The organism is Pseudomonas sp. SMV7 (assembly GCF_052041995.1).
In the GTDB taxonomy this organism is placed as follows: Bacteria; Pseudomonadota; Gammaproteobacteria; order Pseudomonadales; family Pseudomonadaceae; genus Aquipseudomonas.
Window position 1 is genome coordinate 55553 of record NZ_JBKGGT010000016.1, and the last position, 56592, is coordinate 112144.

A 56592-nucleotide genomic window follows, 5' to 3' on the forward strand; every position below is an offset into this window, starting at 1 on the left:
GGCCGTCTCGATCAGCTTGTCGAACTTGCGGTTCGGCTGGGCGAAGCGTTCATCGCTCTTGGCCCGCGCCCTGACGTTCTGCTCCGAGCTGGCCTTGTCAGCGATAGTCACCACCGTCCAGCCCCGCTCTCTGGACACCCAGTACACCAGTTCTCCGTCGGCAGAAAACGCCTCGAGCCGGCCTCCGCTGTTCGGCACAGGCTTGGCCTGCCGGGTCATCGGCAGCAGCTGCTGGACCCGCGCCTCGTCGGTGCTGGCCAAGCGCAGCTCCACTTGACGAAGCTGGTCGGTCTCGTTGAAGGACGCGTTTACCTGCGTGATGGGAATACCGCCAAGGTTGAAATCGCCCTTCGGGTTACGCCCCTGAACGAACTCGGTGGGTACCTGGTAGTGATAGCCCGTCAACTGCTCGACCTCGCCGAACTGCTGTTGCAGAATGGCCATGGCTTGCGGCTTGGGCATGCCCAGGGTGAACTGGCCGACTTCGAGGGCCGACCAGGCTTGCAGGGGGAACAGCGCGCAGGCGAATAACAGCGGCAGGGTCCGTTTCATTGGCAAATCTTCCTTGAAATGAGCGCTGCACGCTAAACCCTGTGCGCTGATCAGACAATACTGGCAGGTTGCCAAACCGCCCTGCCCCGGCGACAACCCACTGCCTTGTCCATGCAGGGCCGGCAGGCGCTCACAGCTACCGCTGGAGCAGCGCTGCGGACTGTGTCTGGTTGCCACGCAGCGCAGCCCATGCCAGCGCAGCGACCCAGACCACGGACACGCCGTAATTGAGTCGCTGATACAGGCCAAACCCGTGCCCGTCTGCCATGGCTTTGCCCATCATCGCCACGGTGGCGATTGCCAGGACCAGACAAAGCCCGGAGAAACCTGCGAACGCCGGCGAGCCGAGCAATCGCTTGCCCAGCCAACACCACAGCGCGCTCGCCAGCGTCAACGACAGGAACATGACCAGGCCTGCCGCATTGTGGATGTGCTGGGAAATGGAAGGCTGTGCCGGTACGCAGCCCTCGTCACAGGCAAACAGGCCCGTGGCGAAACTGGCCAGGCCGTGTAGCAGTATCAACGCGGCGCTGCACCGGGCCAGGCGCGAACCGGCGAAACGTCGCGCCACCCCCAAGGCGAAAAGCGCGAACAGCAGCCCCAGAGGGAAATTGTTCACCCACGCGGAATACGCATGAGTCGGGGCGCCCACCGCCCCTAACTGGCTCATCGCCTGGTCGAGGTGGTTGTAGCCCGGATAGCCAAGCGCGGTCAGGGATACGCCAAGCAAGAGCCAGACAGGAATCAGAAGCCCTGCGCCCAGCAAGGCCCGGTCGGTGTTGTTCAAGGTGATGCACTCCTTTGCCAGTGATCGATTTCGTCTCGTACGAAACCGCCTCATATCAGGGGACACGTCGGCCATTACGTGGCCATTCTTGCAGCGTGCCGAGGGTGATTTACGGCATGTGGTTTGCCGTACTCGCCGCCTTGGGGCTTGTTGCCAGGCGCCGCAATTCGCCGACCTCGGCAAACCACTCATGGCCGTGGAGCGTGCCGAATGCTTCAGGGGTACCGTAGCCCCAGGCAACCGCGCCAAATGCGATACCCGCTGTCGCTGCGGCTTCACCATCGGTAGGTTGGTCACCTATATAGATGACCTGCTCTGGCGCCACGCCGAACTTGCGCACGAGCCGACGCAAGCGCGATGCCTTGCCGAAAATGGACGCCCCGCATTCAAAGGCGCGGATATGGCGACAGCTGGGGCCCAGCACTTGCGTGACATTGTCCCTGGAGTTGGAAGATACCACTGCCAGGATCAGCCCCTGCTCATCAAGCTGGCTCAACGTATCGGCGATGTCCTGGAACAGCGCGATCGAGCCGCGATGTTTCTTCATCAGGCCAATGAAGGTTCGCGCTACCAGCGGTAGCTTCCAGCGCGGCATGCCGATATGCGACATGATCTCCCGGGCTCCGAGCAGGCGTAAGGCATCCAGTTCTTCCGGACGAATGCGGTTGAAGGCGTGCTTGTCGGCCACCTGGTTGAACACCGCAACGAAGAAGGCAAAGGAGTCCGCGAGCGTGCCGTCAAAGTCGAAGATGGCAAGTCGGTATGACATGAGAGGTTCCTTCCTGGCGTGCTGGCAGCCTTCCTGACAGCCGCGTGAACTGCGCCTGATGACCAAGCGCGTAAATAACCAGCCTTGAGTGCTGTTGATTCAGCTGAACACCCAGAGCACCCGGGTGGGCTTGTCGGTCAGGTTGGCGTAACGAAAACTGGCATGCGGTTGCAGCTGAAAGCTGTCACTGGCGCGCAGCGTTACCGGCTCACCGCCATCCAGCCACACGGTCAGTTCGCCCTCGAGCACGAAGCAGCCCTGTTCCGAGCTGTCGTCCAGGTACTCCTCGCCGCTGCTGGCGCCCGGCTCCAGGTGGCTGTCGAGCATGGAGAACGCCCCGGATATGGTAGGCGATGCCAGCACATCGGTGATGCCGCCGGCCAGATGAAGCGTACGGCGCTCGTGTGGCCGGGTGACCCAGTCGAGCTCGCGCGGCTTGTCCAGCTTGTAGAAATAGGCGGTGGAGACACCGAGTTCTTCGCTGATGGCCGTGAGGTCGGCCACGGTTGGCCGCGAGACGCCGCGCTCGACCTGGGACAGAAAACCCACCGAACGGCCGATGCGCTGGGCCAGTTCGCCCAGGGTCAGGCCCTTGAACTTGCGCAGGTCGCGAATCAGTACGGCCAGGCCTTCGATCTCTTCGTGCACTTTCATGTTGAATCGCGACTATCGGACAGGGAAATTGATGCCCTGAAAAGTACAGGATTCATTGCACAAAGCAAGGTTTCGGGAGGGCAGATCGAGGCCGCCTTGCGGCCCCGGATGGCCCTGGCTGGCGCTTAACCAACAGCCTCGTACGTCAGGTCCAGGCACTTGCGGGCCTTTTCCACCAGTTCATCGATTTCCGCGATGCTGATCACCAGCGGTGGCGCAATGATCATGGTATCGCCGACGGCGCGCATGATCAGGCCATTGTCGAAGCAGTGCTGGCGGCAGATCATGCCGACGCCTTTGCCCTGGTAACGGGCGCGGGTGGCCTTGTCCTGCACCAGCTCGATCGCACCGAGCATGCCCAGGCCGCGCACCTCGCCCACCAGCGGGTGGTCGGCCAGCTCGCGCAGGCGCTGCTGCAGGTACGGCGCGGTCTGCTCGCGCACCTGCTCGATAATCTGCTCGTCGCGCAGGATGCGCAGGTTCTCCAGGCCCACCGCAGCCGCCACCGGGTGGCCGGAATAGGTGAAGCCGTGGTTGAAATCGCCGCCTTCGCTGATCACCTTGGCCACTTCATCACGCACGATCACCCCGCCCATCGGGATGTAGCCGGAGGTGAGGCCCTTGGCAATGGTCATCAGGTCGGGCTCAAGGCCGTAGTAGTCGCTGCCGAACCACTCACCGGTTCGACCGAAGCCGCAGATCACCTCGTCGGCGACAAACAGGATGTCGTAGCGGGCGAGGATCTCCTTGACCTTCGGCCAGTAGGTCTGCGGTGGAATGATCACGCCACCGGCGCCCTGGATCGGTTCGGCGATGAAGGCAGCGACGTTGTCGACGCCAACCTCGAGAATCTTCTTCTCCAGCTGCTCGGCCGCCCACACGCCAAAGTCGGCCTCGGTCATGTCGCCGCCTTCGCCATACCAGTACGGCTGCGGGATATGCACGATATCCGGGATCAGCCCACCCTGCTGGTGCATGCCGCTCATGCCACCCAGGCCTGCGCCGGCCACGGTGGAGCCGTGGTAGCCATTGATGCGGCCGATGATCACCTTCTTCTGCTTCTGGCCCTTGATCGCCCAGTAATGGCGGACCATGCGCAGCACGGTGTCGTTGCCTTCAGAGCCGGAGCCGGTGAAGAACACATGGTTCATGCCTGGCGGGGCGACATCGGCGATGGCCTTGGCCAGTTCCAGCGCCGGCGGGTGCGCGGTCTGGAAGAACAGGTTGTAATACGGCAACTGCTTCATCTGCCGGCTGGCGACCTCGGCCAGCTCATCGCGGCCGTAGCCGACCGCCACGCACCACAGGCCGGCCATGCCGTCGAGTATCTGGTTGCCTTCGCTGTCCCAGAGGTACACGCCCTTGGCCGAAGTGATGATGCGCGGGCCTTTCTCGGCCAGTTGCTTCACATCGCTGAACGGCGCCAGGTGATGGTCGCGGCTCATCGCCTGCCAGGCCAGGGTGCGGGAATTCTGTTCACTCATTGGTTTCACTCCATCTGCTGGCGCAGCCGGGCTGCGCCGTAATTTTTTGTAGGTTGCGAACGGGCGTATTCAAGCGGACAGCATCAGCTTCTGACGCAGTACCGAACGTTGCCGGCAGGCCTTGCCGAAGGTCTGGAAGATGGTCAGGTAGTACGGGTTGTCCATGACCTGGAACTCCGGGTGCCATTGCACGGCCAGGGCAAACCCCTTGCTGTGCTCCACCGAAATCGCTTCGACCAGGCCATCGGGTGCCAGCGCTTCCACCCGCAGCCCGGGGGCCAGCACATCGATGCCCTGGCCGTGGATGGAGTTGACCTCGATGAGCGCCGGCAACCCCATGCGTTCGAGCATGCCGCCGGGCTCGACATGCAGCGCGTGGCGCGGGCCATACTGCTGCTCGATGGGCTCGCCCTTGCCTTCGCGGTGGTCCATGAACAGCCCGGTCTCGTGGACGTTCTGGTGCAGGCTGCCGCCTAGCGCCACGTTCATTTCCTGAAAGCCGCGGCAGATGCCGAGCACCGGCACTCCGGCGGCAATGGCCGCACGCATCAGCGGCAAGGTAGTGGCATCCCGCAGCGGATCGTGATGGGTGCCCTCAGCACTGGCCGGGCCTTGGTAGTGGAACGGTTCGATGTTGGACGGCGAACCGGTGAAAATCAGCCCATCCACCACGTCGAGGATATCGGCGCTGTCAATCAGCTCGGCGAGGCTGGGTATCACGATCGGCAACCCGCACGCCGCCTTGGCCGCCGCCCGTGCGTACTTCTCGCTGATGGTCTGGGTGGCATGCTGCTCGATCACGCGGGTGCATGCGGTAATGCCGATCACGGGCACACGTGGCATATCTTCCTCCGGCAAATCCATGTTGCGCGTTGTATTGAAACGCTGGAAAGAGAGGGCTCGGGTGAGCCCAGGTCGCTACAGGAACCAGCGGTATTCGCGGGCATCGATGTGGCGCATGAAGTCCTGTTGCTCCTGGTACTTGTTTTCGCAATAGACCATCACGAACTCACTGCCCAGGCCTTGGTTGACCACCGGGTGGTGGCGCATGGCGGCCAGGGCACTGAAGGCCTCCTTGGGGAAATCGATGCCACTCTGGCGGTTGTCGTTGAGCGGGGCGATGGGTTCGACGCCGCGGTCCAGGCCATGCTCCATGCCGGTCAGAATGGCCGCCAGGACCAGGTACGGGTTGGCGTCGGCGCCGGTAAGGCGGTGCTCGATGCGCAGGTTGCGCGGGTCGGACTCGGGGATGCGAATGCACGCATCGCGATCTTCGAAACCCCAGCTGGCCTTGCTTGCCGCATTGACCATCGCGCCGTAGCGGCGGTAGGCATTGTGGTTCGGGGCGAAGATCGGCATGCAGTGGGGCAGCAGTTCCAGGCAGCCTGCCACGGCATGGCGCAGCTTGCGTTGCTCGTCGGCCGCCAGGAGGTTGTTGCCGGCATCGTCGTACAGGCTGACGTGCACATGCATGCCGCTGCCCGGCGCGTCCAGGTACGGCTTGCTCATGAAGCTGGCCCGATAGCCATGTTTCATCGCCACACCACGCGTGCTGCGGCAGAACAGTGCCGACCAGTCGGCTGCGCTCAGGGCATCGTCGCTGTGGGAGAAGTTGATCTCGAACTGGCCCGGGCCCAGCTCGGCGGTGATCACGTTCGCTGGCACGCCCTGCTCGTTGGCAACGTCGACCATCTCGTGCAGCACCGGGGCAAAGCGCGACAATCGTTCGATGTGCATGTTCGGCTGGTCGTCCGGGTCGCCGCTTGCCGTGTCGCGCGGGTACTGCGGCAGGCCGTTGGCCAGCTGGCGGTCGAACAGGTAGAACTCCAGCTCGAAGGCCACCACCGGATGGATGCCGCGCCTGGCCAGACGCTGCAGCACACGGGCCAGCACCTCACGGGGCTCGAACTCGATCGGCCTGGCGGTGCCATCGGAGGTGATCAGCATCTGGGCGATCACTTGCTGCTCCCAACGCACCGGCTTCAAGGTACCCGGCACCAGGCGCCGGACGGCATCCGGGTCGCCGTCGGCGAAGCAGTAGTCACCGATCGGGTACAGGCCGCCCTGGGTGCCCAGCAACACACAGTTCTGCGGCAGTTTCAACGGTGTGCCGGCGGCCACCTTTTCCAGCATGTCCATGGGGTAGCGCTTGCCGTAGAAGTGCCCGGGGATATCCAGCGCAATCAGGTCGACATACCGTATTTCTGGGTATCTGGCGCGAAATGCGCGCACTTCTGTCAGCAGATCCGGAAAGATGACACTCATCTTCTTGTCCTTGTGAGGTGAACGAATTCAGTTGAAGACCCAGAGCACACGGGTGGTGGTTTGCGTCAGGTTGGCGTAACGGAATTGCGCGTGGGGGTGCAGCTGGAAGCAGTCGTTGGCCTGCAGGGTCACGGCATCGCCGCCGTCCAGCCAGACCGTGAGTTCGCCTTCGAGCACGAAACAGCCCTGCTCGGAACGGTCGGTCAGGTACGGCTCGCCACTGCAGGCGCCTGGCTCGAGACGGCTGTCGAGCATGGCAAAGGCACCGGTGATGCTCGGTGAAGCCAATACATCGGTGATGCCCGATTCCAGGTACAGCGTGCGCCGTTCGTGAGGGCGCGTGACCCAGCTGATGCCACGGGGCTTGCTCAGGTTGTAGAAGTACGCGGTGGAGACGCCAAGCGCTTCGCTGATGGCGGTGAGGTCGGCCACGCTCGGGCGCGAAACCCCACGTTCGACCTGGGACAGGAAGCCCACCGAGCGGTTGATCCGCGCGGCCAGCTCGCCCAGGGTAAGGTTCTTGAATTTGCGCAGGTCGTGAATAAGGATCGCGAGGGCTTCAACCTCTTCGTGCATCTTCATCGATTCGGACTGCCGTGAAATTTTTAGAGTTATTTTTCATGAAAAAATACAGTAAAAATTTCACGAGTCAAGTCTGCTCGCTTTGATGCCGGTCGTACCCCGCTCGCAAGCCGTCTGGCTCGCTGGCTTCCGATACTTGCTCAAACATATGGTAATCCGTATATTCGCCTATCCATATGTAACGAGCCTCAGCATGATCACCCCTCCAGAACTGTTCAAAAGCCTGGCCGACGAAACCCGCGCGCGCGCCACCCTGCTGATCGCCAGCCTCGGCGAGCTTTGCGTGTGCGAGCTGGTGTGCGCCCTGGGCGACAGCCAGCCGAAGATCAGTCGGCACCTGGCGCAACTGCGTAGCAGTGGCTTGCTGCTGGACCGCCGCCAGGGCCAATGGGTGTATTACCGCCTCAACCCGGCCCTGCCCGGCTGGGCCATCGAGCTGCTGCAGGTGACCCTGAAAGCCAACGCCCAATGGCTGCAAGCCAACACCGAGCGCCTGCAGAACATGGACGGTCGCCCTGTCCGAGCCGGCGCCTGCTGCTGAATCCAATGCCTATCGAGCCTGCCATGCTAGTCGCACTCAGCGTTTTTCTGTTCACCCTCATCCTGGTCATCTGGCAACCCAAGGGCCTTGGCGTCGGCTGGAGCGCCGCGCTCGGCGCGCTGATCGCACTGGCGGCCGGCGCGGTGTCGCTGGGCGACATACCGACCGTGTGGGCCATCGTCTGGAACGCCACCGCCACCTTCATCGCCGTCATCATCATCAGCCTGCTGCTGGACGAAGCCGGTTTCTTCGAGTGGGCGGCGCTGCATGTGGCGCGCTGGGCCAAGGGTAGCGGCTACCGCTTGTTCGCCTTCTGCATACTGCTGGGCGCCGCGGTATCGGCGCTGTTCGCCAACGATGGCGCGGCGCTGATCCTTACCCCCATCGTCATGTCGATGCTGATGGCCTTGCGTTTCTCGCCGGCAGCCACGCTGGCATTCGTCATGGCGGCGGGTTTCATCGCCGACACCGCCAGCCTGCCGCTGGTGGTGTCCAACCTGGTGAACATCGTCTCCGCCGACTACTTCAGGCTGGGGTTCGCCGAGTACGCCTCGGTGATGGTGCCAGTGAACCTGGCGAGCGTGGCCGCCACCTTGCTGGTGCTGTTCCTGTACTTCCGTCGCGACCTGCCGAAGCACTACGCCATCGAGGCCTTGCAGGCGCCGCGCGCGGCGATTCGCGACCAGGCGACGTTCGTGGTGGGCTGGTGGACGCTGCTGGTCTTGCTGGTCGGCCTGTTCGCCCTGGAGCCGCTCGGCATCCCGATCAGTGCGGTCGCGGCCGTGTGCGCCGCGTTGCTGTTCGCGGTCGCTGCACGCGGCCACCGGATCTCCACCCGCCGCGTGCTGCGCGAAGCGCCGTGGCAGGTGGTGATCTTTTCCCTTGGCATGTACCTGGTGGTCTACGGCTTGAAGAACGCCGGCCTGACCGACTTCCTCAGCCACTTGCTCGAGCGCTTTGCCGAGCATGGGGTGTGGGGCGCCGCCATCGGCACCGGCCTGCTGTCGGCGCTGCTGTCATCGGTGATGAACAACATGCCCAGCGTGCTGGTCGGCGCCCTGTCGATCCAGGGCAGTGGCGCCGAGGGGCTGGTGCGCGAAGCCATGGTCTACGCCAACGTGATCGGCTGTGACCTGGGACCGAAGATCACCCCCATTGGCAGCCTCGCCACGCTGTTGTGGTTGCATGTGCTGGAGCGCAAGGGCGTGCGTATCACCTGGGGGTATTACTTCAAGGTCGGCATTTTACTGACCCTGCCCGTGCTGCTGATCACCCTGTCGGCGCTGGCATTGCGCCTGAGCCTCTGATATCCGCCCCCGCGCGAGGAGTTTTCCATGCGAGTTCTGTTCATGTGCACCGCCAACAGTTGCCGCAGCATCCTTTCCGAAGCCCTGTTCAACCATATGGCGCCTGCCGGGTTCGAGGCGATCAGCGCCGGCAGCTTCCCCAGGGGCCAGGTGCTGCCGCGCAGCCTCACTACCCTGCAACAGGCCGGTATAGCCACCGAGGGCCTCAGCAGCAAGGGCAATGATGCCTTCGCAGGCAACCCGCCGGACGTTGTCATCACCGTCTGCGACAAGGCTGCCGGCGAAGCCTGCCCGGTGTACTTCGGCACCGCACTGAAAGCCCATTGGGGGCTGGAGGACCCATCCGAGGTCGAGGGTGACGAAACGCGGATCGACGCGGCCTTCCGCGCTACCTTGGAGCATATCCGCAAGCGCTGCGAAGCGTTCTTCAGCTTGCCGTTTGCCTCGCTGGATCGGGACGGGTTGCAAGAAGAGCTGGAGCGCATCGGCGCGCTGTGAACTCCCGAAGGTGTTGGAAAAGAGCAACCACGGCTAGGCACAATGCTGGCGAAACGGAGGACGCTAGCGCCCACCACACCTCCCGGAGACATCCTGCGTTGACTGACCAACCGTACGGCCATGCTTATGCCAAACGGTTCGAGGCCGTGCTTGCCTATATCGACCGCCATCTTGATGGTGACCTGTCGGTAGCCGCCTTGAGCCGGATCGCCCACTTTTCGGCATTCCACTTCCATCGGCAGTTTTCGGCGTACATGGGCGTGCCGGTCTCGCGCTATGTGCAACTGATGCGGCTGCGGCGCGCGGCCCATCAGTTGGCCGCCTCGCCTGCCGCTTCGGTACTGGAGGCCGCGTCGGCGGCCGGGTTCGAAAGCCCCGAGGCCTTTGCCAGGGCGTTCCGGCGGGCCTTCGGCATGGCGCCGAGCGCGTGCGCCAAGGCACCGAACTGGCACACCTGGAGTGCGGTATTCAGTGTTCCCCAGTTATCCAAGAGTATTACCGTGCAAATACGTATCGTGGACTTTGCCGAAACCCGAGTGGCCGCGCTCGAACACCGCGGCGCGCCGGCCAGCCTCGGCGACAGCGTCGTGCGGTTTCGCCAGTGGCGTCTGCAGAGTGGCCAGTCACCGGTGGCCAGCAGCCGCACCTTCGGCATTCCATACGACAACCCGGACACCACTCCGGCGCAGGATTTTCGCTTCGCGATTTGCGGCGAGATGGACGGGGCCTTGTTGCCCAATGATTATGGCGTGCAAGAGCTGACCCTACCGGCGGGGCGCTGTGCGGTGGTTCGCCATCGTGGGTCGCCGGACTATATCGGTGAGACGATCTATCCGCTGTATCGGGACTGGTTGCCGTCGAGTAATGAAGAGCTGCGTGACCATCCGCTGTTTTTTCATTACTTAAGCGTGTATCCGAATACACCGGTGGAGCAGTGGGAGACGGATGTTTACGTTCCGCTGAAATAGGTTGGGGTGAGGGGGTTGGGGCCGACCATCACTCGTCCAGACGCATGGCTGAGCCAAGCGGCATTTGCCACCATCCAGTGAGATGATTTGAGAGGTCATGGGCTCTTCTGTACAAAGTGTATCTGCACTCGCCCATACTGCTTTGAAACGGGCTCGGAACGCTCATGTACTCCAGCACACGCCGCTTCCTCCCCCGTTTCGCCTTGCCTGGCCTTCGCGCAGGCACAATTCGTACAGCCTCTAGATTTCCAGCTCCTGAATGAACCGCTTGGCACCGGCATGACGAGGGCCCTCAAGGGAGCACACCTCGGTTGACACCTGGATGATGTTCTCGCGGATATTTTCAGGGCCCAACTTTTCAATAACGCTCTGTCGGATGCTGGCGTAGCTCGACTCCAGCAACTTTGCATCAAACGAACTCACACTGACATCTCCCCGCAGCTGACTGACTAAAAACTTCTGGTTAAACACATCATTTTCCAAATCAGCCGATGTTGTAAAATAGACACTGCAGACCGATATCCTGCCTCCATCTTTCACCACGCTGACCTGCAAATTGATGGCCGAGATGGGATGCGGTCGGACTGCTGAATCCGAGACATCAGACTTGTACGTGCCCTGGGTCTTCGCACGATACAAACGTGCAGCAGCACTCTCTTCCGGTTGCTCTTCAAAACGTTCGATACTGTTATCGAATTGCAGCACAACCTCATGATCCAGCGTTTTATAGAACGTTTTCTCCAGCACTTCCTTTATTGTTATACTGCGAACCAAAGGCGGAATATTAAAACTAACAGTCCCGGAACTTACAATTCTCCAGAATACTTTGCCCAATGCGTTCTTGTAAAAGTCCAGCCAAGCAGGCGGATCAACAAACCGCGCGCCCTGATTCTTATCCGCTGCCAGTTGGCAGAGTAAATTGGAATTGGCAAAATCTTCGAATACCACTGGATCAACGAGCTTGGGCATTGCAGACAACAGGTTACCCGAAACCACATAAACTTGATCGACTGATAACGCCATGATCGTTTCTCCGTGAACATATCCTGTGCAAAGCCAGTGGGGCCAGCCTCGAACACCAGCCCCACTGTGGTCAGTTAGATATCAAGACCATCGATAAAATCTTCAGCATTTTTGCCCAGCTTCTGGATCACCGACTCACGCACGCGTGAGTACACCGATTCATTTAGCACCGTCTGCTGCGCAGCGCGATACATCCAGGCCGTGGTCTTGCTCCAGCTCCAGAACAGGAAGCTACCCCTCTGCACAGTGGTGCTGGCGTTGACCGCGGTCAGCACCATGACCACGTTGCCATCCGGATCCTGCATGACCGGAAGGATCTGGAACGTGCCGATGTCATCGCGGGTGGTGGTACTGTCGAACAGCTTCAGCGCACCCTGATTCTTCGGATTGCTCTCCAGAGCCGCGAAGGTTTTCTCTGTGACCTTGTACACAGCACTGTCAGCCCCTACAACCGCAGCGATCACCTCCAGCACCACTTCATCCATGGTGACATTGGTATTACGCGGGTTATAGTTCTGGTACAACGAACTGACGCGCCCCCAGCCCAGGTTGGCCAAGCCATCGGTGTAGAACTTGAACCACTGCTCCCGCTGCGTGTCGGGGTTGTATTTCTTGTCGGCCGCCAGTTGCATCAGCAGCGTACTGTTTTGAACATCCTCTCGCGCTTGCGGCTCCAATCCGGTAACGAACGATGTGATACTACCGCGCACCACTGCCGCTCCTTCTTCTTCACTCTTGGCACGCACCATCGCCTTACGTGTACGAGCAATATTCCCCGTGGACTCAGGAATATCCAGCGACTGAACCCAGGCGATCAATTGATCATGATCGGTAATAGAACCCATGACGACACTCCTTGTAATTTCAAAGGTTATGTTGAGCTTTCCTTGGTGCACACAAAGCCTGGAATCGGGAGTAATCACTCTTACCTGAGTGATGAACAGCCCAATAACCAGAGTTTGATTTCAATCCATTGGACGCACTACGCCTTATACCTGGACAGGATGGCGATGATCCACGCATGATCTGACAGATATAAGGAAAATCTGCCGATATAAAGAAAGGACTTCATATGTCCACTCCATGGAATGATATGCATACGATGCGGATTCCTTCCGCCGCGATACTGCATAAACAGTAAAGTCGCGAAAAAATTCAGCGTCAAGGGAAATGCTGAAAAAGAGTTCCATAGTCAGCCGAAAAAATCGATCCCTTTGGGCTAAGGAGAACCGCCGCCTGTGTACACGCTACTGCACGCTCGTCAGCTAGCCCGATTGATGCCTCACCTCGACCACCGAAGAGAAAGCACCATGAACAAATATTCGCGGCTGGGCTTGCTCGGCCTCGACCAGATACCGGCCATCATCTGTTTGACCCTGTGTTGTACCCAGGCTCACGCGCTCGATAGCACCAGGTTCAGCAAACTCTGTTTCCCGTCGCTTCACCCCGGCTAAGGCAGACTGTTTACGGGCGAACGTTTGGCTCTCTTGGTAGACTGCCACCTTGTCGCGGCTAATGCGGATCTGGACGAGGAAGCTGGTTGCCGTCGGCCTTTATTACGCATTCTTGCCATTTCAGATTGGTACACGTCGTCTTTCGATTGGTAGATTCTGCCAAGCACTTGGTAAAAACGCTTTCCCCTCCGAAAACTGGTACAAAACACGTTGAACGAAATGACCGCAAAATCAGGCTCTAAGCCAGTAACCACGCGCCCTGAGCCGTCACGCCGCTTCAGCGTTGCGCCCATGATGGACTGGACCGACCGCCATTGCCGGTTCTTCCTGCGCCTGCTCTCCAGGCAAACCCTGCTCTACACCGAAATGGTCACCACCGGCGCGCTGCTGCACAACGACGCCCACCGATTCCTCCGCCATGATGCCTCCGAGCACCCGCTGGCCTTGCAACTGGGCGGCAGCGTGCCAGCCGACCTGGCCGCCTGCGCCCGCCTGGCCGAAGAGGCCGGCTACGACGAGGTCAACCTTAACGTCGGTTGCCCCAGCGACCGGGTGCAGAACAACATGATCGGCGCTTGCCTGATGGCCCACCCGGCCCTGGTGGCCGACTGCGTGAAGGCCATGCGCGATGCCGTATCGACCCCGGTCACGGTCAAGCACCGCATCGGTATCAATGGCCGTGACAGCTACGCCGAGCTGTGCGACTTCGTCGGCCAGGTGCGCGAGGCCGGCTGCCGGAGTTTTACCGTGCACGCGCGCATCGCGATTCTGGAAGGGTTGTCGCCCAAGGAAAACCGCGAGATCCCACCGCTGCGATATGACGTGGCGGCGCAGTTGAAAGCGGACTTCCCGGACCTGGAGATCGTGCTCAATGGCGGCATCAAGACCCTGGCCGAATGCCAGGCGCACCTGCAGACCTTCGACGGCGTGATGCTCGGGCGCGAGGCCTACCATAACCCCTACTTGCTGGCCGAGGTGGACCAGCAGCTGTTCGGCAGCGAGGGGCCGATTGTCAGCCGTAGCGAGGCGCTGGCGCAGTTGCGGCCTTATATCGTCGCGCACATGCAGGCGGGCGGGGCCATGCATCACGTGACCCGGCATATCCTGGGGCTGGCCCAAGGGTTCAAAGGCGCCCGGCGGTTCCGTCAGTTGCTGTCGGCAGACATCCACAAGGCAGCGGAGCCGTTGGCGGTGTTCGACCAGGCGGTGGAGCTGCTGCAGGGGCGCTGAGCAATCTACCCGTGAAGCAGGCGGCGTGTGGCTGGCACCGGCTGTGCCGGTGATCGCGGCTGAAGCCGCTCCTACAAATACGGCGATAACTGTAGGAGCGGATTTATCCGCGATGCAGGCGCCGCGATGGTTGCCATCGGCCTAGCCCATATTCGCGGGCATGCCCAGTGCCACACAGAGTGTGCAACCTGTGGATCCGAGCAAGACAGTTACGCCAGGCAGTAGATCTGCTGTCAGGCAACCCGCTGCGGAACCTCAGCGCAGCTTGCGACTCGAATCTTCACCTTTCGCACAGCCCTTCCGGGCAAGCCCGTGCCCAGGCCCTTGAGCGGCCGTCGGGGCTCGGGTAATGTCGAGTCATTGCACAGGACAGAGCACGCCCATGACCTCCAAGCTGGAACAACTCAAGCAGTTCACCACCGTGGTCGCCGACACCGGGGACCTGGATGCCATCACCCGGCTGAAACCGGTCGATGCCACCACCAACCCGTCGCTGTTGCTCAAGGCCGCCGCCATCCCCGGCTATGCCGACCTGCTCAAGCAGGTGAAGGCCGATGCCAAGGGCGACGTCGACCTGGCCTGCGACCGCTTCGCGGTGGCCGTGGGTTCGGGCATTCTCAAGGTCATTCCGGGGCGTATCTCCACCGAGGTGGATGCCCGCCTGTCGTTCGATGAGCCGGCGCTGCTGGCCAAAGCCCGCAAGCTGATCGAACTGTACGAGGCCGCCGGCGTGGGCCGCGAGCGTGTGCTGATCAAGCTGGCCTCCACCTGGGAAGGCATCCGCGCTGCCGAGAAGCTGGAGAAGGAAGGCATCCAGACCAACCTCACCCTGCTGTTCTCCTTCGCCCAGGCCCAGGCTTGCGCCGATGCCGGGGTGTTCCTGATCTCTCCCTTCGTGGGGCGTATCTACGACTGGTACAAGAAAAGCACCGGTCAGGAATACGTGGGTGCCGAAGACCCGGGCGTGCAGTCGGTCACGCGTATCTACAACTACTACAAGGCCAATGGCTACAACACCGTGGTCATGGGCGCCAGTTTCCGCAATATCGGCCAGATCGAGCAGCTGGCCGGCTGCGATCGCCTGACCATCAGCCCAGAGCTGCTGCAGCAGCTCAGCGACGACCAGGGTAACCTGCCGCAGGTGCTGAAACCGGGCAATGCCGGCGAGCCCAAGCAGCACCTGAACGAAAGCCAGTTCCGCTGGGCCATGAACGAAGATTCCATGGGTACCGAGAAACTGGCCGAGGGTATTCGCCAGTTCGCGCGGGACCAGGAGAAGCTGGAGAAGTTGATGGCTGAAAAGGCCTGATACATTTCGGGTTTGCCTGACGGGCGGGAAGTGTTCAGCATTTTTCGCCCGTTTTGTTTTACCGAGTCATAGTTGTGTAATTGTTTCTCGGACCTCTTCGCGGGCACGCCCGCTCCCACAGGGATCTCCACAGTGCTTGAAAGCGCCGCCATACCTGTGGGAGCGGGCGTGCCCGCGAAAGGGCCCGCATAGCCCCCGAGCTGTCGATGACCTCCCCTACCCCATTGCCCCTCGTACTCGCCGGCCCGGTACTGCGCCGCCTGGAACCCCAGCGCCTGGCCATCTGGCTGGTTGCCACGCAACCACTGCAACCCGAATTCATCTTTCCGGCAAGCGAGGCCCGGGTCGATTGCCAGGTGGTCGCGGTGGGCCAGCACGCCTTCATCCACCTGCTGGATATCCACTTCGTCCAGCCACTGCCCTGCGATCAACTGCTCGAATATGACCTGCTGATCAACGGCCAGGGCATTGCTGACTGGGCACCGCACCTGCTCTACCCCGGCGCCTGCCGCCCAAACCTGGTACTGCGCGACCGCCTCGACCATCTGTTGCACGGCTCCTGCCGCAAGCCGCATCACCCGGCCGCCGACGGCCTGCTGTGTGCCGACCGCCTGCTGCAGGCCTGCACAACACCGACGGATCGCCCCGCCATGCTGCTGATGACCGGCGACCAGGTGTACGCTGACGACGTCGCTGGCCCGATGTTGCGCGCCATCCATGCCCTGATCGCACGCCTGGGCCTGTTCGACGAGCCCTTGGACGGCGCCGTGGTCGCCGACAGCCAGGCGCTGTACCGGCACCCGGCCTGCTATTACCACCGCGCCGACCTGCTGCCGGCCCAGGAGCGCAACGAGACCCTGCGCGAACGTTTTTTCGGCGGCAAGCGCAAGCCGATCTTTTCCTCCAGCAACGCCGACAACCACCTGGTGACCTTCGCCGAGGTCATGGCCATGTACCTGCTGGTGTGGTCACCCGTGCCCTGGCAACTGGTGCACCTGGACATGCCCGACGCCCTCACCGCGCCACGCCAGGCCCGCTACCGGCAGGAGCTGCCGCTGATCCAGGCGTTTGCCGCCAACCTCGGCCAGGTAGCCCGGGTGATGGCCCACCTGCCCTGCCTGATGATCTTCGACGACCACGACATCACCGACGACTGGAACCTGTCGGCGCAATGGGAGGAAACCGCCTATGGCCACCCCTTCTCGCGGCGGATCATCGGCAACGCCCTGCTCGGCTACCTGCTGTGCCAGGCCTGGGGTAACGACCCGGACGCTTGCCAAGCACTGGTCGGCCAATGCCAGGCGCTTGGCAGCCAGCCCCAGGATCAGCTGATCGACGAGCTGCTGCGCTTCCAGGGCTGGCAGTTCAGCCTGCCCAGCAACCCGCCCTTGCTGGTGCTGGACACCCGCACCCGCCGCTGGCGCAGCGAGAGCAGCCTGGCCAAACCGTCCGGCCTGCTGGACTGGGAAGCGCTTAGCGAGCTGCAACAAGCACTGCTGGACCACCCGTCGGCAATCATCGTGTCGCCTGCGCCGATCTTCGGCGTCAAGCTGATCGAGACGGTGCAGAAGGTATTCAGCTGGCTGGGCTACCCGCTGCTGGTGGATGCCGAGAACTGGATGGCCCATCGCGGTGCCGCGCGGGTCATTCTCAACATCTTCCGCCATTCGCGCACGCCGGGGCATTACGTGGTGTTGTCCGGGGACGTGCATTACTCGTTCGTTTATGAAGTGCTGATCCGCCACCGCCAGCGCAGCCCGCATTTGTGGCAGGTCACCAGCAGCGGGATCAAGAACGAGTTCCCCCGGCGCCTGCTGGACGTGCTCGACCGGCTCAACCGCTGGCTGTATGCGCCGCGCTCGCCGCTCAACTGGTTTACCAAGCGCCGCGAGATGGAGGTGGTGCCGCGTACACCCAGCCGTAGCAAGGCCGGCGAGCGGTTGTGGAATGGCGCGGGCCTGGGGCAGGTGTTCTTCGATGAACAGGGGCGGCCGACGCGGGTTTATCAGCTGGATGCGGATGGGGGTGAAGCGACTGAGTTTGTTGGCAGAACATAGCCAGGCATAGTAACCGTATTGCCTGTGCCCGCCCTTTCGCGGGCACGCCCGCTCCCACAGGGAATCTCTGTGAGCCAGCGGGCAACGTTGCAGCTGTTTGAGCGGTTTACCGGCGAAGTGGCTGGCGCAGGCTGTCGATCAGGTACGCTCCAGCGCACTGACCAGGTCGTGGAAGGCTTCGCGGTTGGAATCGTTCAGGCCCATGAGGATCTTGTGCGCCTCCAGCACCTTGGAACGCACGACGTCTTCGTTCTGGTCCTGCGACGGCAGGTCGGTCAGGCACTCCGGGCACGGAATCGGACGATCGACGATGTTGAACACCTGATCGAAGCCCATCGACTGCAACAGCCGGGAAATGTCCGGGTTGGTGGTGACCACGGTCGGCAGCAGGCCCACTTTCTGCCGCGACAGGATCGACAGCTTGGCCAGCAGGCCCAGGGTGGTGCTGTCGATGCTCTCGGTTTCAGTCAGGTCGATGACAATCGCCGAGAAGTTCAACGCCGTGAAAATCTTCTCGATCGTCGCATCCAGCGCCGAACACAAGGTCAGACGCACTTCACCGACGAATTTCAGTACAAAGGTACCGCTCTGCTCGGCGAACTGGATTCTACCGGTACTCATTGAAGGTTCCTGCTCAACACCAATAGGGCGATATCATCCGGCATCTCCCCAAGCGTAGCCAATCCAAAACGTTGACGTAGCCCATCCAGGCTGCCACCTGCTGCCCTGACGATTTCCGGCAGGGCGGTTTCTTTATCTTTGAGCGTGTCGCCCGGCAAAAGGTCCAGAATGCCGTCGGACATCAGGCTGAGGCTGAAGCGCGGCGGCAGTTCCACGACCAGGTCCTGGTACACAGCCTCGTCGAACAACCCCACCGGCAGGCCGCGGCCTTCCAGGTAGCGGGTATGCTCAGGGGTATGCAGCACCGGCAACGGCAGATGGCCGCCTACTGCGTAGGTCAGCAGGCCGGTGTCCTCGTCGATCACCCCGCCGACCATGGTCACGTGCTTGCCCAGCTTGCAGTTGATCAGCCCACGGTTGATGTGGCTGAGCACCTGCGAGGGCTTGAACTCGCGCATCTTGCCGCTGCGCTTGAATTCGAACAACAGCCGCGTGGTCATGAACTTCAGCAGCACGGTGACGAACGCCGACGACGCGCCATGCCCGGAAACATCGGCCAGGTAGAAGGCGATGCGCCGCTCGTCCACCCGGAAGTAATCGGCAAAATCACCCGACAGGTACAGCGACGGGATGATCTGGTGCTCGAAAGCGAACTCGCCGGCCACCCAGGGGCTTTCCGGCAGCATGTTCATCTGCACCTGGCGACCGGCGGTCTGGTCCTCCTGCAGCAAGTGCAGGCTGGCTTCCAGTTCGCGGTTGGCGGCTTCGAGCTTGTCGCGGTAGCGCTGGTTTTCCAGCACCAGGCGCGAACGGTCGAGGGCCCGGCGCACCGAGTGCTCGAGCACTGCCAGGTCTTCCAGTGGCTTGATCAGGTAGTCGGCCGCGCCCAGGCGCAACGCCTCTACCGCATCGCTCATGACACCGGCGCCGGACACCACGATCACCGGCAACTGCGGCGCGCGCTCGCTGACCTGGCGAATCAGCTCGAGGCCGCCCATCTGCGGCATGCGCAGATCGCAGATCACGAGGTCGGGCTGGTGTTCTTCGAAGACCTGAAGCCCCTGCTGGCCATTGCCGGCCTGGAGGACGCTGAAACCACTGTCTTCAAGATAGGCGGCGAGGCTCGCACGGACCACGTCGTCGTCATCGATGATCAGCAGCGTTGCACTGGTTTTCTGCATGTGGGCGAACGGCGCCGATTGGGTTGGTGCAGCGGGGTCGGCAAGGCAGACGGCCAGCTACGGGAATTCTCTATGGTCACGCTCTACTTGAGTTGTAGGACAAGAACACCTGCCAGGCAACTGTCCGGCAACTGTGAGAGCTACCTTGTAAGGCGCAGACGGTACTCCCATCCGGCAGGCGTTTCAAGCATGCAAGGGTCGACCTCGCCGCACTTTACAGCGCAAATCACCGGGAGTTATAAGAAAGTCGTCCAGCGCAACCCGACAGGAAGCATGCAGCATGCCCCACACGCCCTCCAGCCATGCCGAAAAACGCGACTTCATCCGCATGCGCATCGACACCGAGGTCAGCCTGCTGCATGAAGGCCAGGTGATTGCGGCGGTGTGCCTGGACCTGTCCAGCAGCGGCATGCAAGTGCAGGCCGCGCAACGCTTTCAGGTGGGGGACCGTATCGAGGTGCGGATCGATTCCGAGCATCCGGCTCTGAAGGGCCTGCACGCCAGTACCGAAGTCGTGTGGATTGCCGACCAGCCGGATGGCCAGCAGAAGTTCGGGCTGCGGATCCTGGCCATGCACTGATCGACCTGCCTGGCGCTCCTGCACGGGATCGCGCAGGAGCAGGCAGGTGGCAGATCAGAAGTCGTCTTCGACTGCGCCATCCTTGACCTTGAACTCGCGGTTCTGCAGGTAGGCATTGCGAATGAAGATGTACTTGTCACCCTGGATCAGCTTCTCGGCCGACAGCAGGTCGGCGCGGGTGTCGATCACGTCCAGGGCGAAGATCGAGTTGCGCGTCGGCACATGGTCGATGTAGCGGTAGGGTTCGGTGTAGGTGTCCGGGTACTTGGCCACGCCGTCACGCACGGTGCTCGGGCCCAGCAACGGGATGACCACGTACGGGCCACTCGGCACGCCCCAGTAGCCGAGGGTCTGGCCGAAGTCCTCATCGTTGCGCTGCAGGCCCATCCGGGTGCCGACATCGAAGAAGCCGCCCAGGCCGAAGGTGGTGTTGACGATCAGCCGCGCAGTGTCCACGCCTGCAGCGTGAGGCTTGAGCTGCAGCAGGTCGTTGGCCAGGTTGGTCACGTCACCGAGGTTGCGGAAGACGTTGTGGATGCCGTCTTCGAGGAACTGCGGGGTGACCGCCTGGTAGCCCTTGGCCAACGGCTTGAGGGCATAGGTGTCAAGGGCATCGTTGAAGCGGAAGATCGGGCGGTTGACCGCTTCCCAGGGATCTTCCTCGGTGGCCGCCTGGGTAGCTGCCACGGGCGCCAACAGCATGCTGGCACAGACACAGGCCTGGGTGACTCGTTCGATCACACTGGCACCGATCCTACGCATAGGTGTTTCTCCATCGGATTTCTCGGCCGCAAGCGCAACGGGGGCGCTGCTGTACGGCGGCAGTATAGAGGCTTGCGGGCTGATAAGCAGCTTTACACAGCGTTGCTCAATAATTTGTGAACAAAGGTTGCGCGGTGCGCGCTGTCACAGGGCGGTAACAATCGCCCAATAGCCTGCGGAGTATTTGAGGGACGTTGCCATGGATGCTGCACCCGCCTTCACCGCTGTGCTGTTCGGCTTGCGCGGCTGCCTGGTGCACACCGCCAATGGCGCGCCGTCGCCCGCCCCAGGCGCGCTTGCCACCCTCGCCAGCCTGCGCCAGCGCCAGGTGCCTTGCATCTGGCTGGATGAGCTCGACACCAGCCAAGGCCAGCGCCTGGCCCAGGTACTGCCCGACTGGTTGCCGGGGCATACCGTGAATGGCACGCGCTGGCCGGCGCCGAACGCCTGCTGGCAGGCGCTGATGACGCTGCACAGCGCACGCCTGGATGGCTGCGTGCTGGTCAGCGGCGAGCCGCGGCTGCTGCAGTCTGGCCTCAATGCGGGACTGTGGACGGTGGGGTTGGCCGCGTGCAGTCCGTTCTGCGACCTCAATTCACGGCAATGGCAGGCCATGACCGCGCAGCAACAGGACCTGGCCCGGGGCAAGGCGACGCTGGAACTGTTCAGCCTGGGTGTACATTCGGTGATCGACCACCTCGAAGCGCTGGACACCTGCCTGGAGGATATCGCCCAGCGGCGGCACAAGGGCGAAAAACCCTGATACAGCAGCGTTGATACGGATCATGCAAAGCGGCTGCAGGTGGATTACGCTGAACACAAGCCAGAACCTTTGCCGCTTCGCTGAGGTCCATGGCTTGCCAAGCCATTGATGGAGAACTGCCAATGCCTGCCCGCGAATTGCAAGAGCGCCTGAACAGCTTGCGCGAGCAACTGGACCGCAACGTGCCGCTTTCGGACGAAGAGCTGGCCGCGCTACATGAAGAAGCACGCCAGATCGAGGCGCAACTGAAACTTGAAGAAACCACGCCAGACAACAACCTGGTGGACGGCGTGAACCTGGCGATCGAGCGCTTCGAGGCCGACCACCCCGACCTCACCGCCACCCTGCGCAGCATTGCCAACTCGCTGCACAGCATGGGCATCTGAAAACCAACGGGGCCGCAACAGCGGCCCCGATACCTTACTGGCGAACCAGACGCTGGTTCTGCGGGCTGATCGCGCGGGTGCTGCGATACGGGTTGATATCCAGCCCACCGCGGCGCACATAGCGCGCATACACCGTCAGATACTCCGGCTGCAGCAGGTTCTTCAGATCCAGGTAGATCCGCTCCACGCACTGCTCATGGAAGTCGGCATGCTGGCGGAAGCTGATCAGGTAGGTCAGCAGGCTGGCAGGGTCCAGCGCCTTGCCCTTGTACTCGACCACCACGCTGCCCCAGTCCGGCTGGCCGGTGACCGGGCAGTTGGATTTCAGCAGGTGGCTGTGCAGGGTTTCCGCCACCACCTGGTCAGCGCTGCAACGCAGCAGTTCGGGCTGCGGCTGCTGGTAGTTACTGATGGCAACGTCCAGTGCATCGATACACTGACCCGGCAGGGCCACCACACCCTGCGCCTCGACTTCGGCCAGGCTGCGCACCTTCACGCCAACCGGCTTGCCGGCAGCGGCGGACAGGTCTTTCTCCAGGCAGGCCTGAAGCTCGCCAGACGACGCGAACACGGTCTGGTTCAGCGAATTCAGGTACAGCTTGAACGACTTGGACTCGATGATGTTCGGCGAATCGGCCGGGATGGCGAACTCGCCGATGGCCACTACCGGCTTGCCGGAGGGCAGCAGCCAGCTCAGCTCGAAGCAGTTCCAGTAATCCACGCCCTGCCAGGGCAAGGTCTGGGCAGTAACCCCCAGTTCGGCCCACTTCGCGGTGCGCGGGATCGGGAACAGCAACTGCGGGGAATAGGTGGCGATGTATTCGCTGGACTTGCCCAGCGGGGAATGTTCGGCAGCGGGATGCATGGAAACTGACCTGAAGGTTCGAAATTGCGCCTAGTCTACCGGTTTTGCGCCCCGCCTTGCAGCGCAAGTCACCGGGCGGTTAGCGGGGAATTACAACTTTGTCAGTTTGCGCGTGCGGCTGCCGGGTCACGTATCATCTCGGCCAAAGCCCTGCGCTGTCACTGTGGGAGCGGGCCTGCCGGCTCCCACAGTTTGCGGCGCCGCTACCCGGAGCTAATGCCACCCCATGAAACTGCTGATCGTCGAAGACCAGGCCCGCACCGGCCAGTACCTGAGCCAGGGCCTGAACGAAGCCGGCTTCGCCACCGAACTGGCCACCGATGGCGAGACCGGCCAGTTCCTGGCCCTGACCGGCGACCACGACCTGCTGATCCTCGACGTGATGCTGCCCGGACGGGATGGCTGGCAGATACTCCAGGCCGTGCGCCAGGCCGGCCTGGATACACCGGTGCTGTTCCTCACCGCCCGCGACGCCGTCGAAGACCGGGTACACGGGCTGGAGCTGGGCGCCGATGACTACCTGGTCAAGCCGTTCGCCTTCTCCGAGCTGCTGGCCCGGGTGCGCAGCCTGTTGCGCCGGGGCAGCAGCCCCAGCCAGGACACCACCCTGAGCCTGGCTGACCTGCGCCTGGACCTGATCCGTCGCCGCGCCGAGCGCGCCGGCCAGCGCATCGACCTGACCGCCAAGGAGTTCGCCTTGCTCGAACTGCTGCTGCGCCGCCAGGGCGAGGTGCTGCCCAAATCGCTGATCGCCTCGCAGGTGTGGGACATGAATTTCGACAGCGACACCAATGTGATCGAGGTAGCCATCCGCCGCCTGCGCCTGAAGATCGACGACCCGCACCCGAACAAGCTGATTCACACCGTGCGCGGCATGGGCTACGTCCTCGAAGAGCGCGAGGCATGATGCGCCGGGTGTCCCTCGGCAGCCGCCTGGCCCTGCTGTTCGCCGCCTGCACGGCCGCCGTCTCGCTCGGCGCTGGCCTGATCTTCAGCCGGGCCAGCGCGCAGCACTTCGTCGAACTGGACCAGCAACTGCTGGACTCGCGCCTGTCGCTGTTCCGCACCCAGCTGGCCGGTATCACCACCCCGGCCGAGCTGCAGACGCGCCTGCCCGCCCTGCGCGATGAACTGGGCCACCAGGCCGACCTGGCCCTGCGCATCAGTGGCAGCGACGGTGCCACCTGGTTCGAAAGCCGCACGGGCTTGCCCCAGGCACCGCTGCCCGACGGGCTGGCGACCCTGCATGAACAAGGCACGGACTACCGCAGCCTGGCCGTACACCTGGTACCAGGCGCTGCGCAATCGCCACAGCTGACCCTGTACCTCGACATCACCCACCACCAGCACTTCCTGCAGGGCATGCAGCGCCTGATCTGGCTGACGGTCGGCCTGTCGGCGCTGGCTACGGCACTGCTCGGTGCCTGGGCCGCGCGCCGCGGGCTGCGCCCGTTGCGGCAGATGGGCCAGGTGGCCGCCGGCGTGTCGGCGCGGTCGCTGACCACCCGCCTGCCGGTGGCGCAGATGCCCGAAGAACTGGCCGAGCTGGCCACGGCCATGAACGCCATGCTGCAGCGCCTGGACGATGCCTTCCAGCGCCTGTCAGCGTTCTCTGCCGACATTGCCCACGAGCTGCGCACGCCGCTGTCCAACCTGCTGACCCATACCCAGGTCACCCTCACCCGCCCACGCAGCCTCGAGGAGTACCGTGAGGCCCTGCATGGCAACCTGGAAGAACTGCAGCGGATGGCGCAGATGATCAACGACATGCTGTTCCTGGCCAAGGCTGACCATGGCCTGCTGATGCCGGGGCGAACGCCGCTGGTGCTGCATGAGGAAGTGGATGCGCTGCTGGAGTACTACGCCCCGCTGGCCGAGGACAGCAACGTGCAGATGTCGCGCGCGGGTGAGGCCCGGCTGCAGGGCGACCGGCACATGCTGCGGCGGGCGCTGTCCAACCTGCTCGACAATGCCTTGCGCTTTACCCCGGCGGGTGGGCAGATACGGGTGACGCTGGCGCCTGGGCCGACGCTGTGCGTGGCCAATACCGGAGGGGCCATCGACCCGGCTGTATTACCGCGCCTGTTCGACCGTTTCTACCGGGTGGACCCGGCGCGGCGCGAAGGCAATAGCGAGCATGCGGGATTGGGGCTGGCGATTACCCGGTCGATCGTGCAGGCCCATGGCGGGCGCATTCGGGCTGAATGTGAGGATGGATGGACACGGTTCGTAATCGAGTTCACTGAAGATCGGTGAACCGGGGGCTGCTTTGCGCCCCCAAGTCTCAAGCAGATATCAGACCGCCAGGCCAATCGCCGGCTGCACCTGCGATGCCCGGTAGGCCGGGTAGATGGTCGCCAGGAAGCTCATCACCAACCCGGCCGTGCAGATGATCGCCACATCGCCCCACTGCAACTGCGACGGCAGGCTGCTGATGAAGTACACATCCGAAGTAAAGATGTGTTGCCCGCTCACCCGCTCCAGCCAGCCGACAATCTGGCTGACATTGAACGCCGCGATCACCCCCAGCACACCGCCAATCAGCGTGCCGACAATGCCGATCAGGCTGCCTTGGACCATGAACGTGCCCATGATCTGCGCCGGCGTGGCACCCAGGGTGCGGAGGATGGCGATGTCCGGGCCCTTGTCGTTCACTACCATCACCAGGGTGGCGATGATGTTGAATGCCGCCACCGCGATAATCATCATCAACAGCAGGCCGATCATGGTCTTTTCCATCTTCATGGCGCTGAACAGGCTGCCCTGGGTATGCGACCAGTCATCGGCACGGTAGGCGTCGCCCAGCCTGGCGGCGATGGCCTTGGACACCTGCGGCGCGGCATACAGGTCGTGCAGCTTCAGGCGCACGCCCTGCACCTGGCCCGGCGCCCAGCGCTGCATGGCGCCAGCATCGGCCACATGGATGTAGGCCTGCGAGCCGTCCAGCTCGGCCCCCACCTTGAAGATGCCGACCACGGTCAGGCGCTGCATGCGCGGGGTGATACCGCCGGGTTCCTTGCTGATTTCCGGCACGATCAGGGTCAGCTTGTCCCCCGTGTTGAGGCGGAAGCGGCGCGCGGTCAGCTCGCCGATGACCACACCGAACTCGCCCGGCTGCAGGTCCTGCAGGCGGCCCTGGACGATGTGCTGGCCGACGATCGAGACCTTGCCCTCCTCGGCCGGGTCGATACCGCCAACCTGGATCGGCTGCATGGCGCCCTTGTACGACAGCATGCCTTCCATTTCGCTAATCGGCGCTGCCGCCATCACCGCCGGGTCCTGCAAGGCCGCGTCGGCCACCTTGTGCCAGTCGTCCAGCGGCTGCACGCCAAGGATGGCGGCATGCGGCACCAGGCCGAGAATGCGCGAGCTCATTTCACGCTGGAAACCGTTCATCACCGACAGCACCACGATCATCGCCAGCACGCCCAGCGACAGGCCGATCATCGAGGTCATCGAGATGAACGAGATGAAGTGGTTGCGACGCTTGGCTCGGGTGTAGCGCGCGCCGATGAAGATGGGCAAGGGTCTGAACATGTACGGAAACACCCAATGAAAACAGGAAAACGGGGCGGCGCGGCCACCCCGTGCAGTCGATCAGATCGCCACCAGGTGACCGTCGTCGAGCTTCAGCACGCGGTCCATCTGGCGTGCCAGGTTGAGGTCGTGGGTCACCACCAGGAACGCGGTGCGCGAGGCACTGGACAGTTCCTGCATCAGTTCCTGGATGCCCTGCGCGGTGTGGTGGTCGAGGTTGCCGGTCGGCTCGTCGAGCATCACCAGGCCCGGGCGGTTGACCAGCGCCCGGGCAATCGCCACCCGCTGGCGCTCGCCGCCGGACAGCTCGGCCGGCTTGTGGTTGAAGCGGTGGGCCAGGCCGACCCGCTTGAGCAGCGCCTCGGCCCGCTCGCGGGCCTCGGGAATGGGGGTACGGCCGATCAGCAACGGCATGCACACGTTTTCGATGGCGGTGAATTCCGGCAGCAGGTGGTGGAACTGGTAGACAAAGCCCAGTTCCCGGTTACGCAGCAGGCCACGCGCCCGCTCGCCCAGCGCCGACAGCTCCTCGCCGGCCAGCCAGACGCTGCCCTGGGTCGGCCGGTCGAGGCCGCCCAGCAGGTTGAGCAAGGTACTCTTGCCGGAGCCTGAGCTGCCGACGATGGCCACGCGCTCACCGGCGTGCAGCTCGAGGTTGAGCCCGGACAGTACCTGCACCGACTCCGGGCCCTCGTCGTAGGACTTGCCCAGGTTGCGGCAACTCAGAACGGCTTTATCACTCATGCGCGACTCACTCATAACGTAGCGCCTCTGCAGGCTGGGTGCGCGCCGCACGCCAGGCCGGGTACAGGGTGGCGAAGAAACTCAGGACCAGCGCCGCGGCACAGACCATGTACACGTCCTGGGCCTGGATCTGCGATGGCAGGTAATCGATGAAGTACACGTCGGCATTGAGGAACTTGTGCCCGATCAATTTCTCGATGCCGGCGATCACCGCACTGACATTCAGCGCGGCGACGATCCCGACCACGGCGCCGATCAGGGTACCGATCACCCCGATCACCGTGCCCTGGACCATGAAGATGAGCATGATCTGCCCGGGCGTGGCGCCCAGCGTGCGCAGGATGGCAATGTCGCCGCGCTTGTCGTTGACCACCATCACCAGGGTGGAAATGATGTTGAACGCCGCAACCGCCACGATCAGCAGCAACAGCAGGCCGATCATGGCCTTTTCCATGCGGATCGCCTGGTACAGGTTGCCATGGGTGCGGGTCCAGTCACGGCTGTAGAACTCCTGCTCACCCAGGCGCTGGGCGATGTCCCAGGCCACCCGCGGGGCCTGGAACAGGTCGTCGAACTTCAGGCGCAGGCCCTGCACCTGGTCGGGTTTCCAGCGGTGCAGGCGGGACAGGTCGCTGATGTTGGTCAGGCCCAGGTAGCCGTCGATCTCGCCCGCCCCGACGTGGAAGGTCCCGACCACGGTGAAGCGCTTCATGCGCGGGAACATGCCGGCCGGGGTCACGCTGACCTCGGGGGCGACGAAGGTGAGCTTGTCGCCAGTCGACACGCCCAGCTTGGCCGCGGCCTTGTCGCCGATCATGATGCCCCACTCGCCCGGCGCCAGCTGGTCGAGGCGGCCCTGCAGGACGAATTTGTCGATGATCGACACCTCGCGCTCGCGGGCCGGGTCGATGCCGTTGAGCAGCACCTTCTGCACCTTGCCGTCATGGGTCAGCAGGCCCTGCATCTGGGTGAACGGCGCAACCGCCAGCACCTGCGGATTCTGCTTTACTTGTTGGGCAAGGGCCGACCAGTCGGCTATGGGCTGGCCGCTCTCCAGCGTGGCATGCGGGATCATGCCCAGCACGCGGGTGCGCATCTCGTGGTCGAAACCGTTCATCACCGAGAGCACCACGATCATCACCACCACGCCCAGGGCGAGGCCGATCATCGAGGTCAGGGAAATGAACGATACGAAGTGATTGCGACGTTTGGCACGGGTATAACGCGTGCCGATGAATGCGAAAAGAGGTCTGAACATGTCGGGGCTTGTTCGGATGAAAGGGAACGTCCTTGTGGCGAGGCGCCTACGGCGGCTTTACACTCGGACCACCGCCGCCACCTTGGGTTCGCCATGACGACATTAGACGAAGAAGATCGCCGCGAATACTACCGCATCGAAGATCAGATCGCACTTCAAATCAGCCCCCTCAGCGCGGCCGAAGCCCTTGACGCAGATGTGTTGCAAGATGATTCGCCGCTGTTCAACCTGCTCAGCGAGCTGCACCTGTCCGACTTCGAGTCGCAGCACCTGCTCCGCCAGCTGAGCGAAAAGGACCGCACCCTCGCCGCCTTCCTGCGCGCGCAGAACAAACGCCTCGACCTGCTCAGCGCGGTGGTTGCCCAGACCCTGCTCGGCGAAGTGGGCCAACTCCAGCCGGTGGTCATTTCCGAGGGCGGCATCGAGTTCACCCAGGCCACGCGCCTGGCTCCCGGTACCCGGGTAAAGGTGAAGATGGTGCTGATGCCACGCGCCCATGGCTTGCTGCTGCGCGGCAAGGTCACCCATTGCGACCCGCGCCCGCAGGGCGGCTTCGAGGTCGGCAGCGAATTCACCGACATGACCGATGCCCAGCGTCAACTGCTGGCCCGCTACATCCTGCAGCGCCAGCAACAGCAACGGCGCCAGCAGCTGGAACAGAACGACCCCGCCTCCTGAGCCCAACTTTTCCCTGATTTGAAGGAACGAACGTGACCCTGATCTACGGCCATCGCGGCGCCAAGGGCGAAGCGCCCGAGAATACCCTGAAGAGCTTCCAGCAATGCCTGGCTCACGGCGTGACCCGCTGCGAGCTGGACCTGCACCTGTCGGCCGACAACGAGCTGATGGTGATCCACGACCCCACCCTCAAGCGCACCACCGGCAAGCGCGGCAAGGTGGTCGAGCACTCGGCCGCCGACCTGGTCAGGATCGACGCGCGCAAAGGCGGCCCCGGCCATGTCCAGCCCTGCCCGATCCCGCGGCTGGAAGAACTGTTCCAGAAATGCCCGTTCGAGCATTGGCAGCTGGAAGTGAAAAGCGCCTCACGCACCCGCGCCGCCACCACCGTGCTGGCGATCCGTGAACTGGCCCAGCAGTACGGCCTGCTGGACAAGGTGACCATCACCTCCAGCTCGCGCGAAGTGCTGGGCGCCGCACAGGAACTGGTGCCGGATGTGAAACGCGGGCTGGTGGCCGAATACGCCTGGCTCGACCCGCTGAAGGTGGCGCAGAACTACGGCTGCGACCTGCTGGCATTGAACTGGACACTGTGCACGCCGGAGCGCCTGCTGAAAGCGCAGAGCCAGGGGTTGCACGTGTCGGTATGGACGGTCAACGAACCGGCACTGATGCGCCGGCTCGCTGACTTTGGCGTGGACAGCCTGATTACAGACTTTCCCGGTTTGGCCAAGACCACCCTCGGGCAGGGTTGAAATCGGTCTCTCCGACCGGCTCAGGCCACCGGTCGGAGCCGCTCAAAAAAGCCGGTTCAGGCCGTCGTAGGCAGCTACCCGATAGGCTTCGGCCATGGTCGGGTAGTTGAACGTGGTGTTGACGAAGTACTTCAGGTTGTTCAGCTCGCCCGGCTGGTTCATCACGGCCTGGCCGATGTGGACGATTTCCGAAGCCTGGTAGCCGAAGCAGTGCACGCCCAGCACTTCCAGGGTTTCGCGATGGAACAGGATCTTCAGCATGCCTTGCGGCTCGCCGGCAATCTGCGCACGGGCCATGCTCTTGAAGAAGGCCTTGCCCACTTCGTATGGCACCTTGGCCTGGGTCAGCTCTTGCTCGTTCTTGCCGATCGAGCTGATCTCGGGAATGGTGTAGATGCCGGTCGGCACGTCGTTGACGAAGCGCCAGCTGCCATTGTCGACGATGCTGCCCGCTGCCGAGCGACCCTGGTCGTGGGCGGCACTGGCCAGGCTTGGCCAGCCGATCACATCACCGGCACCGTAGATGTTCGGCACGCTGGTGCGGTAGCTCTCGTCGACCTCGATCTGGCCGCGGCTGTTGACCTTGATGCCGATGTTTTCCAGGCCCAGCTTGTCGGTGTTGCCGGTACGGCCGTTGCACCACAGCAAGGCGTCGGCCTTGATCTTCTTGCCCGACTTCAGGTGCAGGATCACCCCGTTGTCCAGGCCTTCGACACGCTCGTAGTCTTCGTTGTGGCGCACGGTGATGTTGTTGTTGCTGAAGTGGTAGCTCAGCGCCTGGGAAATTTCCGAATCGAGGAAGCTCAGCAGCTGACCACGGTTGTCCACCAGCTCAACCAGCACGCCGAGGCCGCTGAAGATCGAGGCGTACTCGCAACCGATCACGCCAGCGCCGTACACGATCAGCTTGCGCGGGGTGTGGCTGAGGCTGAGGATGGTGTCGCTGTCGTAGACGCGCGGGTGGTTGAAGTCGATGTCGGCCGGGCGATAGGGGCGCGAGCCGGTGGCGATGATGATGTGCTTGGCGTTGAGTTTTTCCACCACACCGTTCGGGCAGACCACTTCGATGGTCTGCTCGTCGGCGAAGCTGCCGGTGCCGACGAACACATCCACGCGGTTACGGGCGTAATAGCCGGTGCGCGAAGCCACCTGCTTGGCAATGACCTTCTCGGCGCTCTTCAGCACGTCGGGGAACGAGAACCAGCGCGGCTCGCCGATGGCACGGAACATCGGGTTGGTGTTGAACTGCATGATCTGCCGCACCGAGTGACGCAGTGCCTTGGACGGGATGGTGCCCAGGTGGGTGCAGTTGCCCCCGACCTGGCGACGGCTGTCGACCATCGCCACCTTGCGCCCTGCTTTGGCGGCGTTCATTGCCGCGCCTTCCCCGGCCGGGCCGGAACCCAGCACCACTACGTCGTAGTTGTAGACAGCCATGCGTACTCCTTCAGAACTGGCCCGCAAGCCACGGTCGCTCGCGGGGCGCGATCATGCCGCCGGGGCGTCATGAGAAAATTCGGGTGCAGTCTAATCAAGCGTGAACGCCGCGCACATTAACCCTTGGTCGCGTCGTAGGCCAGTTTTGCCCGCACTACATGTGGTTCACCCACTCCCTGGCGGCGATCATCCCTGCTTGTGCTTTCACTCGCCTTTCACTGCCCGCTCGAACGCGGGCGTAGCTCGGGAGACGAAGCCACCCTCGGCCCGAGTCACCAGAACAGCCGGCAGGCCATGCGTCATGGCAAAATCCCAGCCGCGCTGCGGGCCGAGGATCAACAACAGCGTCGAATAGCCGTCTGCCCGCAGTGCCGAGGCATCGAGCACGGTGACCGCGGCCAGGTCATGTTGCACCGGGCGCCCGAGGCGGGCATCGAAGGTGTGCGAATAGCGCCGGCCATTGTCCTCGAAATAATGCCGATAGTCACCCGAGGTTGATACCGAAAGGCCATTGAGCGGAATGACCTGGCGGGCGATCTGGCGGTCTTCGCGGGGTAGCTCCAGGGCAATGCGCCAGGGGCTGCCGTCAGGCTTGCGGCCGACGGCCTTGAGCTCACCGGTCACTTCGGCGACGAAGCTGGCGACGCCCATGGCCTGCAGGCGCGTGGCGATCAGGTCGACGGCATGGCCGGCGGCAATGCTGTTGAAGTCGAGCTGCACCGGGGCGTCCTTGCACAGGGCCTGGCCCTGGATGTGCAGCTGTCGGTAGCCCACCCGCTGGCGCGCCTGGGCCAGGGCCTGCGGGTCGGGCACCTGCATGTGGCGCGCCTGCGGGCCGAAGCCCCACAAGTCGAGCAACGGCTCGACGGTGAGGTCGAAGGCGCCGTCGCTCTGCTCGGCCAGGTGCTGGCCGAATGCAGCCAGCTCAAGCATGTCGGGCGGCAAGGCCATGCACTGGTTGGCGGGCAGCAAGTTGAACTGGCTGACGATGGAGTCGCCGCGGTAGGTTGAGTAGTGCTGATCAATGCCGTTGAGGATGGCCTCGACCGCCGCCTGGACTTGGGCCGGCGCCGGGCCGCCGGGCTCGCGGACGTACTGGATGCTGTAACTGCTGCCCATGGTCGGGCCACCCAGGCGTTCGACGGTCGGGCCCTGGTTGCAGGCGGTCAGCAGCATCAGGATGAACAGGAGGGCTGTGCGCAAAGGGTGGGTTCTCGGTGGCTGTGCTGGCCTTATCGCGGATCAATCCGCTCCTACAGGATATGCACCGCTGTGCAGGAGCGGATTTATCCGCGATCAGGCCAGCACAGACAACACAAAATCTGGATAAAAAAACGGGAACCCGAAGGTTCCCGTTTTTTCATTGCCTTACAAGCGAATCAGCGCGGAAACGCTGGCGGGTTCACACCGGCCATCTCTTCCATCACGCGAACCACCTGGCAGCTGTAACCGAATTCGTTATCGTACCAGACGTACAGGACAACGCGATTGTCGTTGGCGATGGTCGCTTCAGCATCAACCACACCGGCGTGGCGCGAGCCGACGAAGTCGGTCGAAACCACTTCCTGCGAGCTGACGTAGTCGATCTGCTTGTGCAGTTCCGAGTGCATGGCGGTCTGGCGCAGGTACTCGTTGATCTCGTCGCGCGAGGTAGGCTTTTCCAGGTTCAGGTTCAGGATGGCCATCGAAACGTTCGGCGTCGGTACGCGAATGGCGTTGCCGGTCAGCTTGCCCTTGAGCACTGGCAGTGCCTTGGCGGCAGCAGTGGCGGCGCCGGTTTCGGTGATGACCATGTTCAGCGGCGCGGCACGGCCACGGCGGCTGCCCTTGTGGAAGTTGTCGATCAGGTTCTGGTCGTTGGTGAACGAGTGAACGGTTTCGACGTGGCCGTTGACGATGCCGTACTGGTCGTTGATGGCCTTGAGCACCGGCACGATGGCGTTGGTGGTGCAGGAAGCGGCCGAGATGATCTTGTCATCGGCAGCGATGTCACCGTGGTTGATGCCGTGCACGATGTTCTTCAGCGCGCCTTTGCCAGGTGCAGTGAGGATCACGCGGGCAGCGCCCGGGCAGGCCAGGTGCTGGCCCAGGCCGTCGGCATCACGCCATACGCCGGTGTTGTCGACGATCAGCGCGTTCTCGATGCCGTACTGGGTGTAGTCGACTTCGCTCGGGCTCTTGGCGTAGATGACCTGGATCAGGTTGCCGTTGGCGGTGATGGTGTTGTTGGCTTCGTCGATGGTGATGGTGCCATCGAACGGGCCGTGTACCGAGTCACGGCGCAGCAGGCTGGCACGCTTGACCAGGTCGTTCTCGGCGCCCTTGCGCACGACGATGGCACGCAGGCGCAGGCCGTCGCCGCCACCGGTCTTCTCGATCAGGATGCGCGCCAGCAGGCGGCCGATGCGGCCGAAGCCATACAGCACGACGTCGGTGCCCTTGCGCGCCGAAGCGTTCTGCTGACCTACCACCTCGGCCAGTTCTTCACGGACGAACTGCTCGGCAGTACGGCCATTGCCTTCCTGCTTGAACTTGTTGGCCAGCTTGCCCAGGTCGACCGAGGCGGCGCCCAGCTTCAGCTCGCTCATGGCCTTGAGCAGGGGGAATGTCTCGTGTACGGACAGTTCGGTCTCGTCGGCTTGACGATGACGCGCAAAGCGGTGCGCCTTGAGGATCGAGATAACCGAACGGTTGATCAGGCTACGGCCATAAATCGAGCTCACCACATTGTTGTTGCGGTAGAGCTGACCGATAAGCGGGATCATCGCTTCAGCCAGGGCTTCACGATCGATCCACTCACCAAGACACTGGTCGGGCTTCTGAGTCACGGGAACCTTCCACATGTAGGGACAGAAAAAAGGGGCTACATTATGACGCCCCAACGCGTAACCGGCAATGAGCGCCTGTCGCGGTCACACAAGCCAGCGTTCATGCCCTTTCGAGCCTGACAGCCGGCACCGTCACCGGTACAATCGATCTCTTTGCCGCAACGCTTGGAGTGCAATCTCCCGTGTCAGTTCTGCGCCTACCGCAAATGTCGGCCACGGCCGGCAAACAAACCTGGGGAAATCTACCCGGTGCCGCCCTCAGCCTGGCCATCGCCGAGGCCGCCAGCAGCGCGGGCCGCTTCACTTTGCTGCTGACTGCCGACAGCCAGGCGGCCGATCGTCTGGAACAGGAACTCCGCTTCTTTGCCCCGGACCTGCCGGTGCTGCCGTTCCCCGATTGGGAAACCCTGCCCTACGACCTGTTCTCGCCGCACCAGGACATCATCTCCCAGCGCATCGCCAGCCTCTACCGCCTGCCGGAGCTGAGCCATGGCATCCTCGTGGTGCCGATCACCACCGCCCTGCACCGCCTGGCACCGACCCGCTTCCTGCTGGGCAGCAGCCTGGTGCTGGACGTCGGCCAGACCATTGATGTCGAACAAATGCGCACGCGCCTGGAGGCCAGTGGCTATCGTTGCGTCGATACGGTCTACGAGCATGGCGAGTTCGCCGTGCGCGGGGCATTGATCGACCTGTTCCCGATGGGCAGCAAGCTGCCCTACCGCATCGACCTGTTCGATGACGAGATCGAAACCCTGCGCACCTTCGACCCGGAGACCCAGCGCTCGATCGACAAGGTCGATTCGGTGCGCCTGCTGCCGGCCCGCGAGTTCCCGATGCAGAAAGAGGAAGTGACGCGCTTCAAGGCACGCTTCCGCGAACGCTTCGACGTCGACTTCCGCCGCAGCGCGATCTTCCAGGACCTGGCCAGCGGTATCATTCCCGCCGGCATCGAGTACTACCTGCCGCTGTTCTTCGAGGAAACCTCGACCCTGTTCGACTACCTGCCGGCCGACACCCAGGTGTTCTCGCTGCCCGGCGTGGAGCAGGCTGCCGAACACTTCTGGAACGACGTGCGCGGGCGCTATGAAGACCGCCGTGGCGACCTGAGCCGGCCGTTGCTACCGCCTGCCGAGCTGTTCCTGCCGGTGGAAGACTGCTTTGCCCGGCTCAAGCAATGGCCACGGGTGGTGGTCAGCACCGAAGACCTCGACCCCGGGGTGGGCCGCGAGCGCTTCCCGGCGCGTGCCCTACCCAACCTGGCGATCGAGGCCAAGGCCAACCAGCCGCTGGCCGAACTGGCCAGTTTCCTCGACCAGTTCCCCGGCCGCGTGCTATTCACTGCCGAATCGGCAGGCCGCCGCGAAGTGCTGCTGGAACTGCTCGAACGGCTGAAGCTGCGGCCACAGAGCGTCGACGGCTGGGCCGACTTCATCACCGGTGCCGAGCGCCTGGCGATCACCATCGCCCCGCTGGATGACGGCCTGCTGCTGGACGACCCGGCTATCGCCCTGGTCGCCGAAAGCCCACTGTTCGGCCAGCGCGTGATGCAGCGCCGCCGCCGAGACAAGCGCGGTGAAACCGCCAACGACGCGGTGATCAAGAACCTCACCGAACTGCGCGAAGGCGCACCGGTGGTGCACATCGACCATGGCGTCGGCCGCTACCTGGGCCTGGCCACGCTGGAAATCGAAGGCCAGGCCGCCGAATTCCTCACCCTCGAATATGCCGAAAGTGCCAAGCTGTACGTGCCCGTGGCCAACCTGCACCTGATTGCCCGCTACACCGGCAGCGACGATGCGTTGGCGCCGCTGCACCGGCTGGGCTCGGAGGCCTGGCAGAAGGCCAAGCGCAAGGCCGCCGAACAGGTACGCGATGTCGCCGCCGAGCTGCTCGACATCTATGCCCGCCGCGCCGCGCGCAAGGGTTATGCGTTTGCCGACCCGGCCGCCGACTATGCCACCTTCAGCGCCGGTTTCCCGTTCGAGGAAACCCCGGACCAGCAGGCCGCGATCGAAGCCGTGCGCGCCGACATGCTGGCGCCCAAGCCGATGGACCGGCTGGTGTGCGGCGACGTCGGCTTCGGCAAGACCGAAGTGGCCATGCGCGCGGCATTCATTGCCGTACACAGTGGCCGCCAGGTGGCCGTGCTGGTGCCCACCACCCTGCTCGCCCAGCAGCACTACAACAGCTTCCGCGACCGCTTCGCCGACTGGCCGGTGACCGTGGAGGTGATGAGCCGCTTCAAGTCGGCGAAAGAGGTGGCCGCCGCCGCCGCGGACCTCGCCGAAGGCAAGATCGACATCCTCATCGGTACCCACAAGCTGCTGCAGGACGACGTGCGCTTCAAGGACCTGGGCCTGGCCATCATCGACGAAGAGCACCGCTTCGGCGTGCGCCAGAAAGAACAGCTCAAGGCCCTGCGCAGCGAGGTGGACATCCTCACCCTCACCGCCACGCCGATTCCGCGCACGCTGAACATGGCCGTGGCGGGCATGCGCGACCTGTCCATCATCGCCACGCCACCGGCGCGCCGCCTGTCGGTTCGCACCTTCGTCATGGAGCAGAACAAGAGCACGGTGAAGGAGGCGCTGCTGCGTGAACTGTTGCGCGGCGGCCAGGTGTACTACCTGCACAACGATGTGAAAACCATCGAGAAATGTGCCGCCGACCTTGCCGAGCTGGTCCCCGAGGCGCGCATCGGCATCGGCCATGGGCAGATGCGCGAGCGCGAGCTGGAACAGGTGATGAGCGACTTCTACCACAAGCGCTTCAACGTGCTGGTGGCCTCGACCATCATCGAAACCGGCATCGACGTGCCCAGCGCCAACACCATCGTCATCGAGCGTGCCGACAAGTTCGGCCTGGCCCAGCTGCACCAGCTGCGCGGCCGGGTTGGCCGTAGCCACCACCAGGCCTACGCCTACCTGCTGACACCCACCCGGCAGAAGGTCAGCGCCGACGCCGAGAAACGCCTGGAGGCGATCGCCAACACCCAGGACCTCGGTGCCGGCTTCGTGCTGGCCACCAACGACCTGGAGATCCGCGGTGCCGGCGAGCTGCTGGGCGAAGGCCAGAGCGGGCAGATCCAGGCGGTGGGCTTCACCCTGTACATGGAAATGCTCGAACGCGCAGTCAAGGCGATTCGCAAGGGTACCCAGCCCAACCTGGAGCAGCCGCTGGGCGGTGGCCCGGAAATCAACCTGCGCCTGCCGGCCCTGATCCCCGAGGACTACCTGCCCGACGTGCATGCGCGGCTGATCCTGTACAAGCGCATCGCCTCGGCCGCCGATGAAGAAGGCCTCAAGGACCTGCAGGTGGAGATGATCGACCGCTTCGGCCTGCTGCCCGAGCCGACCAAGAACCTCATGCGCCTGACCTCGCTCAAGCTGCAGGCGGAAAAGCTCGGCATCAAGAAAGTCGATGCCGGCCCCAATGGCGGCAAGATCGAGTTCGAGGCCGAGACGCCGGTCGACCCGCTGACCCTGATCAAGCTGATCCAGGGCCAGCCCAAACGCTACAAGTTCGAAGGCGCCACCCAGTTCCGCTTCCTGGTACCGATGGAACGCCCCGACGAACGCTTCAATACCCTGGAGGCGCTGTTCGAGCGCCTGACCCCACAGCCTGCTTAAGGAAGACCCATGCGTGCCATCCGTTGCCTGACCCTGCTGCTGGCGCTGTTCGCCCCGGCTGCCTTCGCCGAAGGCCTGTATCAGGTAGAAATGATCCTGGTGCGGCAGAACAGCGTGCCCGCCTTTACCAGCCCGTTCGCCCCGGAAAACTGGAGCGCCGGTGCCCCGCGCCTGGAAAAGGACGCCGAGCGTCGCCTGGCCCTGGAAGACGAAGCCACCCGCCTGGCAGCCACCGCCGACTACACCGTGCTGATGCACAAGGCCTGGCAGCAACGGGTCGGCAGCGAACCCAGCCGCATCGCCCTGGGCGAAGGCGCCGAGCAGTTCGGCCATTTCCCTATCGAAGGCAACCTGAGCATTGCCGAGGGCCGCTTCATCGCGGTCGAGGCCAATTTCTGGGTCAACCAGCTGGACGGCAACGGCAGCGTGCTGCAAAGCGAGCAGTTCAAGCAGAGCAACAGCAACGTCAAGGGCGGGCAACTGACCTTCCTTGACGGCGGGCACCTGGCGCTGCTGCTGAAGGTGACGCCACCGGGCACGCCGAAGATGCCGGTGATGGACCCGGAGATGATGGAGCAGTGATGCAATGAGCCATGACGCTCTGCAGTTGCTGCGCGAGTACCCGAACTGGACCCAGTCGTTCACCGGCCCGGTCCTGCAGCGCGGCGAGCGTTATGCCCGGGAAGAGCGGGTAAAGATCGAATACTGCAGCGGCGCGCTCATCGAAGCCAGCTGTCGCGGCAGCGAGGGCAGCACTTATCGGCAGAAGATCACCCTCACCGCCTTGGCTGGCCGCTGCCATGTACGCGGCCAGTGCAGTTGCCCCGTCGGGCACAACTGCAAGCATTGCGCCGCCGCGCTGTTGGTCCTGGGCGAACAACAGGCCACGCCGAGAAGTGACGGTGACGCCCTGCCGGCCAACCTGCAGCGCTGGCTGAAAGGTCTCGAACAGCCTGCGCAGGAGCCTGCCGAAACCCAAGACAAACGCGGGCGCATGGTTTGCTACCAACTCCTGCTCACCGACGAGCCCGGCTGCGCGTTGCGGGTACGCAAAGGCACACGCGAAGAGCAGGGGTTGCGCTATAGCCGTGTGCAGTCACTCTACGATTTCCTTTACGAACCCCCGCGCTTCGTCAAGGAAGACGATATCCGCATCTTGCGCCTGCTTTCGGCACTCAATCAGGCCGGCAGCCAGGACCGCGGCTACCAGCTCAAAGGCCGGGAAGGCGGCGAGCTGTTCCAGCGCGCGCTGCATACCGGCCGCATGCTCTGTGACGAAAACAAGCCCCTGCTGCGCGAGGGCCCTACGCTTGCGGCCGAGTTCCGCTGGGTACGGCTGGACAATGGTCACTATCGGGGCATCTGGTACCACGGTGAAACGCCGCTGAACTGCGTGATTGCGCTGCTGCCACTTTACTATTTCGACTTCACCGGCAGCGTGGTGGGCAAGCTCGAGCACAGCCTCGATCCGCATATTGCCCTGCAACTGACCATCGCTCCTGACGTTCCGGAACATCTTGTCGTGCCCCTCAGCCACAAGCTCAACGCCTTGAACCACCAACTGCCTACGCCGACAACGCTGGACGAACAACGCATTGACGACCTGCAGCCCAGCCCGTGCCTGACCCTGGGCAGCCTCGAATTCAGCGCCTACATGCCCAAGACCGGCCGCATGCAACGGCAGATGCAACACCGTGCCGCGCTGGCCTTCGACTACGACGGCCTGCGCGCCAGCGGCAGCGACGACAAACCGCTGACCCGCCTGGTCGGCGACACCAGCCAGCGCATCCGCCGCCAACCCCAGGCCGAGCAGGCACTGCGCAAGGTGCTGCACGACCTCGGTTTCAAGGCCGCCACCCGGCAGAGCAAGGCACTGCCTGACAGCGCCGGCGAAATGCTCCAGCTGCCCGATGACGAAGCCTGGCTGCAGTTTGCCCGCGAGGGCCTGCCGCGCCTGCGCGAAGCCGGTTGGCACATCGATATCCACCGCGACTTCGCCTTCAACCTGCAGGAGGTGGACGACTGGTACGCCAGCATTGATGAAGCACCTGGCCATGAATGGTTCGACCTGGAGCTTGGCATCGTGGTCGATGGCCAGCGCCACAGCCTGTTGCCGATCGTGCTGCAACTGCTGCGCAGCAACCCGGAACTGCTGCGCCCCAGCGAACTGGCCCGGCGCAGCGACGACGAACACCTGCTGCTCGACCTCAACCGCGGGCGCCTCGACGCCCCGGCCTTGCGCGTCGCCCTGCCGTACGGCCGGATCAAGGCGGTCATGGGCACGCTCGGCGAACTCTACCTGAACGACCATGCCGCCGGCCCATCGCTGCGCCTGGACCGCGCCGACGCCGCACGCCTGAACGCAATCGAAGGCCTGCCGCTGCACTGGGAAGGCGGCGAGCATGTGCGTGATCTAGGCCGCCGCCTGCGCGATGCCCGCGACCTGCAGGCGCCAGCGCCGGCCGGCCTGCAGGCCAGCCTGCGCCCCTACCAACAACAGGGCCTGAACTGGCTGCAGGCACTGCGGGAAATGGGCACCGGCGGCATCCTTGGCGACGACATGGGCCTGGGCAAGACCTTGCAGACCCTGGCACACCTGTTGCTGGAAAAGGAGTCCGGGCGCCTGAGCACACCGGCGCTGGTCGTCATGCCCACCAGCCTGATCCCGAACTGGCTCGACGAAGCTCAACGCTTCGCCCCCGGCCTGCGGGTCGTGGCCCTGCACGGGCCTGGGCGCAGCAAGCATTTCGCCAACCTGCAGGCTTATGACCTGGTGCTGACCACTTATGCCCTGGCCCCCCGCGACCTCGAACACCTGCGCACCCGGACCTGGCACGTGCTGGTGCTGGACGAGGCGCAGAACATCAAGAGCAGCACCAGCAAGGCCGCCCTTGCCGTCTGCGAACTGCAGGCCGGGCAGCGCCTGTGCCTGACCGGCACGCCGATGGAGAACAACCTCGGCGAGCTGTGGTCGCTGTTCCACTTCCTGATGCCGGGCTGGCTGGGCGACCTGAAGCGCTTCAACCAGGACTACCGCACCCCGATCGAGCGCCACGGCGACAGCGAACGCATGGCCCACCTGGCCAACCGCATCCGCCCATTCCTGCTGCGCCGCACCAAGGAACAGGTGGCCACCGAACTGCCAGCCAAGACCGAGATGGTGCACTGGGTCGAGCTCAGCGATGCCCAGCGCGACACCTACGAGGCCGTGCGGGTGGCCATGGACCAGAAGGTCCGCGACGAAATCGCCCGCAATGGGGCCGCCCGCAGCCAGATCGTCATCCTCGACGCCCTGCTCAAGCTGCGCCAGGTATGTTGCGACCTGCGCCTGGTCAAAGGTGTGGAAAGCAAGGGCAACCAGGCGGACAAGGGCAAGCTGGGTGCGCTGCTGGAAATGCTCGAGGAACTGCTCAGCGAAGGGCGCCGGGTGCTGCTGTTTTCGCAATTCACCTCGATGCTGGCGTTGATCGAGGAAGAGCTGAACAAACGCAGGATCCGCTACAGCCTGCTGACCGGTGATACCCGCGACCGGCGCACGCCGGTGCAGCAATTCCAGCAGGGTGACAGCGAAGTGTTCCTGATCAGCCTTAAAGCAGGTGGCGTGGGACTGAACCTGACGGCGGCCGACACGGTGATCCATTTCGACCCGTGGTGGAACCCGGCCAGCGAAAACCAGGCCACTGATCGCGCCTATCGCATCGGCCAGGACAAGCCAGTGTTCGTGTTCAAGCTGATCACCCGGGGCACGGTGGAAGAGAAGATTCAGCTGCTGCAGCAGGAAAAAGCGGCGCTGGCAGCGAGCCTGCTGGACGGCGGCCAGGCCGGGCAGTGGCGGCTGGGGGATGAGGAGATCGAAGCGCTGTTTGCGCCGCTGCCCGGGAAGCGCGGGCGATAGCCCAGATTCTTTCACTGCCTGTACCGGCCTCTTCGCGGGCACGCCCGCTCCCACAGGTACGGCACCGCCCTTGAGGGCACCGATTTCCCTGTGGGAGCGGGCGTGCCCGCGAAGGCGCCGACGCGGTCAGTCGACCAACTGCGCTTCCTTCAACGCCCCCAACGCCTCCAGCCAGCGGGGCTGCTGGCGATAGTCAGTGCGCGCGAAGCCACGCCCGCGCATCCGCGCAATCCGCGGCGAGGGTTTGACCTTCATCCGCTGGGCCGCACTCAGCGCCAGCTCTGCCGCCGCTCGGTCGTTGCACACCAGACCCATGTCGCAGCCCGCGGTCAAGGCCGCCTCGATCCGGCTGGCCGCATCGCCGACCACATGCGCACCGGCCATCGACAGGTCATCACTGAAGATCACCCCGTCAAAGCCCAGCTCGCCACGCAAGATGTCCTGCAGCCAGCGCCGCGAGAAACCGGCCGGCTGGTTGTCGACCTGCGGGTAAATGACATGCGCCGGCATCACTGCCGCCAGCTGCCCGCTCAAGCGGGTGAACGGCACCAGGTCAGCTTGGCGCAATTGCTCGAGGCTGCGCTCGTCGGTGGGAATCGCCACATGCGAGTCCGCCTCGGCCCAGCCATGGCCCGGGAAATGTTTGCCACACGCCGCCATGCCCGCCGCGTTCATGCCGCGGATGAACGCCCCGGCCAGTTGCGTGGCACGCAGCGGGTCACCCTCGAAGGCGCGGCTGCCGACCACCGCACTGCGCTGGTGGTCGAGGTCGAGCACCGGGGCAAAGCTGAGGTCCAGGCCAACCGCCAGCACCTCGGTCGCCATCAACCAGCCGCACTGCTCGGCCAGGTATTCGGCGTTGTCGTTGTCGGCCAGCGCACGCATGGCCGGCAGGCGCACAAACCCCTGGCGCAGGCGCTGCACGCGCCCGCCTTCCTGGTCCACCGCCAGGATCAGGTCGGGGCGGATGGCACGAATCGAGGCGCACAGCTCACGCACCTGGCGCGGGCTGTCGATGTTACGGGCAAAGATGATCAGGCCGGCCACTTCAGGCTGGCGCAGCAGGTGGCGGTCTTCGGCGGTCAGCCATTTACCGGCGATATCCACCATCAAGGAGCCTTGCAGGCTGACAGTCATGGGTAATCCTTCATTGAAGACTGAGAGAAGCCCACTGGGGGCAAGCGGCCTGCTCGATGCGCACCAGGCAATGCGCCGGCACCCGTTCGAACAGGCTGAGCAAATCGGTGTTGCGCAGGCGTATGCACCCATGGGACCGCGCTACGCCCATGGGTTCCGTATCCGGGGTACCGTGCAGGTAGATATAGCGGCGGAAGGTATCGACTGCGCCAAGGCGGTTGACCCCCGGTTCGCAACCGCTGAGCCAGAGGATGCGGGTGAGGATCCAGTCCCGGCAGGGATATTGCGCCTGCAAGGCCGGCGACCACACCTCGCCGGTCCAGCGCCGCCCGGCCAAGACCGCATTCAGCGGCAGGCCTGCACCGATCTTCGCCCGCACCTGGTGCAAGCCACACGGCGTGCAACCCGAACCATTGCGCTCACCCGCACCGTTGCGCGCCGTGGAAACCGGCAGGCGCAGGCACAGCTGGCCACGGGCGAAGCCATACAGGCGCTGGTCGGCAAGGGAAATGTGCAACAGATCAAGATCGGACATGGGCGCTAGCTTAGCCGAAGCGCCCTGCCCCGCCCAGCCTTCAGGCCTTGGCAGTGGCGCTAGCGCTCTTGCTGCGCGGACGCAACTGGGCGGCGGCCATGGCCGCGTCGGTGACGCCGCTGTCGGCACGCATGCCTGCAGCGAGGAATGGCACCATCAGGCGCATCACCTGCTCGATCGAGGTGTTGATACCGAAGTCGGTCTCGGCGATCGCCCGCAGGGCCTTGATACCGGACATGCTGAAGGCTGCGGCACCGAGCATGAAGTGCACGCGCCAGAACAGCTCGAGTGGCGGAATGCGCGGCGCGGCTTCGTTGACCAGCAGCATGTAGCGACGGAACACCTTGCCGTACATGTCTTCCAGGTACCGCCGCAGGTGGCCTTGGCTCTGGCTGAAGGCCAGGCCCAGCAGGCGCATGAAGATCGACAGGTCGTTGTTGCTGCGTGGCTGCACGGCCAGGGCCTGCTCCACCAGCATTTCCAGCAGCTCCTCGAGGCTGGGCTTGTGCTCCGGCTTGGCCTGACGCCGCTCCAGCTCACGCTCGAGGCTGGCGCAGAAGGGCCCGAGGAAGCGCGAGAATACCGCCTGGATCAGCGCCTTCTTGGAGCCGAAGTGATAGTTGACCGCCGCCAGGTTGACCCCGGCCTTGCTGGTAATCAGCCGCAACGAGGTTTCGGCGAACCCCCTTTCCGCGAACAGCTGCTCGGCAGCATCGAGAATGCGTTCAACGGTTTCCGATTGGGCCATGACTACTCCGACTACTCCGCCAGACAAACAGGTGTTTGAAACATACGTTTCAGCCCTGCTTCTGTCAAGGCTCGGTGACCGGTCGGTCGCCATTAAAAGGCGCCGCGCTTCACGCTGCAAGCCTCAAAACAGGAGCGGCGTCCGCCGGGGGTTGCAGCACCGTTTCGCAGTTTTCTTGCTGCGGGTAGCTTGCAGCGCATCCAGTACTGTATATAATCCCAGTCACTGTACAAAAAGACAGAGCGCCCAACATGTTGAAACTGACGCCACGCCAAGCCGAAATTCTCGCGTTCATCAAGCGTTGCCTGGAAGACAACGGCTTCCCGCCGACGCGCGCCGAGATCGCTCAGGAGCTGGGCTTCAAGTCGCCCAACGCCGCCGAGGAGCACCTCAAGGCCCTCGCCCGCAAAGGTGCGATCGAGATGACCCCGGGCGCCTCTCGTGGCATCCGCATCCCCGGCCTGGAAGCCAAGGCCGAAGAAAGCGGCCTGCCGATCATCGGCCGGGTTGCCGCCGGTGCACCGATCCTCGCCGAACAGCACATCGAGCAATCCTGCAACATCAGCCCCGACTTTTTCCACCCCCAGGCCGACTACCTGTTGCGCGTGCACGGCATGAGCATGAAGGACGTCGGTATCTTCGATGGCGACCTGCTGGCGGTGCATACCTGCCGCGAAGCACGCAACGGCCAGATCGTCGTGGCCCGAATCGGCGATGAAGTCACAGTCAAGCGCTTCAAGCGTGAAGGCAGCAAGGTCTGGCTGCTTGCCGAAAATCCCGAATTCGCCCCCATCGAAGTCGACCTGAAAGAACAGGAACTGGTAATCGAGGGTTTGAGCGTCGGCGTCATTCGCCGCTGATCCAGGAGGCGTCATGCAGCAGTTCATTCACGCACCCGAGCAAGCCCAGTTGCCATTGTTCGAAGCATTCCTCGCCCAGCCCGTATTGCCAGGCCTGAAAGCCAGCGAAGTGGCGCGCAAGAGCAGCCAGCCCGAGCTGTTCAGCGAACTGTCGTTGCGCGGCGCACCCGGGCACTGCCACAGCCTGCTGGCGCCGGTTCTGCGCGAATTGAGCGAAGAAGACGAGAGCCGCTGGCTGACCCTGATCGCCCCGCCGTCAAGCCTGACCCAGGCTTGGCTGCGCGACGCCGGGCTCAACCGTGAACGCATCCTGTTGCTGCACCCGCGCGGCAATCAAAGCCCGCTGCAACTGGCCTGCGAGGCGCTGCGCCTGGGCCGCAGCCATACAGTGGTCAGCTGGCTGGGCAATATCAACGCGACTGCACGCCAGCAATTGCTGCGTGCCGCCAGCACCGGAAACGCACAAAGCCTGAACATCCGCCTCGGCTGATGTTCAGGCTTTGCCTGCTTCAGCTAAACACCTGACAGCTGCTGCCTATCAGTGCAGCACGCGCGGCCCTTCATCACGCTCGAGCTCGCCGTCCATCAGGCGACCGGCCATCTGCACGCCCACACTGAGCATGGCCTTGGCCACTTCCACATGCTGGCCCTGCAGGAACGCCTTGGCGTCTTCCGAAAAATCCAGGGTTACCAGAGAGCCCTCATCCTCGGCGCGACGCAGTTCGATGCGGCCATCAGGCAACTCGACAATTTCCAGAAACGACGTAGACATAAATGGCAGTTCTCCGCGAAAGGCCAGTATTGTACCAGCCGTAGCGGCTATCAGCACTCACTCAACGCGTCACGGAAACGCCTTACAAGACCCTTGAGGTTGCTGCGCCAGCTTTCCAGTTCCGCACGTGACAGCGCTGGATGCTCGGGCTCGTCGAGATTGACGGCCTGAATCAGCGGCTGGGTAACGTCGGTTTTCGGTGTTTTCTTCGCGACCGGTGGTCGGAACAAATCGGCATAAGCACTGAGCATCTGTGCCAGCCAGGTTTCACGCTGGCGGGCCAGCTCCAGCAGCTCGGCCACTTCCGGGATGGCGATGCCGTTCAGCGCGTCGTCGGCCAACGCTTGTTCGACAGTAGCAACGACAGGCAAGCGGTAGAAGCCACCGATCTCATGGCACAGCCCCAGCAGCGCGCCGTACAGGTGAAACAGCGCCGATTCACGCTCAGCCTGGACCAGGCCCTGGGCGTTCATTGCCTGGCTTTGTTCGGCCTTGGCCATGGACTCCAGGGCGAGGCCGGCGAAGAACAGTTTCTGGTTGGTACGGGTGTAGAGTTCCTGGGCCATCTCGGTGCCCTCCCATGAGGCTGCAAGGCGGATAGCTGGATCATAAATGATTGGGGCCGCAAAGCGGCCCCAATCACAGCACTCAAGGATCAGCGCTTGTCTTCAACCTTCCACGCATTGCCGTCGTAGAACGCCTTCCAGCCGGTCGGCTTGCCATCGACTTCGGACTGCACGTACTGCTCCTTGGTCTTGCGACTGTAGCGGATCACTGCAGGGCGACCGTCCGGGTCTTTCTGTGGTGCCTCGCACAGGAAGTGGTACTTCGGATCGATCTCGTGCTTGTGCGGCACGATCTCCAGCACCAGCGGCGCCCGCGTCTCACGGTTCTTGGGGAACTGGCTGGCAGCCAGGAACAGCCCCGAAGCGCCATCACGCAGCACGTAGGTATCGTCAACCTTCTCGCACTTGAGCTCGGGCATATCCACCTTGTCCATCTTCGGTGGCGCCGCCTCGCCGCTCTTGAGCAGCTTGCGGGTATTCTTGCAGGCCGGGTTGGTGCAGCCGAAGAACTTGCCGAAACGGCCAGTCTTCAGCTGCATCTCGCTGCCGCACTTGTCGCATTCCAGGCTCGGCCCTTCGTAGCCCTTGATGCGATAGTTGCCTTCTTCGATCTCATAGCCGGCGCAATCCGGGTTGTTACCACAGATGTGCAGCTTGTGCTTCTCGTCCAGCAGGTAGGCGTCCATCGCCGTGGCGCAGATTGGGCAGCGGTGCTTGCCCAGCAGCACACGGGATTCCGATTCACCCTCGTCGTCGGCGGCAATCTCATCGCCCGGCACCAGGTTCACGGTGGCCTTGCAGCGCTCTTTCGGCGGCAGGCTGTAGCCCGAGCAGCCGAGGAAGACGCCGGTCGAGGCCGTACGAATCATCATCGGGCGGCCACATTCCTTGCACGGAATGTTGGTCATGGTCGGCTGGTTGGCGCGCATCCCGTCTTCGCTGGACTCGGCAGTCTGCAGCTTCTTGCTGAAGTCGCCATAGAACTCGTCGAGCACGTTCTTCCAGTCACGCTCACCCTGGGCCACGTCGTCGAGGTTCTCTTCCATGTCGGCGGTAAAACCGTAGTCCATCAGGTTGGAGAAACTCTCGGACAGGCGCTCGGTGACGATGTCGCCCATTTTCTCCGAGTAGAAGCGGCGGTTGTGCAGGGTCACATAGCCACGGTCCTGGATGGTCGAGATGATCGCCGCGTAGGTCGACGGACGGCCGATGCCGCGTTTCTCCATTTCCTTGACCAGGCTGGCTTCGGTGAAGCGCGCCGGCGGCTTGGTGAAATGCTGGCTCGGGTCGACCTGGATCAGCTTCAGCGCTTCACCCTGGACCATTTCCGGCAACACGTCGTCTTCGCCCGGCTTGCTCTGCTGCGGCAGCACACGGGTGTAACCGTCGAACTTGAGGATACGGCCCTTGGCCCGCAGCTCGAAGTCGCCAGCAGCCACGGTGACGCTGGTGGACAGGTACTGCGCCGGCGGCATCTGGCAGGCCAGGAACTGACGCCAGATCAGCTCGTACAGGCGCTCGGCGTCGCGCTCCATGCCACTGAGCTTGGTCGGGTGGGTGTTGACGTCGGAAGGACGAATCGCTTCGTGCGCCTCCTGGGCGCCTTCCTTGCTGCCATACACCAGCGGCGCCTCCGGCAGGTACTGCTTGCCGAATTCACGCTCGATGTAGCTGCGCGCCATGTCCAGGGCGTCGGCCGACAGGTTGGTCGAGTCGGTTCGCATGTAGGTGATGTAGCCAGCTTCGTACAAGCGCTGGGCCATCATCATGGTTTTCTTCACCCCGAAGCCCAGGCGGTTGCTGGCCGCCTGCTGCAGGGTGGAGGTAATGAACGGCGCCGACGGCTTGCTGCTGGTCGGGCGGTCTTCGCGCTTGACCACGCTGTAGCTGGAGGCCTTGAGCTTTTCCAGCGCAGCCATGGCCTGGGCTTCGTTCAGCGGCTTGAAGGCCTCGCCCTTTTCGCGCGCCACTTCGAAGCGCACCTTGGCGTTCTTGGCGGTGCCGAGGTCGGCGTGGATTTCCCAGTACTCTTCCGGAATGAACGCACGGATCTCGCGCTCGCGCTCCACCACCAGCTTCACCGCCACCGACTGCACACGGCCGGCGGACAGGCCGCGGGCAATCTTGGCCCACAGCAGCGGCGAAACCATATAGCCGACCACACGGTCGAGGAAGCGCCGCGCCTGCTGGGCATTGACCCGGTCGATGTCCAGCTCGCCCGGCTGCGAGAAGGCATCCTGGATGGCCTTCTTGGTAATTTCGTTGAACACCACACGCTTGTAGCGGCTGTCGTCACCACCGATGGCCTCGCGCAGGTGCCAGGCAATGGCTTCCCCTTCGCGGTCCAAGTCGGTTGCGAGATAGATGGTGTCGGCGTCCTTGGCCAGGCGGCGCAGCTCTTCGATCACCTTTTCCTTGCCGGGCAGGATCTCGTACTTGGCCTTCCAGCCGTGGTCCGGGTCGACGCCCATGCGTGCGACCAGCTGGCGGCGGGCCTTTTCCTTCGGCGACAGCGCCGGAGCCTCACCCGCGGCCTTGCCACGCTTGGCGGCCGGCTCTTTGCTGGCGCTGGCCGAACCGCTGGTGGGGAGGTCTCGGATATGGCCGATACTCGACTTCACCACGTACTGGTTGCCCAGGTACTTGTTGATGGTCTTGGCCTTGGCCGGGGATTCCACAATGACCAGCGATTTGCCCATGGATCGGAGTATTCCTGAATCTGAAGATGAAAAACGCGTCAGGTGCCAGACGCGGCACCGCTATATATAGTGGCAAAAGTGTGAGGTCAAGTTCGGTCTGTCATGCTTGCGACTTGCCCAGCAGCCCGGACAGCCCCTCTTCGGCCTTGACCAAAGCAAAGCGTGGCACCTGTTCCCCGTCAACCTCGACGGACTCCTCGAACATCGAAAGTGGCCGTACCCAGAAGCTGTAATCACCATACAGGCATTGGTAGAAGACCATCCACTCTTCGCTTTCGGAGTGCCGCGCAACACTGAAGACACGGTACTCAGGCCCTTTGTAATGCCGGTAGATGCCTGGTTGTATCTGCATGTTGCCCACCCTCTCGAAAAAAACCTGAAAAAACAAAACCGGGGCACAAGGCCCCGGTCGCTGTCCGCCAACGCGATCAGACGCGTTCGAAGACAGTGGTGATACCTTGGCCGAGGCCCACACACATGGTCGCCACCCCGAGAGTACCGCCATTCTGCTTCATGACGTTGAGCAGGGTGCCGGAAATCCGTGCCCCGGAGCAACCGAACGGGTGGCCCAAGGCAATGGCGCCGCCGTGCAGGTTAACCTTCTCATCCATCTTGTCGAGCACTTTCAGATCTTTCAGCACGGGCAGGGCCTGTGCAGCGAAGGCTTCGTTGAGCTCGATGAAGTCGATGTCGGCCATGGTCAGGCCGGCGCGCTTGAGGGCTTTCTGGGTCGACGGCACCGGGCCGTAGCCCATGATCGCCGGGTCGACACCGGCTACCGCCATGGCGCGAATGACCGCCAGTGGCTGGATGCCCAGGTCCATGGCGCGCTGCCCGGACATGACGATCATGCACGAGGCACCGTCGGTGATCTGCGACGAGGTACCGGCAGTGACGGTGCCGCCCTTGGGGTTGAACGCCGGCTTGAGCGCCGCCAGACCTTCGAGGGTGGTTTCCGGGCGAATGGTTTCGTCAAAGTCGAATACCTTGAGGAAGCCGTTCTCGTCATAGCCCTGCATCGGGATGATCTCATCCTTGAACTTGCCTTCGACCGTGGCCTTGTGAGCCAGCTGGTGCGAACGCAGGCCGAACAGGTCCTGCTGCTCACGGGTGATGCCGTGCATCTTGCCGAGCATTTCCGCGGTCAGGCCCATCATCCCGGAAGCCTTGGCGGCATGCAGGGACAGGTGCGGGTTGGGGTCCACGCCATGCATCATGCTGACGTGGCCCATGTGCTCCACGCCACCGACCACGAACACATCGCCGTTACCGGTCATGATGGCCTGGGCGGCAGTGTGCAGTGCGCTCATCGACGAGCCACACAGGCGGCTGACGGTCTGCGCTGCGGAGGTGTGCGGGATCTGGGTCATCAGCGAGGCCATGCGGGCGATGTTCCAACCCTGTTCCAGGGTCTGGTTGACGCAGCCCCAGATCACGTCCTCGACCTCTTTCGGGTCGACCTTGTCGTTGCGTTCCAGCAGCTTGCTGATCAGGTGCGCCGACATGTCTTCGGCACGGGTATTGCGGTGCATGCCACCCTTGGAGCGGCCCATTGGCGTGCGACCGAAGTCGACAATCACCACGTCTCTTGGATTCAGGCTCATATCAAATCTCTCGCTCTAGCTCGTTGACCGCTCAGTTGAAGAAGCGCTGGCCGTTCTTGGCCATTTCACGCAGCTTGGCGGTCGGGTGGTACAGCGGCCCCAGGTCGGCATACTGATCGGCCAGGGCGACGAATTCGGCCACACCGATCGAGTCGATGTAGCGCAGCGCACCACCGCGGAATGGAGGGAAACCAATGCCATAGACCAGGCCCATGTCGGCTTCGGCGGCGGTTTCGACGATGCCGTCCTCCAGGCAACGCACGGTCTCCAGGCACAGCGGGACCATCATCCAGTTGATGATGTCTTCGTCGCTGACTTCACGCTGCTCGAAGACGATCGGCTTGAGCACGTCGAGCACGCTGGCGTCGGCGACCTTCTTCGGCTTGCCGCGCTTGTCGGTTTCATAGGCATAGAAACCTTTGCCATTCTTCTGCCCCAGGCGGTTGGCCTCGTACAGGGCATCGACCGCCGAGCGGCGCTCGTCCTTCATGCGGTCCGGGAAGCCTTCGGCCATCACGTCGCGGCCGTGGTGGCCGGTGTCGATGCCGACCACGTCCATCAGGTACGCCGGGCCCATCGGCCAGCCGAACTTCTCCATGACCTTGTCGATCCGAACGAAGTCGACACCGGCGCTGACCAGCTTGGCGAAACCGCCGAAGTACGGGAACAGCACGCGGTTGACCAGGAAGCCCGGGCAGTCATTGACCACGATCGGGTTCTTGCCCATTTTCTTGGCATAGGCCACGGTGGTGGCGACGGCCACTTCACTGGACTTCTCGCCACGGATCACTTCCACCAGCGGCATCATGTGCACCGGGTTGAAGAAGTGCATGCCGACGAAGTTTTCCGGGCGCTTGAGCGCCTTGGCCAGGAGGTTGATGGAAATGGTCGAGGTGTTCGAAGCGAGGATCGCATCGTCTTTCACCTGGCCTTCCACTTCCGCCAGCACGGCCTGCTTGACCTTCGGGTTCTCGACCACCGCTTCGACCACGATGTCGACGTTGGCGAAGTCGCCATAGGACAGGGTCGGGCGAATGGCGTTGAGTGCCTCGGCCATCTTGGCCGGGGTCAGGCGGCCTTTCTCGACGCGGTTGCCGAGCAGCTTGGAGGCCTCGTTCAGGCCCAGCTGGATGGCTTCCTCGCGGATGTCCTTCATCAGGATCGGCGTGCCCTTGACCGCCGACTGGTAGGCAATGCCGCCGCCCATGATACCGGCACCGAGCACCGCGGCCTGCTTCACGTCGCGGGCGATCTCGTCATGCGCCTTGGCCTTGCGCTTGAGTTCCTGGTCGTTCAGGAACAGGCCGATCAGGCTTTCGGCGACCGAGGTCCGGGCCAGCTTGGCAAAGCCTGCGGCTTCCACTTCCAGGGCCTTGTCACGGCCGAAGTTGGCCGCCTTCTGGATGGTCTTGATGGCTTCGACCGGGGCCGGGTAGTTCGGGCCAGCCTGGCCGGCAACGAAACCTTTGGCAGTCTCGAAGGCCATCATCTGTTCGATGGCGTTGAGCTTGAGCTTTTCCAGCTTGGGCTGGCGCTTGGCCTTGTAGTCCAGCTCACCGCTGATGGCACGCTTGATCAGGTCGAGGGCACCGGCCATGAGCAGTTCAGGGGCGACCACGGCATCGACCGCACCCACCTTGAGGGCGTCTTCGGCACGGTTTTCCTTGCCGGCGGCGATCCACTCGATGGCGTTGTCCGAACCGATCAGGCGCGGCAGGCGCACGGTACCGCCGAAGCCCGGGTAGATGCCCAGCTTGACTTCCGGCAGGCCGATCTTGGCGCTGCTGGACATGACCCGGTAGTCGGCAGCCAGGCACATTTCCAGGCCACCGCCCAGGGCGATGCCGTTGATGGCCGCGACGGTCGGCACTTCGAGGTCTTCGAAGGCGTTGAAGATGCGGTTGGCTTCCAGGTTGCCGGCGACCAGTTCGGCCTCGGGCAGCTTGAAGTTGTCGACGAACTCGGTGATGTCGGCGCCGACGATGAACACGTCCTTGCCACTGCTGACGATCACGCCCTTGACCGAGGCGTCGGCCTGGATGGCATCGACAGCCTGGCGAAGCTCGTTCAGGGTCAGGCGGTTGAACTTGTTGACGGACTCACCCTTGAGGTCGAACTTGAGCTCGACGATGCCACTTTCAAGAGCCTTAACCGTGATGGCTTTACCTTCGTAAATCATCAACTGATCTCCACGATATGGAAGCTGAACGTACACGCCGATCGCTGCAGCAAAAGCAGGCCTAGCTGCCCTGCCCCAGGCACACCCGTCAGCGCGCTAGTCGGAAGTATGGCTTGGCGTGACATACAAACGCTCAATTCATACGCCCGTTTGATTTGGGTGTGCACACATTCTCCGAAAAGATCGGCGTTGTCAAATGCTCACGAGCGGGGTGACAACGCGACTTTCCGGTCATTTTGTATCGCCCAGGTACAAAACATGATGACAGTGATCGCTGACCATTCATGTCAGCGATTGACCACGGGCGACGGCAAAACGCTTGCGTTTTTTTAGCTTGCGCGGCAGTTCCTGGCAGCTACACTGCCACTTGCTTGAATGAATACCCGGCCTGCCTGGCCTTTCTGCGCAGCAGAACGCAAAGCGGCGACTTGGCATCCCACCCCTTCAGGGTATGCCAAGCCGCCGCTTTGTCGTTGTAGAGGTTCAACAAGCGCCGCGTACCCTCGCGGAACAGGTCTCAGGCCAGGGTTTCGAGGACGTAGGCAACATCCTGCAACACAGCCGTTTCGCCGCGCTCGGTCCAGTACAGCGCGATCATCCGTGCATCGGCTTCGACCTTGTAGACGCTGGCCGGCAAACGCGCCAGCGGCTGCATGAAGCGCGGGTCTTCACAGGGTTCGCGCCACTGGTTCCACCACACCCCGGGGCTGACCTGCCAGAAGCTGAAGCTGTCTTCATGCCCGCGACGGCGCGCCCGGTGGTATTGCGGGCACGGGCTTGGCGGCTGTCTTTCCAGCCAGTGCGGCCACTGCTGCGGCGCCAGCTGCATGGCCAGGCCCATGCGGCGTGCCTCCAGGCGCAGCTTCATCTGCTCATTCTGTTTGCGCGAGGTGCGCAGCCAGGAAAGCGGGCTGAGAATCAGCGCAAGGATTGACACCACCAGCAATACCGTCATATCAGTAGTTCCCATAAAACGTTGCAAATGAGCCGGTTAGCCATTTTTCACGGAAGACCCGCCCGAAAGCGACCATACTTCTTCTATCGCGATTGTCAGGAGTTCCGCTCATGCAATACGAACATCTTCTGGTCGCCGTCGACCTGACCGAAGAATGCGACCCGGTGATCAAACGCGCCATGGCGCTGGCGGCACCGTCGAATGCCAAGGTGTCACTGGTACATATCGTCGAGCCGATGGCCATGGCGTTCGGCGGTGACGTACCCATGGACCTGTCGCAGCTGCAACAGCAGCAGTTCGACCAGGCCAAGGAGCGCATGGAACGCCTGTTCAACAAGTACCCGGATATCCACCGCGGCGACTCGCACCTGACCTATGGCCAGCCACGCCAGGAAATCCACCAACTGGCCAAGGACCAGAAATGCGACCTGATCGTGGTCGGCAGCCACGGCCGCCATGGCCTGGCGCTGCTGCTCGGCTCCACGGCCAATGACGTGCTGCATGGTGCGCCGTGTGATGTACTGGCGGTGCGCTTGCAGAAGAAAGAATGATTCGACCTGTCCCGGCCTGTCGCCGGCAAGCCAGCGACAGGGTCGGGACAGGTTGACGCCAATCAGCCTTCCAGCTCGGCCCAGCGCTCGACCAGTACATCCAGCTCGGCCTGCAGCTTCTCGATCTTCGCCAGCACTGCCGAGGTTTCTGCAATCGGCCGCTGATAGAAGCCCGCCGCATTCACCTCTTCCTGAGCTTCGGCCATGCGCTGCTCCAGCTCGTCGATCTGCCCTGGCAGCATCTCCAGTTCACGCTGCAGCTTGTAACTGAGCTTCTTCTTCGAACTGTCGGCCGCCGCCGCAACCGGCGCCGGTGCAGGCTTGGCCTCGACCTTCTCGACCACCGCGCTGTTGAGCTCGGACTTGCCGCCCTTGCTCTCGGTCACGCCCAGCAGTTTCGGCGAACCACCCTGGCGGATCCAGTCTTCATAGCCCCCCACGTATTCGCGCACCTTGCCCTCGCCCTCGAACACCAGGGTGCTGGTGACGACGTTGTCGAGGAAGGCCCGGTCGTGGCTGACCATCAGCACGGTGCCCTTGTAGTTGGACAGTACCTCTTCAAGCAGCTCGAGGGTTTCCACGTCGAGGTCGTTGGTCGGTTCGTCCAGCACCAGCAGGTTGGCCGGCTTGCTGAACAACTTGGCCAGCAACAGCCGGGCACGCTCACCACCGGACAACGCCTTGACCGGCGTACGGGCACGCTGCGGGCTGAACAGGAAGTCGCCCAGGTAGCTCAGCACATGGCGGTTCTGGCCATCGATCTCGATGAAGTCACGGCCTTCGGCCAGGTTGTCGATCACCGTCTTTTCCAGGTCCAGCTGGTGCCGCATCTGGTCGAAATAGGCCACTTCCAGCTTGGTGCCGCGCTCGACCTTGCCGGAGGTCGGCTGCAGGTCGCCGAGCATCAGCTTGAGCAAGGTGGTCTTGCCGGTACCGTTGGCACCCAGCAGGCCGATGCGGTCCTCGCGCTGCAGGACCATGGAAAAACCCTTCACCAGCATCGGCCCGTCCGGGTGATGGAAGCTGACGTTCTCCAGCACCATTACCTGCTTGCCGGACTTTTCCGCCGCCTCGATCTGGATATTGGCCTTGCCCTGGCGTTCGCGGCGCTCGCTGCGCTCCACGCGCAGTGCCTTCAGCGCACGTACACGGCCTTCGTTGCGCGTACGGCGGGCCTTGATGCCCTGGCGGATCCACACCTCTTCCTGGGCCAGGCGCTTGTCGAACAGCGCGTTGGCGGTTTCCTCGGCGGCCAGCGCGGCCTCCTTGTGCACCAGGAAGCTGGCATAGTCACCGTTCCAGTCGATCAGGCCGCCACGGTCCAGCTCGAGGATGCGCGTGGCCAGGTTCTGCAGGAAGGAACGGTCGTGGGTAATGAACAGCACCGCGCCATTGAAGCCGCGCAGCGCCTCTTCGAGCCAGGCGATGGCACCGATGTCCAGGTGGTTGGTCGGCTCGTCAAGCAGCAGCAGGTCGGGCTCCGACACCAATGCCTGGGCCAGCAGCACGCGGCGCCGCCAGCCACCGGACAACTCGGCCAGGGTCTTGTCGGCCGGCAGTTGCAGGCGGCTGAGGGTACTTTCCACCACCTGCTGCAGGCGCCAGCCGTCACGGGCTTCCAGCTCGTGCTGGACGTGCATGAGTTTTTCCAGGTCTTCATCGCCCTGGATATTCAGGCTCAGGTGATGGAACTGCGCCAGCAACTCGCCGACGCCATCCAGGCCGGCGGCCACCACGTCGAACACCGTGCGCTCGTCGGCCACCGGCAGCTCCTGTGGCAGCTCGCCGATCTTCAGCCCCGGGGCACGCCAGATCTCGCCGTCGTCGCCCTTCTGCTCGCCCTTGACCAGGCGCAGCATGCTCGACTTGCCGGTGCCGTTGCGGCCGATGATGCACACCCGCTCGCCACGAGCGATCTGCCAGGACACGTGGTCCAGCAGCGGCATGGCGCCGAATGCAAGGGACACATCGCTGAATTTGAGCAGGGTCATGTTGGTCTCCATAAATCGGGCGCGCATTCTACCTGACTTGGCCCCGGACGGCATCTGCCTGGCCGGCGGGCGAGGGTTTGGCGACATCTGGTCGAACTTAATATTCCGATACAAGCACAGTGCTTTCACCCGCCGCCGGCAAACAGCTAAGCTAAGGCAATAGCTTCCAACAGTGCTGGCTCCGCCGTCACTTCCCCATGGTTCAACTGCCCGGACGTATCATGCGCAGCCGCCTGTTACATATTGCCTCCTGCCTGCTGCTGACTGCCGCCACCTGCGCGGCGCAGGCCGCCGACCTTACCCTGCAACGCCAGTACTACGACGAGGCCAAGCGCGCGCTGGCCAAGGGCGACAAGGGCCCGTACCTGCGCTATGCCCAGGCCCTCAGCGACTACCCGCTGACGCCCTACCTGGCCTATGACGAGCTCACCGCCCGCCTGAAAAGCGCCAGCAACCAGGAAATCGAAGACTTCCTCGCCAAGCACGGCGACCTGCCCCAGGCCAACTGGATGAAACTGCGCTGGTTGCGCTGGCTGGCCGAACGCGGCGACTGGAACACCTTCGTCAAGTACTACGACCCCAAGCTCAACTTC

At 63.3% G+C, this 56592-nt stretch carries 52 protein-coding genes (2 of these 52 only partly in view); 21 read left to right on the forward strand and 31 right to left on the reverse strand.

The features are described 5' to 3' along the window. The 8 genes from ACLEJP_RS18865 to ACLEJP_RS18900 all read right to left on the reverse strand — a co-directional run. Positions 1 to 552: the 5' portion of a hypothetical protein gene (locus ACLEJP_RS18865; RefSeq protein WP_440808776.1), read on the reverse strand. 24 nt of this gene lie to the left of the window's left edge; 552 of the gene's 576 nt are visible here — the first part of the coding sequence; the start codon lies at positions 550 to 552; the stop codon falls past the left edge of the window. Positions 553 to 688: 136 nt separating this feature from the next. Continuing rightward, on the reverse strand, positions 689 to 1339 hold the full coding sequence (locus ACLEJP_RS18870; RefSeq protein ID WP_440808778.1) for a DUF998 domain-containing protein: 651 nt from the start codon (positions 1337 to 1339) through the stop codon (positions 689 to 691). 109 nt (positions 1340 to 1448) lie between these two features. After that, positions 1449 to 2108, reverse strand: a complete 660-nt coding sequence (locus ACLEJP_RS18875) for an HAD hydrolase-like protein (RefSeq protein ID WP_440808780.1) — start codon at positions 2106 to 2108, stop codon at positions 1449 to 1451. A 99-nt stretch (positions 2109 to 2207) separates the two neighbouring features. Further along, the gene (locus tag ACLEJP_RS18880; RefSeq protein WP_170029128.1) at positions 2208 to 2762 is read right to left on the reverse strand and encodes a helix-turn-helix domain-containing protein; all 555 of its coding nucleotides are present in this window, start codon (positions 2760 to 2762) and stop codon (positions 2208 to 2210) included. A gap of 125 nt (positions 2763 to 2887) precedes the next feature. Next, positions 2888 to 4246 (reverse strand): aspartate aminotransferase family protein, encoded by a 1359-nt coding sequence (locus ACLEJP_RS18885; RefSeq protein WP_440808781.1) that lies wholly within the window; start codon positions 4244 to 4246, stop codon positions 2888 to 2890. A 69-nt stretch (positions 4247 to 4315) separates the two neighbouring features. Further along, entirely contained in the window at positions 4316 to 5089 is a 774-nt protein-coding gene (locus ACLEJP_RS18890) for a gamma-glutamyl-gamma-aminobutyrate hydrolase family protein (protein ID WP_440808783.1), read from the reverse strand. Between the two features lie 75 nt (positions 5090 to 5164). Continuing rightward, positions 5165 to 6511, reverse strand: a complete 1347-nt coding sequence (locus tag ACLEJP_RS18895) for a glutamine synthetase family protein (RefSeq protein ID WP_440808785.1) — start codon at positions 6509 to 6511, stop codon at positions 5165 to 5167. Between the two features lie 27 nt (positions 6512 to 6538). Further along, positions 6539 to 7093: a helix-turn-helix domain-containing protein gene (locus ACLEJP_RS18900; RefSeq protein ID WP_440808787.1), complete on the reverse strand. Its 555-nt coding sequence runs from the start codon at positions 7091 to 7093 to the stop codon at positions 6539 to 6541. Positions 7094 to 7286: 193 nt separating this feature from the next. Between ACLEJP_RS18900 and ACLEJP_RS18905 the strand changes: the two genes are divergently transcribed. The 4 genes from ACLEJP_RS18905 to ACLEJP_RS18920 all read left to right on the forward strand — a co-directional run bounded on the left by ACLEJP_RS18905 (position 7287) and on the right by ACLEJP_RS18920 (position 10407). Then, entirely contained in the window at positions 7287 to 7634 is a 348-nt protein-coding gene (locus tag ACLEJP_RS18905; RefSeq protein WP_440808790.1) for a metalloregulator ArsR/SmtB family transcription factor, read from the forward strand. 23 nt (positions 7635 to 7657) lie between these two features. Next, positions 7658 to 8941, forward strand: a complete 1284-nt coding sequence (locus tag ACLEJP_RS18910; RefSeq protein ID WP_440808792.1) for an arsenic transporter — start codon at positions 7658 to 7660, stop codon at positions 8939 to 8941. A gap of 27 nt (positions 8942 to 8968) precedes the next feature. Continuing rightward, positions 8969 to 9439, forward strand: coding sequence for an arsenate reductase ArsC (locus tag ACLEJP_RS18915; protein WP_440808794.1), 471 nt, complete (start codon positions 8969 to 8971; stop codon positions 9437 to 9439). Between the two features lie 98 nt (positions 9440 to 9537). Then, positions 9538 to 10407: an AraC family transcriptional regulator gene (locus ACLEJP_RS18920; RefSeq protein ID WP_440808796.1), complete on the forward strand. Its 870-nt coding sequence runs from the start codon at positions 9538 to 9540 to the stop codon at positions 10405 to 10407. Between the two features lie 240 nt (positions 10408 to 10647). Here the strand turns inward: ACLEJP_RS18920 and ACLEJP_RS18925 are convergent, their stop codons facing one another. After that, the gene (locus ACLEJP_RS18925) at positions 10648 to 11430 is read right to left on the reverse strand and encodes a hypothetical protein (protein ID WP_440808798.1); all 783 of its coding nucleotides are present in this window, start codon (positions 11428 to 11430) and stop codon (positions 10648 to 10650) included. A 74-nt stretch (positions 11431 to 11504) separates the two neighbouring features. After that, the gene (locus tag ACLEJP_RS18930) at positions 11505 to 12275 is read right to left on the reverse strand and encodes a hypothetical protein (RefSeq protein ID WP_440808801.1); all 771 of its coding nucleotides are present in this window, start codon (positions 12273 to 12275) and stop codon (positions 11505 to 11507) included. A gap of 828 nt (positions 12276 to 13103) precedes the next feature. Between ACLEJP_RS18930 and dusA the strand changes: the two genes are divergently transcribed. The 3 genes from dusA (at position 13104) to ACLEJP_RS18945 (ending at position 17480) form a co-directional block, all read left to right on the forward strand. Continuing rightward, positions 13104 to 14114: a tRNA dihydrouridine(20/20a) synthase DusA gene (dusA, locus tag ACLEJP_RS18935; protein ID WP_440808803.1), complete on the forward strand. Its 1011-nt coding sequence runs from the start codon at positions 13104 to 13106 to the stop codon at positions 14112 to 14114. A 382-nt stretch (positions 14115 to 14496) separates the two neighbouring features. After that, complete coding sequence (gene tal, locus ACLEJP_RS18940) at positions 14497 to 15423, forward strand: transaldolase (RefSeq protein ID WP_440808806.1); 927 nt, start codon at positions 14497 to 14499, stop codon at positions 15421 to 15423. Between the two features lie 206 nt (positions 15424 to 15629). Next, positions 15630 to 17480, forward strand: a complete 1851-nt coding sequence (locus tag ACLEJP_RS18945) for an alkaline phosphatase D family protein (RefSeq protein WP_440808808.1) — start codon at positions 15630 to 15632, stop codon at positions 17478 to 17480. A 138-nt stretch (positions 17481 to 17618) separates the two neighbouring features. Here the strand turns inward: ACLEJP_RS18945 and rssC are convergent, their stop codons facing one another. Both rssC and rssB read right to left on the reverse strand, forming a co-directional pair. Next, positions 17619 to 18101, reverse strand: coding sequence for an anti-sigma factor antagonist RssC (gene rssC, locus ACLEJP_RS18950; protein ID WP_051098867.1), 483 nt, complete (start codon positions 18099 to 18101; stop codon positions 17619 to 17621). Next, positions 18098 to 19282, reverse strand: a complete 1185-nt coding sequence (gene rssB, locus ACLEJP_RS18955) for a two-component system response regulator RssB (protein WP_289130083.1) — start codon at positions 19280 to 19282, stop codon at positions 18098 to 18100. The genes rssC and rssB overlap by 4 nt, the downstream gene beginning before the upstream one ends. 280 nt (positions 19283 to 19562) lie before the next feature. Here rssB and ACLEJP_RS18960 point away from each other — a divergent pair, with 280 nt between their 5' ends. Further along, positions 19563 to 19862, forward strand: coding sequence for a PilZ domain-containing protein (locus ACLEJP_RS18960; protein ID WP_440808812.1), 300 nt, complete (start codon positions 19563 to 19565; stop codon positions 19860 to 19862). A 54-nt stretch (positions 19863 to 19916) separates the two neighbouring features. Here the strand turns inward: ACLEJP_RS18960 and ACLEJP_RS18965 are convergent, their stop codons facing one another. Further along, positions 19917 to 20624, reverse strand: a complete 708-nt coding sequence (locus ACLEJP_RS18965) for an MlaA family lipoprotein (protein WP_440808813.1) — start codon at positions 20622 to 20624, stop codon at positions 19917 to 19919. A gap of 199 nt (positions 20625 to 20823) precedes the next feature. On the opposite strand from ACLEJP_RS18965, the gene ACLEJP_RS18970 reads away from it, so the two are divergent. Together ACLEJP_RS18970 and ACLEJP_RS18975 are read left to right on the forward strand one after the other, a co-directional pair. Further along, the gene (locus ACLEJP_RS18970; protein WP_440808815.1) at positions 20824 to 21387 is read left to right on the forward strand and encodes a phosphonoacetaldehyde phosphonohydrolase-related protein; all 564 of its coding nucleotides are present in this window, start codon (positions 20824 to 20826) and stop codon (positions 21385 to 21387) included. A gap of 122 nt (positions 21388 to 21509) precedes the next feature. Beyond that, on the forward strand, positions 21510 to 21773 hold the full coding sequence (locus ACLEJP_RS18975; RefSeq protein WP_225777051.1) for a DUF4404 family protein: 264 nt from the start codon (positions 21510 to 21512) through the stop codon (positions 21771 to 21773). Positions 21774 to 21807: 34 nt separating this feature from the next. Here ACLEJP_RS18975 and queF read toward each other — a convergent pair whose 3' ends face one another. Continuing rightward, positions 21808 to 22638 (reverse strand): NADPH-dependent 7-cyano-7-deazaguanine reductase QueF, encoded by an 831-nt coding sequence (gene queF, locus ACLEJP_RS18980; RefSeq protein WP_440808817.1) that lies wholly within the window; start codon positions 22636 to 22638, stop codon positions 21808 to 21810. A 226-nt stretch (positions 22639 to 22864) separates the two neighbouring features. Between queF and cinR the strand changes: the two genes are divergently transcribed. Both cinR and ACLEJP_RS18990 read left to right on the forward strand, forming a co-directional pair. After that, the gene (cinR, locus tag ACLEJP_RS18985; RefSeq protein WP_225777049.1) at positions 22865 to 23545 is read left to right on the forward strand and encodes a two-component system response regulator CinR; all 681 of its coding nucleotides are present in this window, start codon (positions 22865 to 22867) and stop codon (positions 23543 to 23545) included. Then, positions 23542 to 24894, forward strand: coding sequence for a heavy metal sensor histidine kinase (locus tag ACLEJP_RS18990; RefSeq protein WP_440808820.1), 1353 nt, complete (start codon positions 23542 to 23544; stop codon positions 24892 to 24894). The genes cinR and ACLEJP_RS18990 overlap by 4 nt, the downstream gene beginning before the upstream one ends. Positions 24895 to 24933: 39 nt before the next feature. On the opposite strand, the gene ACLEJP_RS18995 is transcribed toward ACLEJP_RS18990, so the two are convergent. From ACLEJP_RS18995 to ACLEJP_RS19005, 3 genes are read right to left on the reverse strand one after another with little or no spacing between them, the layout of a single operon-like run. Next, on the reverse strand, positions 24934 to 26175 hold the full coding sequence (locus ACLEJP_RS18995; protein WP_440808823.1) for a lipoprotein-releasing ABC transporter permease subunit: 1242 nt from the start codon (positions 26173 to 26175) through the stop codon (positions 24934 to 24936). Between the two features lie 60 nt (positions 26176 to 26235). Further along, entirely contained in the window at positions 26236 to 26919 is a 684-nt protein-coding gene (gene lolD, locus ACLEJP_RS19000) for a lipoprotein-releasing ABC transporter ATP-binding protein LolD (protein WP_169774647.1), read from the reverse strand. A gap of 7 nt (positions 26920 to 26926) precedes the next feature. Next, positions 26927 to 28177 (reverse strand): lipoprotein-releasing ABC transporter permease subunit, encoded by a 1251-nt coding sequence (locus ACLEJP_RS19005; RefSeq protein ID WP_440808826.1) that lies wholly within the window; start codon positions 28175 to 28177, stop codon positions 26927 to 26929. A 93-nt stretch (positions 28178 to 28270) separates the two neighbouring features. Here ACLEJP_RS19005 and ACLEJP_RS19010 point away from each other — a divergent pair, with 93 nt between their 5' ends. Together ACLEJP_RS19010 and ACLEJP_RS19015 are read left to right on the forward strand one after the other, a co-directional pair. After that, a complete protein-coding gene (locus tag ACLEJP_RS19010) occupies positions 28271 to 28855 on the forward strand; it encodes a PilZ domain-containing protein (protein ID WP_225777044.1) in 585 nt (194 codons plus the stop codon). Positions 28856 to 28887: 32 nt separating this feature from the next. Continuing rightward, positions 28888 to 29610 (forward strand): glycerophosphodiester phosphodiesterase, encoded by a 723-nt coding sequence (locus ACLEJP_RS19015; RefSeq protein WP_225777043.1) that lies wholly within the window; start codon positions 28888 to 28890, stop codon positions 29608 to 29610. A 42-nt stretch (positions 29611 to 29652) separates the two neighbouring features. On the opposite strand, the gene sthA is transcribed toward ACLEJP_RS19015, so the two are convergent. The 3 genes from sthA to ACLEJP_RS19030 all read right to left on the reverse strand — a co-directional run bounded on the left by sthA (position 29653) and on the right by ACLEJP_RS19030 (position 33890). After that, a complete protein-coding gene (sthA, locus tag ACLEJP_RS19020; RefSeq protein WP_170029103.1) occupies positions 29653 to 31047 on the reverse strand; it encodes a Si-specific NAD(P)(+) transhydrogenase in 1395 nt (464 codons plus the stop codon). Between the two features lie 204 nt (positions 31048 to 31251). Continuing rightward, the gene (locus ACLEJP_RS19025) at positions 31252 to 32250 is read right to left on the reverse strand and encodes an FAD:protein FMN transferase (RefSeq protein ID WP_440808830.1); all 999 of its coding nucleotides are present in this window, start codon (positions 32248 to 32250) and stop codon (positions 31252 to 31254) included. A 176-nt stretch (positions 32251 to 32426) separates the two neighbouring features. Continuing rightward, positions 32427 to 33890, reverse strand: coding sequence for a glyceraldehyde-3-phosphate dehydrogenase (locus tag ACLEJP_RS19030; RefSeq protein WP_186678675.1), 1464 nt, complete (start codon positions 33888 to 33890; stop codon positions 32427 to 32429). A gap of 167 nt (positions 33891 to 34057) precedes the next feature. On the opposite strand from ACLEJP_RS19030, the gene mfd reads away from it, so the two are divergent. The 3 genes from mfd to ACLEJP_RS19045 are packed head-to-tail and all read left to right on the forward strand — an operon-like array spanning position 34058 to position 41402. After that, positions 34058 to 37507 carry a transcription-repair coupling factor gene (gene mfd, locus ACLEJP_RS19035; protein ID WP_440808834.1) on the forward strand — a complete coding sequence of 1150 codons (3450 nt, stop codon included), beginning with the start codon at positions 34058 to 34060 and terminating at the stop codon, positions 37505 to 37507. A gap of 9 nt (positions 37508 to 37516) precedes the next feature. Next, positions 37517 to 38089 carry a CsiV family protein gene (locus ACLEJP_RS19040; RefSeq protein WP_440808837.1) on the forward strand — a complete coding sequence of 191 codons (573 nt, stop codon included), beginning with the start codon at positions 37517 to 37519 and terminating at the stop codon, positions 38087 to 38089. Between the two features lie 4 nt (positions 38090 to 38093). After that, the gene (locus ACLEJP_RS19045) at positions 38094 to 41402 is read left to right on the forward strand and encodes a DEAD/DEAH box helicase (protein ID WP_440808840.1); all 3309 of its coding nucleotides are present in this window, start codon (positions 38094 to 38096) and stop codon (positions 41400 to 41402) included. Between the two features lie 126 nt (positions 41403 to 41528). On the opposite strand, the gene nagZ is transcribed toward ACLEJP_RS19045, so the two are convergent. The 3 genes from nagZ to ACLEJP_RS19060 are packed head-to-tail and all read right to left on the reverse strand — an operon-like array spanning position 41529 to position 43822. Further along, positions 41529 to 42527, reverse strand: a complete 999-nt coding sequence (nagZ, locus tag ACLEJP_RS19050) for a beta-N-acetylhexosaminidase (protein ID WP_440808882.1) — start codon at positions 42525 to 42527, stop codon at positions 41529 to 41531. A 22-nt stretch (positions 42528 to 42549) separates the two neighbouring features. Next, positions 42550 to 43074 carry a L,D-transpeptidase family protein gene (locus ACLEJP_RS19055; protein WP_440808842.1) on the reverse strand — a complete coding sequence of 175 codons (525 nt, stop codon included), beginning with the start codon at positions 43072 to 43074 and terminating at the stop codon, positions 42550 to 42552. 40 nt (positions 43075 to 43114) lie between these two features. Further along, positions 43115 to 43822 carry a TetR/AcrR family transcriptional regulator gene (locus tag ACLEJP_RS19060; protein WP_289130118.1) on the reverse strand — a complete coding sequence of 236 codons (708 nt, stop codon included), beginning with the start codon at positions 43820 to 43822 and terminating at the stop codon, positions 43115 to 43117. 251 nt (positions 43823 to 44073) lie between these two features. Here ACLEJP_RS19060 and lexA point away from each other — a divergent pair, with 251 nt between their 5' ends. Next, a complete protein-coding gene (lexA, locus tag ACLEJP_RS19065) occupies positions 44074 to 44682 on the forward strand; it encodes a transcriptional repressor LexA (protein ID WP_114170995.1) in 609 nt (202 codons plus the stop codon). Between the two features lie 13 nt (positions 44683 to 44695). Then, entirely contained in the window at positions 44696 to 45172 is a 477-nt protein-coding gene (sulA, locus tag ACLEJP_RS19070; protein ID WP_440808845.1) for an SOS-induced cell division inhibitor SulA, read from the forward strand. A 48-nt stretch (positions 45173 to 45220) separates the two neighbouring features. Here the strand turns inward: sulA and ACLEJP_RS19075 are convergent, their stop codons facing one another. The 7 genes from ACLEJP_RS19075 to ACLEJP_RS19105 all read right to left on the reverse strand — a co-directional run bounded on the left by ACLEJP_RS19075 (position 45221) and on the right by ACLEJP_RS19105 (position 53457). After that, complete coding sequence (locus ACLEJP_RS19075) at positions 45221 to 45454, reverse strand: hypothetical protein (RefSeq protein ID WP_004376430.1); 234 nt, start codon at positions 45452 to 45454, stop codon at positions 45221 to 45223. A gap of 50 nt (positions 45455 to 45504) precedes the next feature. After that, on the reverse strand, positions 45505 to 46020 hold the full coding sequence (locus ACLEJP_RS19080; RefSeq protein ID WP_144171908.1) for a DUF6586 family protein: 516 nt from the start codon (positions 46018 to 46020) through the stop codon (positions 45505 to 45507). An 89-nt stretch (positions 46021 to 46109) separates the two neighbouring features. Then, positions 46110 to 48719: a type I DNA topoisomerase gene (gene topA / locus ACLEJP_RS19085; protein ID WP_440808846.1), complete on the reverse strand. Its 2610-nt coding sequence runs from the start codon at positions 48717 to 48719 to the stop codon at positions 46110 to 46112. Between the two features lie 100 nt (positions 48720 to 48819). Then, a complete protein-coding gene (locus ACLEJP_RS19090; RefSeq protein WP_225777032.1) occupies positions 48820 to 49071 on the reverse strand; it encodes a DUF1653 domain-containing protein in 252 nt (83 codons plus the stop codon). 76 nt (positions 49072 to 49147) lie between these two features. Then, the gene (gene fadA / locus ACLEJP_RS19095; protein WP_225777031.1) at positions 49148 to 50323 is read right to left on the reverse strand and encodes an acetyl-CoA C-acyltransferase FadA; all 1176 of its coding nucleotides are present in this window, start codon (positions 50321 to 50323) and stop codon (positions 49148 to 49150) included. A 31-nt stretch (positions 50324 to 50354) separates the two neighbouring features. Continuing rightward, complete coding sequence (fadB, locus tag ACLEJP_RS19100; RefSeq protein WP_440808849.1) at positions 50355 to 52502, reverse strand: fatty acid oxidation complex subunit alpha FadB; 2148 nt, start codon at positions 52500 to 52502, stop codon at positions 50355 to 50357. Positions 52503 to 53019: 517 nt separating this feature from the next. Continuing rightward, positions 53020 to 53457 (reverse strand): hypothetical protein, encoded by a 438-nt coding sequence (locus ACLEJP_RS19105; RefSeq protein WP_225777029.1) that lies wholly within the window; start codon positions 53455 to 53457, stop codon positions 53020 to 53022. A 110-nt stretch (positions 53458 to 53567) separates the two neighbouring features. On the opposite strand from ACLEJP_RS19105, the gene ACLEJP_RS19110 reads away from it, so the two are divergent. Further along, on the forward strand, positions 53568 to 54008 hold the full coding sequence (locus ACLEJP_RS19110) for a universal stress protein (protein ID WP_056806485.1): 441 nt from the start codon (positions 53568 to 53570) through the stop codon (positions 54006 to 54008). 62 nt (positions 54009 to 54070) lie between these two features. On the opposite strand, the gene ACLEJP_RS19115 is transcribed toward ACLEJP_RS19110, so the two are convergent. After that, a complete protein-coding gene (locus ACLEJP_RS19115) occupies positions 54071 to 55999 on the reverse strand; it encodes an ATP-binding cassette domain-containing protein (RefSeq protein ID WP_440808853.1) in 1929 nt (642 codons plus the stop codon). Between the two features lie 221 nt (positions 56000 to 56220). On the opposite strand from ACLEJP_RS19115, the gene ACLEJP_RS19120 reads away from it, so the two are divergent. Next, positions 56221 to 56592: the 5' end (the start) of a transglycosylase SLT domain-containing protein gene (locus ACLEJP_RS19120; RefSeq protein WP_440808856.1), read on the forward strand. Its footprint extends 1554 nt past the window's final position; the window shows 372 of its 1926 coding nt (coding positions 1-372); the start codon lies at positions 56221 to 56223; its stop codon lies beyond the right edge, outside the window.

Excerpts from the sequence above, each read along its gene's own strand:
- ACLEJP_RS18875 (WP_440808780.1), bottom strand. The coding sequence starts at position 2,108 with ATGTCATACCGACTTGCCATCTTCGACTTTGACGGCACGCTCGCGGAC.
- ACLEJP_RS18880 (WP_170029128.1), bottom strand. The coding sequence starts at position 2,762 with ATGAAAGTGCACGAAGAGATCGAAGGCCTGGCCGTACTGATTCGCGAC.
- ACLEJP_RS18885 (WP_440808781.1), bottom strand. The coding sequence starts at position 4,246 with ATGAGTGAACAGAATTCCCGCACCCTGGCCTGGCAGGCGATGAGCCGC.
- ACLEJP_RS18890 (WP_440808783.1), bottom strand. The coding sequence starts at position 5,089 with ATGCCACGTGTGCCCGTGATCGGCATTACCGCATGCACCCGCGTGATC.
- ACLEJP_RS18895 (WP_440808785.1), bottom strand. The coding sequence starts at position 6,511 with ATGAGTGTCATCTTTCCGGATCTGCTGACAGAAGTGCGCGCATTTCGC.
- ACLEJP_RS18900 (WP_440808787.1), bottom strand. The coding sequence starts at position 7,093 with ATGAAGATGCACGAAGAGGTTGAAGCCCTCGCGATCCTTATTCACGAC.
- ACLEJP_RS18905 (WP_440808790.1), top strand. The coding sequence starts at position 7,287 with ATGATCACCCCTCCAGAACTGTTCAAAAGCCTGGCCGACGAAACCCGC.
- ACLEJP_RS18910 (WP_440808792.1), top strand. The coding sequence starts at position 7,658 with ATGCTAGTCGCACTCAGCGTTTTTCTGTTCACCCTCATCCTGGTCATC.
- ACLEJP_RS18915 (WP_440808794.1), top strand. The coding sequence starts at position 8,969 with ATGCGAGTTCTGTTCATGTGCACCGCCAACAGTTGCCGCAGCATCCTT.
- ACLEJP_RS18925 (WP_440808798.1), bottom strand. The coding sequence starts at position 11,430 with ATGGCGTTATCAGTCGATCAAGTTTATGTGGTTTCGGGTAACCTGTTG.
- ACLEJP_RS18930 (WP_440808801.1), bottom strand. The coding sequence starts at position 12,275 with ATGGGTTCTATTACCGATCATGATCAATTGATCGCCTGGGTTCAGTCG.
- dusA (WP_440808803.1), top strand. The coding sequence starts at position 13,104 with ATGACCGCAAAATCAGGCTCTAAGCCAGTAACCACGCGCCCTGAGCCG.
- tal (WP_440808806.1), top strand. The coding sequence starts at position 14,497 with ATGACCTCCAAGCTGGAACAACTCAAGCAGTTCACCACCGTGGTCGCC.
- ACLEJP_RS18945 (WP_440808808.1), top strand. The coding sequence starts at position 15,630 with ATGACCTCCCCTACCCCATTGCCCCTCGTACTCGCCGGCCCGGTACTG.
- rssC (WP_051098867.1), bottom strand. The coding sequence starts at position 18,101 with ATGAGTACCGGTAGAATCCAGTTCGCCGAGCAGAGCGGTACCTTTGTA.
- rssB (WP_289130083.1), bottom strand. The coding sequence starts at position 19,282 with ATGCAGAAAACCAGTGCAACGCTGCTGATCATCGATGACGACGACGTG.
- ACLEJP_RS18960 (WP_440808812.1), top strand. The coding sequence starts at position 19,563 with ATGCCCCACACGCCCTCCAGCCATGCCGAAAAACGCGACTTCATCCGC.
- ACLEJP_RS18965 (WP_440808813.1), bottom strand. The coding sequence starts at position 20,624 with ATGCGTAGGATCGGTGCCAGTGTGATCGAACGAGTCACCCAGGCCTGT.
- ACLEJP_RS18970 (WP_440808815.1), top strand. The coding sequence starts at position 20,824 with ATGGATGCTGCACCCGCCTTCACCGCTGTGCTGTTCGGCTTGCGCGGC.
- ACLEJP_RS18975 (WP_225777051.1), top strand. The coding sequence starts at position 21,510 with ATGCCTGCCCGCGAATTGCAAGAGCGCCTGAACAGCTTGCGCGAGCAA.
- queF (WP_440808817.1), bottom strand. The coding sequence starts at position 22,638 with ATGCATCCCGCTGCCGAACATTCCCCGCTGGGCAAGTCCAGCGAATAC.
- cinR (WP_225777049.1), top strand. The coding sequence starts at position 22,865 with ATGAAACTGCTGATCGTCGAAGACCAGGCCCGCACCGGCCAGTACCTG.
- ACLEJP_RS18990 (WP_440808820.1), top strand. The coding sequence starts at position 23,542 with ATGATGCGCCGGGTGTCCCTCGGCAGCCGCCTGGCCCTGCTGTTCGCC.
- ACLEJP_RS18995 (WP_440808823.1), bottom strand. The coding sequence starts at position 26,175 with ATGTTCAGACCCTTGCCCATCTTCATCGGCGCGCGCTACACCCGAGCC.
- lolD (WP_169774647.1), bottom strand. The coding sequence starts at position 26,919 with ATGAGTGATAAAGCCGTTCTGAGTTGCCGCAACCTGGGCAAGTCCTAC.
- ACLEJP_RS19005 (WP_440808826.1), bottom strand. The coding sequence starts at position 28,177 with ATGTTCAGACCTCTTTTCGCATTCATCGGCACGCGTTATACCCGTGCC.
- ACLEJP_RS19010 (WP_225777044.1), top strand. The coding sequence starts at position 28,271 with ATGACGACATTAGACGAAGAAGATCGCCGCGAATACTACCGCATCGAA.
- sthA (WP_170029103.1), bottom strand. The coding sequence starts at position 31,047 with ATGGCTGTCTACAACTACGACGTAGTGGTGCTGGGTTCCGGCCCGGCC.
- ACLEJP_RS19030 (WP_186678675.1), bottom strand. The coding sequence starts at position 33,890 with ATGTGGAAGGTTCCCGTGACTCAGAAGCCCGACCAGTGTCTTGGTGAG.
- ACLEJP_RS19040 (WP_440808837.1), top strand. The coding sequence starts at position 37,517 with ATGCGTGCCATCCGTTGCCTGACCCTGCTGCTGGCGCTGTTCGCCCCG.
- ACLEJP_RS19045 (WP_440808840.1), top strand. The coding sequence starts at position 38,094 with ATGAGCCATGACGCTCTGCAGTTGCTGCGCGAGTACCCGAACTGGACC.
- ACLEJP_RS19055 (WP_440808842.1), bottom strand. The coding sequence starts at position 43,074 with ATGTCCGATCTTGATCTGTTGCACATTTCCCTTGCCGACCAGCGCCTG.
- ACLEJP_RS19060 (WP_289130118.1), bottom strand. The coding sequence starts at position 43,822 with ATGGCCCAATCGGAAACCGTTGAACGCATTCTCGATGCTGCCGAGCAG.
- lexA (WP_114170995.1), top strand. The coding sequence starts at position 44,074 with ATGTTGAAACTGACGCCACGCCAAGCCGAAATTCTCGCGTTCATCAAG.
- sulA (WP_440808845.1), top strand. The coding sequence starts at position 44,696 with ATGCAGCAGTTCATTCACGCACCCGAGCAAGCCCAGTTGCCATTGTTC.
- ACLEJP_RS19075 (WP_004376430.1), bottom strand. The coding sequence starts at position 45,454 with ATGTCTACGTCGTTTCTGGAAATTGTCGAGTTGCCTGATGGCCGCATC.
- ACLEJP_RS19080 (WP_144171908.1), bottom strand. The coding sequence starts at position 46,020 with ATGGCCCAGGAACTCTACACCCGTACCAACCAGAAACTGTTCTTCGCC.
- topA (WP_440808846.1), bottom strand. The coding sequence starts at position 48,719 with ATGGGCAAATCGCTGGTCATTGTGGAATCCCCGGCCAAGGCCAAGACC.
- ACLEJP_RS19090 (WP_225777032.1), bottom strand. The coding sequence starts at position 49,071 with ATGCAGATACAACCAGGCATCTACCGGCATTACAAAGGGCCTGAGTAC.
- fadA (WP_225777031.1), bottom strand. The coding sequence starts at position 50,323 with ATGAGCCTGAATCCAAGAGACGTGGTGATTGTCGACTTCGGTCGCACG.
- fadB (WP_440808849.1), bottom strand. The coding sequence starts at position 52,502 with ATGATTTACGAAGGTAAAGCCATCACGGTTAAGGCTCTTGAAAGTGGC.
- ACLEJP_RS19105 (WP_225777029.1), bottom strand. The coding sequence starts at position 53,457 with ATGACGGTATTGCTGGTGGTGTCAATCCTTGCGCTGATTCTCAGCCCG.
- ACLEJP_RS19110 (WP_056806485.1), top strand. The coding sequence starts at position 53,568 with ATGCAATACGAACATCTTCTGGTCGCCGTCGACCTGACCGAAGAATGC.
- ACLEJP_RS19115 (WP_440808853.1), bottom strand. The coding sequence starts at position 55,999 with ATGACCCTGCTCAAATTCAGCGATGTGTCCCTTGCATTCGGCGCCATG.